Consider the following 57,671-nt stretch of genomic DNA (forward strand, 5'->3'; position numbering starts at 1 on the left):
GACTCGCTTTGATAAATTGACATGCACCTTCAAGGCTTTTTTGACGTTGGCCTCGATTATGATCTGGCTTGCTTAGGTTTGAATACACGCCCTAGGGGACAAATTTAAAGATCGGTAAGTTTTGCGCAATTGGAACCCAGGCCAAACGTATTATGAATGGCGCCAATCATAATACAAATGCCTTTACCACTTTGTAATCTGTAACTCTATTTTTTAGTTTTTATTATATTATTTCAATATATGAAAAATTCATAATAGCAAAACTAAAGACCGCCGCTTCGCCGACTTTTTCACAACGCTTCATATTATATCTCTCACCATCTTCAAACAGGTCACAAGAGAGAGTGTGAAAATCCTCCCTATCATTAGTGTATGGGCGCTGAGTGGTTTATAATGGAAGGTAAGAAATGAGAGAATGGTGTGAAGAGGAGGCCATGAAATGGCGTTTATGATATCCCAGCGGGCTTTTATCAAAATTTATCTGATCACAATGGTGGAGAAGCATCGCGGTTATGGATATCAGATGCTCGAATCGATGAAGGATGAGTTTAGTGGCTTCGGATATGTTCCGCCTCAAAGTGAGGTTTATCGGGCGTTGCACGAGTTGGTGCAGGAGGGCGTTTTTTACCGTACCAAACGGTTAAAAGGAACAGATCCCCGCGTAGATTTTCAAGAAATTATACTTTATCATTTTACAGATGATGGGGAGGAGAAAGCGCGACTATATAAGAAGCAGGTCAAAACCGATTTGGACCGTTGTTTAGGTATGCTGCACAAAGCGGAACAAGACAACTATTCCTGAACACGAAAGGATGAGAATGATAGGTAGAAAGCTGAAACGGGGAATTTTAGGCACTGCGGAGATTGCCCAAATTGTTGTAATTTCGGCCATTCAGCAATCCGAACGCGGGGAAGCATGTTTTGTGCGAAAAACCATCCTCTCTTAGCTCAGCCGAGACAAGCCGCATGATTGAAGCATGTAAAAGGGCAGGGGTCATTTTTTGCAGAAGCTTTTATGTATCGCTATCATCCAAAACATCGGCGTATTAAGGAAATTATCTATAGCGGAGAAATCGGTGGCATTCGCGGCATGCATTGCACATTTACATTTAACAATACCGATCAGGCAGATAATGTGCGTTTCAATAAAAGTATGGGCGCGGATCTTAATACGATGTGGGCGTATATTCCATTTCGGTAGCACGTATGTATTTGGATCGGGAGCCGGAGGCCGTGACGGTGCAAGCCTTATATTCCCCCGAGCATGACAACGTCGATATGATGGCATCCGGCTTGCTGGAGTTTCCGGGCGGGGTGAACGTTACACGGGAGGAACGACTTAAAGGCTTCAATTCCTTTGAGCTGCAAGCGGATGTTTTTGCCAAAGCGGTGCTTGATGGTGTTCCGTTGGCGTATGAACCAGAAGATGCAGTAAGCAATATGAAGGTGATCGACGCTTGTATCGAGTCGGCTCGCAGCCGTAAACGGGTAGAAATCGGATAAACCAGATAAACGAGTCCTCAGAAAGCATAAAAAAGCGGCCTGTCACAGGGACAAGCTGCTTTTTTAGTTGAATGAATACATAGGCATACAGGGAAGCGCGAAGCCTTCAATTATTACATATTTTCATCGTAATCCTTGACATCGCGTTTGGCGGCTGCGGTAGGTGAGTTGGACGTACCGTATTCTTCCCCGCTTTCCACACATATGCCGTACGTCCCATCCTTCATCTGTTAAAGGGCCGCATTGACCTGATCCAGCTCGCTTTCCAGCGAATCGTTAATGGCCAAATCACGGGACCGTTTAAAGGTTTCTGTCCCTACATCTGTCGGATGGTTGGTCATACGAAGAGAGTTCCTCGGTGGAATCTGTCAGCGTTTCTCCCAGGGAGTGTAGCAACTATACCCGTTCATCGGGGAGGCGATCAGCAGAGGCTTTTATTACCGACGTAGAATGTGATATAAAAAGAATAGTGTGTTAAGGAGGGAATAACCGATGGATGAACATATGAAGCGTCGTCTGGATAAGCAAAAGCAGTTGTTTAAGCAATTGGGGATTCAGCTGGACGCGCTCTCCATTCATGAAAAACAGTTTAAAAATAAAATGCGCGGCTATGATCCGGACGAGGTGGATGCCTTTCTGGATGAAGTGATAAAGGATTATGAACGCTTCTATGCGAACATAGCCGACCTGATGGACAAGTGGCAGGAGCAGCAGGCAACCATACGTGACTTGAAAAACGTACCCAAGCCTGCCGTCGATTTTAACGCACTTGACCGACGCCAACTGGAGGACATCGTCAAGCAACTGGAGTATAGCGTCCGCCAGCTAAAGGTGCGAGTACGCCCTGAAAATGATTATTTTCCGGAGTAAGGTGCAGTAAGCGCTGTGTCGGTGCCTCTTATTGTGGTATGATGGGACTATGCATATGTACACAAACATTTAATGAGGCACACATATAAAGGTGGTTAACATGAGTACCCATTTTTCCGTTAGTATCCATTGTCTGCTTCTTCTGGCTGAAGGAGCGCCGGAGCGGATGACTTCGACACTTATCGCTTCCAGTATCAATACGAATCCGGTGGTTGTGAGAAGAATCATGAGCCGACTCAAGCAAGCTGGTCTGGTTGATTCTTCACCAGGAGCACGCGGCTTTCGTCTAAGCACGTCCGGTTCCAATATTAATCTTAAAATGATATATGAAGCGACCAAAGACGACGGCCCGCTGTTCGCTATCCATAGTGACAGCAATCATAATTGCGAAGTAGGCAAGAACATCGACGCTTTGCTGGACGGATTATATACCGTGGCAGAGCAGAAAATACAGGCGTTTTTCGAGACAGTTACGCTGCGGGATCTGGAGCAGGCGCTTCAGCAGCGGGTTGGGCAGCAGAGTTCATCCGTGTAAAGACGCCGGGAAGGAGAATTGTTATGAAAATCATCGTACTTTCAGATACTCATATGCCGTACCGAGGCAAAGCGCTTCCTAGTCGGCTTGTACAGGAGCTAAAAGGCAGTGACCTCATTCTCCATGCCGGAGACTGGACGGACTGGTTCGTATATGAAAGGCTATCCGAATTTGCACCTGTGCAAGGAATTGCCGGAAACAATGATGGAGTAGACATCGTAGAGCGCCTAGGCTATCAAAGAATCGTTGAAGTGGAGGGCAAACGGATCGGTATGATTCACGGTCACGGCTGGCGCGACTCGACAGAGAGTATCGCACTGAATACGTTTAAGGGAGAAACGCTGGATTGCCTGATTTACGGACATTCGCATATTCCGGTTGTCAAAAAGTTGAACGGCCTGCTCGTCCTCAATCCCGGATCTCCGACAGACAAGCGCGGCGAGGACGAATATTCATTTATCGTGCTGACGATTGAAGCCGGGCAAATGGAAGCACAGCTTGTTCTTTATCCAGATAAGCATGAATAAAGTAACAACCGTTGGTTAAAGGGGAAGCTATGTCTATTTTCGAATTGGAACCGATGAAGCATCATGTGTTGATCTGTAATGGAAGCACGTGTATGCGGCATGAAGGTGAAGAAGTTACACAAGCAATTCGGGATGAAATCCGTGATTAAAACGCAGAAGCTTATATTCAAACGACCAGAACTCGCTGTAATGCCCGTTGCCACGATGCTGCGGTTGTTCTCGTATATCCTCAAGGGAACTGGTATGATCAGATGACGCCTGCTGCGGGCACACAACTGGTACAGAAGCTTGTAGCGGGAGAGAAGCTGAAACCACATCTTTTTCACACAACCAACTATAAATAAGAACATGAGTAGAGAAAATCTTTGCGGAGATTTTCTTTTTTTTGCGTTTAATTTCCGACCTGAAAGGTAAAAGTATACTGTGGACACTAATCCGATAGGGAGGGGAGTGGAGGGAGCGAAAATGACCCCATTTGACGATGACCTGCACCATCAGGACAACCCGTAAATCGGAATCACGCTGAGCAGTATTCGGCGGAGCAGGAGAGCTTGTTTGATCGATTTGAAATTTCTCAGGAGGTAACAAAAATGGCTAAAGATTTCTTCACAGCTCTGAAAGAAAGACGCTCGTATTACGGTATTAGCAAAGAACAAGTAATTTCCGACCAACAGATTCAAGAGATTGTAGAGGAAGCTGTTCAATATACACCTACCTCTTTCAACTCCCAAACTTCACGTGCAGTTGTACTGCTCGGAGAGCATCATGACAAACTGTGGAGTATTACAGAAGATATTTTGCGCGAAGTGGTAGGCAATGAAGAGCAATTTAAATCTACTGCTGAGAAAATGAACGGCTTCCGTAGCGGCTACGGTACTGTATTGTTCTTTGAAGACAACAATGTAGTGGCTGGATTGCAACAACAATTTGAAGCTTATGCGGACAACTTCCCAATCTGGTCTAACCAATCCAACGGCATGCTGCAATTGGTTGTATGGACAGCTCTGGAGCAAGAAGGACTGGGCGCATCTCTTCAGCATTACAATCCATTGATCGACGAAAAAGTGAAAAATGAATGGAACATTCCTGAGCATTGGAAACTGATTGCTGAATTGCCATTCGGTAAACCGACATTCCAACCAGGTGAAAAAGAATTCCAACCTGTTGAAGAACGCGTAAAAACATTTAAATAAGCCAGACAATGCAACGATGATTCAGGGGTTAATTCAGGCGTAAGCGGGTGATGCTATGTTTAAATTGGGATGAGAGGGTTACATAGGTGTTATTGCTGCTTTACGTACTTCTCTGGGATGGGCAAGTATTTCCACGTTGTGCCATCAGTATCATAATATTCTGGGCTTTCCTGACGGGATTTCAGGTGAAGAGCTGCGACGGCTTGGACGTAGTGAGGCTACGAAGCTAGGCAATGAATTTGTTGAAGATGAGGCGGTAAAAGCGACCAAAAGAGATGAGTTTTTTGACGTTCAAGTGGAAGAGGGAACGGTGTATTCCTCAAAGACGCTGCTGCTGGCAATAGGGCTGACTGATCGCTTTCCAAAGCTGGACGGGCTTCTGGCCTGTTTGGGCAACAGTGTGTATGTCTGCCCAGACTGTGACGGATACGAGGCTCAGGATCGAAGCACGATCGTGATGGGAGAAGGTGCAATGTCAGCGATTTGGATACACAAAGTATTATCCGGTATGAAAACAAAAGTACCGCAGCTTTAAGAGCTGTGGTCTAAAATGGTAGGCGTGTACCGGTGTGAAGATGAAGGCCGAAGCGTTCCGATTGCTCGCTCATGCCATAGTTGCGCAAAATTTCCGTTTGTCTCTTGCGATCAGGTCAAAGTTTGTTGCGATCAGGTCAAAATGGGTATAGGGCTGACGCTGATTCACTCTCATCCTTTCTGGGTTCGTTCCGAAATCATGAGCTACCGGGTAGGCGTACATTATTTTCGTATTTTAGCCAGTATTACGATCCCTAAAGGGTAACACAATAACAGGAGACCGTGTATGACGATCTCCTGTTAGCGGTTAGAGCCATCTTTCGGCCCAGCTCTCTACGCCATTCAATGCATCACCCAGCTCTTTACCCTTACGTGTCAGCGAATACTCGGTACGCACGGGCCGCTCTGTAATGACATTGCGAAGGATCAGGCCACTAAGTTCCAGTTCCTTAATGCGTTCGTTCAGCATACGTTTGCTAAGATCAGGTATGGAAACATGAATTTCACTGAATCGTTTGGGATGTTCCATTAAAGAATGAATGATGAGAGCGGTCCATTTTTTGCTGATGATCTGAAAGGACTGTTCCACCTTGCCACACAAAAGCTTAGGCTGCCTGTCGTCGCTCATCGGAATCCCCTCAATTTCATTGGTTGTTTTAATCAGTATACTAAAAGTAACTCTGTATACCAATAGTAACTATCTTGGTTTATGTCAACAATGACATTTTTAACAGTTTTTTCTCATTCCTTGCGTCAATCATAGCACAGAAAACGTTATCATTACAGGAAATATCGAATGTCCACGATTTCGTTAAAGTTTGATTGACTTTCCCTTTATTTTGGGTGTATTATGGGTTACGTTAATTCCTCAGGTAACTTTTAATAACTTCATCTTTTTTAATGGGAAGAAGGAATAATTCATGGATTCAATGACATTTGTCTTATTTGGAGCGACAGGGGATTTGGCTAAACGCAAAATCTACCCTGCCTTGTATAATTTGTTTGTAGAAGGTAAAATTCCAGCTTCCTTTTCTGTAATTGGTATGGGGCGTCGTGAAGTGGCTGACGAACAGTTTCAAAGTAACGTAGAGCAATCCATCAAAGATTTTTCTAGACACGTAAATGATGACCGTGCACAGATGGATCAGTTCTTAAGCGCTTTCCGCTACAGTGCATTGAACGTCAATCACCCGGAAGATTATAAAAAGCTGTTACAGCTTGCTGAGCAACGTGAAAATGACTTGGGAATTCCGGGGAACCGCATGTTTTACTTATCGGTGGCACCGGAATTTTTTGATGTGATTGCCCTTAACATTCGGGAAAGCGGTTTGGCTGAAACGAAGGGCTGGAAACGGCTTATTATCGAAAAACCATTCGGACATGATCTGGAATCGGCACGCGAGTTGAATGATCGCTTGAGCAGAACATTTGCCGAGGATGAAATTTATCGTATTGACCATTACCTCGGTAAGCCGATGGTGCAAAACCTGGAAGCCTTGAAGTTTGCTAATCCATTGCTTCAGGGTGTATGGAACAATCAATACATTGCCAATATGCAAATTACCGCTTCCGAAACTGTAGGCGTCGAGGAACGCGCAGGCTATTACGATCACTCCGGAGCTATTCGGGACATGGTACAAAATCACATACTGCAAATGCTGATGATGGCGGCTATGAACAAGCCGGGACATGTAACGGCAGATCAGGTGCGCGACGAAAAACGCAAGGTGATGGATGCGCTGCGTGCGCTCGATCCGTCCGACATTGCTTCCAGCGTGGTGAGAGGGCAATATACGAACGGTGAGATTAACGGAAAAGCAGTTCCTTCCTATAAAGAAGAACCGGACATTGGACCGGATTCGCAAAATGATACTTTCATCTCAGCTCGTCTGTGGATTGACAATGAGCAATGGTCAGGTGTGCCGTTCTATATTCGCACAGGCAAACGCATGAAGGAAAAATCCACACGTATTGTCGTGGAATTTAAAAAGGATAGCACAGACCCGTATGCGGCCCAAGGACAGCCATCCGAGCCGAACTTGCTTACGATTCATGTGAACCCGGATGAAAAGGTAACGCTGCGTCTGAACAGTAAGGACATGATGAACAACGGTCAACTGGAGACGGTGCTGATGAATTATGCATCAGAGGCCAAGGATATACCGGAAGCTTATGAGCGTCTCATCTTTGATGCGCTGCGCGGCGACTCCACCTTTTTCGCTCACTGGAATGAAGTTGAGCTTTCATGGATGTGGGTACAGCCTGTACTGGAAGCTTTTACTCGCGGAGAAGTTCCACTTCATACGTATGCAGCAGGTTCCTACGGTCCAGAAGCATCTGACAAATTGTTGAAGGAGCAGGGCTTTACTTGGTGGCTGGACCAAAAGCCTGAAAGCTCTGAAAAAGCGGTTGTTTGTTCGTAAACATTACACATGACTACATTGAACATATATTTTTGCTTAGGCAGGAGGCCTTTACAATGCAAGTTGGATTAATCGGTTTGGGAAAAATGGGCTTAAATCTCGGAAAAAACTTGATTGATCACAAGCATGAAGTTGTCGCGTACGACGTCAATACAGAAGCGATTCAAGAAATGAAGGATTACGGCGCTACAGGTGCTTCCACGCTGCAAGGGCTTGTGCAAGCAACGCAATCCCCGAGAGTACTGTGGATTATGGTTCCCCATCAAATTGTTGATTCCGTGCTGGATCAGCTTCAACCGATTTTGTCCAAAGGGGACATTATTATTGAAGGTGGTAACTCTCATTACAAAGAGTCCATTGCCCGTCATGCTCGTTTGAAAGAATACGGTATCAGCTTCATGGATGCAGGAACTTCCGGCGGTATGGAAGGTGCACGTAGCGGCGCTTGTTACATGATCGGTGGCGACCCGGAGACATGGGCGTTTGTTGAGCCTATTTTCCGGGATACAGCAGTGGAAAATGGTTATCTATATGCAGGTAAATCCGGTAGCGGACATTTTCTCAAAATGGTTCACAACGGTGTGGAGTACGGCATGATGGCCTCTATTGGTGAAGGCTTTGAAGTGCTGGAGAAAAGCAGCTTTGACTTCGATTATGAGCAAGTGGCGCGTGTTTGGAACAACGGCTCCGTTATTCGATCCTGGTTGATGGGCTTGACCGAACGTGCATTTTCCAAGGATGCAAATCTGGATGAAATCCGCGGGGTTATGCACTCTTCCGGCGAAGGTAAATGGACAGTTGAGGAAGCATTGGACATTCAGGCTGCAACTCCGGTTATCGCGTTATCCCTGCTGATGCGTTACCGTTCTCTGGATGGAGATACGTTCAACGGGAAAGTTGTTGCCGCGCTGCGCAATGAATTTGGCGGTCATGCAGTAGAAAAGAAATAATAACGATAAAAGTTAGCATCGATCCCCGCAGCTTCAAAACTGTGGGGATATTGCTATATGTTCTTGCCGTTCGTTTTTTTTGCTTTATGCACAATTTTCCTTGAATAACCGCACAATAGATGAAAAAGAAGGCGGAAGGATGAGTAGTATATGTGCAAAAGGTTTTCGTTATCGGCTGATTGGACAAGGAAAAGGATATGGATTCATGGCTGGACCCATCCATTAGGAACATAGATGAGTTGCTGCCGTTGCTGCGCACGTATGAACAGGGCGATATGAGCATTATCCGGTAACCCCGTTGGTCGAGAATGATGAACATATAACCGCGAATACAAGATTTTTTACTCATTAAAGATCATAAGCTTCCCGCCACCTGCATAGGTATGTATTGGGGAACAAGCGTCATGATCGGTGAGAGGGGAACCGGCCGAAGGAGTATCTCATATGGGATGGAGGCGATTGAATGAGCAACGATACACTCATCCAACTGCTGGTGCTCATGGTGACGATCATCGGTCTGGTCCAAAACCGGTAAGTGGCAGGTTCCAGAAGGCGGGAGAATTGCCCTAGGCAATCTTCCGCTTTTTTTCGTTTTCCTTTCAAGAGCGGCAACAAGGGATTTTTTTGCGTTAAAATGCTCGCAGATGGAGGGAGCTTGCAGTACAATAGATACTAAGCTATAGGTGACAAGACACCTGAATATACGGCTGTATATGATGCATTTTTAAGGGAGAGCGAATCATGAGTGAATTGACTTCATTACGACCATCCAAAAAGCGAAAGCTGCTATTTAGCGCGGGACTCAGTTGGCTGTTTGATGCCATGGACGTTGGGCTGCTTTCGTTTATAGCCGCAGCGCTGGCTAAGGAGTGGCATTTGGGATCAGAGCAGATTGGTCTGCTGACTGCGATGAATTCAATAGGGATGATATTTGGAGCCGCTTTAGCGGGGATTTTGGCTGATCGCTATGGTAGGCGTGCGATATTAGTGTGGACGCTGTTGATCTTTTCTATTGCAAGCGGCTTGTCAGCTTTGGCAACCGGGCTCGGTGTACTGCTGGTGCTGCGCTTTATTGCAGGCGTAGGCTTGGGAGGGGAATTGCCTGTAGCTTCGACGCTGGTGTCGGAATCGGTGCCAGTTCAGGAACGGGGAAGAGCGGTTGTGCTGCTGGAAAGCTTCTGGGCGGCGGGATGGATTCTTTCGGCGCTTATTGCCTATTTTGTTATCCCAAAGTACGGCTGGCAGATGGCCTTTATTCTCGGCGCAGTACCAGCCCTGTACGCTCTTTATTTACGCAAAGCGGTAGAGGATTCACCGCGATACAAGCAACAGAGTGTCAAGCTTCCATTGCGTGCAAGACTGGCTTCCATTTGGTCAGGGCCAAACCGCAAGTCCACGCTCATGCTGTGGATATTATGGTTTACAGTTGTATTTTCCTATTATGGAATGTTCCTGTGGCTGCCAAGTATTATGTTTATGAAGGGCTTTGAACTGGTTAAAAGCTTTGAGTATGTCCTGATCATGACGCTGGCGCAATTGCCAGGTTATTTTACTGCTGCATATCTGATTGAAAAGCTGGGCCGCAAATTCGTGCTGATCGTCTATCTACTGCTGACGGCGGTGTCCGCGATTTGGTTCGGTACCTCGGAAACGGCAGGAATGCTGCTGGCTGCGGGTATCTGCTTGTCCTTTTTCAATCTCGGTGCGTGGGGAGCCATGTATGCCTATACCCCGGAACTGTACTCGACAGCCGTTCGTTCTACCGGAGTGGGTATGGCGGCTGCGTTTGGCCGCATCGGTGGCGTAATCGGTCCTTTTCTGGTCGGATTCTTGGTCGGACAGGGCATGGCGATACAATCTATCTTTGTGATTTTCTTCGTAGCGATCCTGATTGGAGCGGCGGCGGTATGGTTGCTGGGTACCGAAACGAAAAATCGGGAGATCGACTAACCTTTACATTCACCTGTGTAAAGATTCATAATGCAAGAGAGAGGAGTGACCTTAAATGGAGCATACCTTTCTGCTCAAGGCAGACTGGAACGGGGGGCGCAACAGCGATGGGCATATTGAGGCCGGACAGCTGCGGACAGCGGTTTCGATCCCGGCTGAGATGGGTGGTCCCGGTGTGGGCACTAATCCGGATGAAATGCTGCTAGGCGCTGCCGCGACCTGCTATTTGATTACATTGGCGGCGATGATGGAGCGCGCTGGTCTTCCGGTAGCTTCACTGGCGCTTGAATCCGAAGGGATTGTCGATGTAACGAACAATATTTTTACATATCGTCGAATTATCCATCGTCCGCGAGTTCATTTAACCGCCGATGCGACAGAATCGCAGATCAAACAGGCATTGCGGCTGGCAGAGCAGGCAGAGAGCTCTTGTATGATCTCGCGCGCTATAGCAGGAAATGTGGTCTTATCTACAGAGCCCGTCGTGGAATGCGCCTCTTAGTGCTATTTGAACCAGGAGCAATCATTCCAATTGCCCATTATTTTCTTATTTGAGGAGGATTCAACCATGACAGCACAGCAAAAATTACTCGTTTTCGCAGGCTCTTACGCCGAATTGGAAGGCAGCGGAGTTTATGCATACACTTTTAATGAAGAGACAGGGGTTCTTACATTACAGGATGAGTTCTCCGGATTGAAAAATCCAACATTCCTGAATGTGGACGTAAAGAATCGAAAGCTGTATTCCATTGGAGAAACGACTTCTGCCGCTGGAGCGAAGGTGGGCGAGGCTGCTGCTTTTGAAATTGATCCGGTCAAAGGAACATTTACATTACTTAATCGGGCGGAAAACGTTGGTGCAACAACCTGTCACATTCAGCGTGATCCATCCGATCGCTACCTGATCGTAGTTAGCTACCACGGAGGTATGGTGGGACTGGTGTCTCTAACCGAGGATGGTCGTATCGGCGAGTTGCTGGATGTTAAGCAGCATGAGGGCAAGGGAGCGCATCCTGAGCGTCAGGATCGTCCGCATCCACATTCCAGCTTCTTTAGCCCTGACGGTCGTTTCCTGTTCGTACAGGATCTCGGTCTGGATCTGATCCGTGTCTATACTATTGATGACAGTAAAGGACAACTGGTGCTTCATGGCGAAACCAAAACCCATGCAGGTGCAGGTCCACGTCACTTGACGTTCCACCCGAATGGTAAGTTTGCTTTTGTTATTAATGAGGTAGATTCTTCCATTACTTCTTTTGCGTATGACGCTGAAGCAGGCAAGCTTACCGAGCTTGAGAGCGTGCCTACATTGCCGTCTGATTTTAAGGGCGAAAACACAACCGCTGAGATTGCTATTTCAGAGGATGGTGCTTATGTGTACGGTTCCAACCGTGGGCATGACAGCATTGCAGTGTTCGCTGTAGATGCCGCAACAGGCAAGCTGAGTCTGGTAGAGCATGTATCTGCTGAAGGCGAGCACCCGCGTCATTTTGCTCTGACTCCAAACGGTGAGCATCTGCTCGTGGCAAACCGCGACACGAATAATATCGTTACGTTCAAAGTGGACAAGGCTAGCGGACGACTGACCTATACTGGACAACAAGTAATAGTGTCCAAGCCGGTATGCGTGCAACCTTTTTACTTTTCTGTGTAAAAAGGGCGTTACTTCCTACATGATGCTGGAGGAATAAGTAACGATATACGGGTAATGGTCGCTACGAGGACGGATCATTCTTACGATCGCTGTTGCCCCCGGATTTCTTAATTATTTTCAAGGGTAGAAGTCCGGGAACAAAGGCGAACGCTAACGCTTCTTCAGAACGATTCCGTTCTCTCCGCTGCTTTTGGCGATCATTCACCTTTATACAGGATTAAAGGAAAAAAAGACTATGTATATGCGTGATGGTTTCGATTGATTAACCAAGCATAGAAGATCTTTTAGTAAACGGTCCGTAGATTAATCTGCGACCGTTTTCCTTTTTACGCTTAGTCATTTCTAAAGAAGTTATTACCTATTACATATGAATATATGAAAATATTTTATGTATATATATCTATAAAAATGTATAACTTAACTAAATATATTAGAAATGGATGCATAATATTCATATTGGAAATTTTAGATGTGATAGGATAGAAATCATTAATATTTTAGCATCATGAGGAAAAATACCTATCTTAAACCGTATTCCAAATGGGAATACAAAGGAAATATTTGCTTGAGAAATGATATGTATTAGTATGTAATATTATGCAATAAAGTGTTGACTTTGTAATATTCGCTAGCCAATTAAAAAAAAAGCACACTGAGTATTTATTAAGAGTATAATAAAAGAAGATTAGATGAGAAGAAGGGTGGCTATCGTTTTGAATATAGAAAATATTGAGGCATTCGTCTATGCTATTCATTTAGGGAGTTTTGTTAAAGCAGCTGAGGCACTTTATCTTACTCAACCTTCTGTAACTGCCCGTATTCACTCCTTGGAACGTGAGCTCAATGTGGAATTATTTCATCGTTCTGGGAAGCAAATCTCAATAAATGAAAAGGGAAAGTCATTTTTACCATATGCACAAAACATTTTACAATCTTATCAGGAAGCCAAATTAAGGTTGCACCAACCAATACTTGCTCTTGATAAATTGAAGATTGGATGTGCTACCTCAATTGCGAATTATATTATCCCTGAAATTCTTCCTGCTTTTAAAACTAAATTTCCCAATGTAAACGTCAACATTCTAACCGGACATTCTAATGATATATTAGATAAGGTTCTTAATAACGAGGTGGATTTCGGAATGGTTCGAACAGTTACACATCCTCAAATTGAATCTGTTATATTTCGCCATGATCCGATTGGATTGTTTGTCCCTATTAACCATCCTCTGTTACTCAATAGTCAGGTAACCATTGAGAAAATAAGTGAAGAACCGCTCATATTTTTTGATTATGGATCGGTAGACTGGCTTATGATTTATGGCTTGTTTGAATCCAAAAATCTAAAGCCAAATGTGGTTCTTGAAGTGGATAGTATGGAGGCTGCAAAAAATTTAGTGGTAAATGGGATGGGAATTAGCTTTTTACCGGAGCATTGTGTGAAGAAAGAACTGGAAAGCGGCCAGTTATTCCGTGTGCCATTAGTCTCATCTGGGAGATTCGATGTAAAGATTGATTTTATCTACACAAAGGAAAACAATAAACCTCCATATATAGAGTATTTTATTAACAAATAGCTGGCTACAACTGATCTAGAGGTTTTCAACTGATGAAAATATAACGATTACCCATTATTTTATTTCTATATAGATTTATCTTATATAGAAATAAAATGCTTTAATTTTTCTACATGACAGCTTATAGTTTATAATAGTCGAAGGTCTAAAGGGAATGTAAACACTTACATTTTTCTGATCGCAACCTTAGAATAAGAATAGGGGATGAAGGATAAAGATGAAAAAGTTAGGACTAGCATGGCAAATACTTATCGGACTAGCTCTAGGCATTGCAGTGGGAGCCATTTTCTACGGAAATCCTCTAGTAACGGCGATTTTGCAGCCGGTTGGTGATGTATTTATCCGACTTATTAAAATGATTGTTTTGCCTATTGTCATTTCTTCTCTAGTAGTAGGTATAGCGGGCTCTGGAGATATGAAAAAATTGGGGAAGATAGGCTTTAAAACGATTCTGTATTTTGAAATTATAACTACTGTAGCAATAATTATAGGTTTGTTTGCGGGAAATATTTTCAAACCAGGATTAGGCATTGATATGTCGCATCTGGCCAAAACTGATATACAACAATATGCAAATACCGCAGAACACGCTAGTCACAGTATGGCTGACACGTTCGTTAATATCGTTCCGACAAACATCGTTCAAGCTATGGGTAACGGTGATTTGTTAGCCATCATTTTCTTCTCTGTACTGTTTGGGGTCGGTATTTCTGTAATTGGTGAAAAGGGTAAACCGGTGATTCATTTTTTGGAAGCCGTCTCTGAAACGATGTTCTGGATGACCAATCAGATCATGAAATTGGCTCCTCTCGGTGTGTTTGCTTTGATTGGTGTTACAGTTGCTAAATTTGGCGTTTCTTCTTTAGTACCACTTGGCAAACTGGTAATTATACTATATTTGGCCATGTTTGTGTTTGTAATTGTCGTATTAGGCATAGTAGCAAAAATGTGCGGCACCAGCATTGTGAAAATTTTAAAATTATTGAAGGATGAAATTATTCTGGCTTTCTCGACCGCAAGTTCGGAAGCCGTTCTGCCGAAACTGATGCTTAAGATGGAAGAATTCGGATGCCCCAAATCGATTGTATCCTTTGTCGTTCCTACCGGATATACTTTTAATTTGGCCGGCTCTGCACTGTATCAATCGCTGGCTACTCTATTTATTGTACAAATGTATGGTATCAATTTACCGATCATGCAACAGATCACCATAGTGGTGATATTAATGTTAACCTCCAAAGGGATGGCTGGTGTTTCCGGCGCTTCCTTGGTTGTTCTGCTAGCTACTGTTAATTCCGTAGGGCTTCCTGTTGAGGGTGTTGCGCTGATTGCTGGAATCGACCGTATTCTGGATATGGCGAGAACCGTTGTTAACGTGGTAGGTAACGGCTTAGCTTCAGTCGTTATTGCCAAATGGGAAGGCCAGTTTGATCATAGAAAAGCAGATTCTCAAAAATAAATCACGCTATCCTTTTTTGTTTTCCAATTGTTTCTGTTGTATATATAAAATTTCTATATTTTAATAAATTATCTTAATATACACCTCTTTCCACTCTAGGCTTATACTGTTAATGTGCAAAAGAAAAAGTGGAGGTATATCTTCATGATAAAAACCGTTGGGATTATGGGAGGGATGGGACCACTTGCAACAGTCGATTTGATGAACAAAATTATTCGACTAACCCCTGCCCAAAGTGATCAGGATCATATTCATATGATCGTTGATAATTATCCTAAGATTCCGGATCGTACAGCAGCCATAATGGGTAAAGGCAATGATCCTCTCCCCTTTATGAAACAATCTGCTAAGAGACTGGAGGATGCCGGGGCGGATTTGATTGTAATCGCTTGTAATACTGCACATTATTATTTGCAAGACATTCAGGAAACTGTTCGGGCTCCGATTGTTAATATGCCCAAAGAAACGGCAAAATTCATAGGTGAGGTTGGTATAAGACGTGTCTCATTGTTAGCGACTGACGGTACATTGAAAACGATGCTTTATCAACACTCTCTCCGTGAGAAAGGTATTACTGTATTGGAGCCTGATGAAATTACACAAGCTAAGGTAATGGAAGGTATTTATTCAGTAAAAGCCGGAGATATCGAAAAAGGCAAGAGTTTATTGGTTAACACATTTCAAACGATGATTGCCAAAGGAATGGAGGCCATTGTCGCAGCTTGCACGGAGATTCCGATTGTTATGAGTGAAGTAGACGGGATTAAAGTAATTGATCCGACTTATATTTTAGCGAAGAAGGTTGTAGATGTTGCCTACCGGGAGCATGTATTGTAAATGAGACTTAAAATTAGAATAAGGGAGCTAAAACTCATGAGCGAATATCGTAAGGAAAAAGATTTTCTTGGAGAAAAAGAAGTCCCATCTCAAGCCTACTACGGTATACAAACCCTTCGAGCGGTAGAAAATTTTCCGATCACAGGCTATCGTATCCATGAATCGTTAATTCGGGCTATGGCTATTGTTAAAAAGGCGGCAGCATTGGCTAATATCGAAATTAGACAATTGAATCCACATATTGGTGATGCGATCGTATTGGCAGCACAAGAAATCATGGATGGTAAATGGCATGACCAATTTATAGTTGACCCTATACAAGGCGGAGCAGGCACATCCATCAACATGAATACCAACGAGGTTATCGCCAACCGGGCGATCGAGCTGCTGGATGGAACCAAAGGGGATTATTTTAAAGTGAGCCCCAACACACATGTGAATATGGCCCAATCAACCAACGACGCTTTTCCCACGGCGATTCATATTGCAACACTTTCTTTGATTGATAAGCTGATCGTCACGATGAAGGAGATGCTCGCTGCATTTCAGAAAAAAGCTGTACAATTCGACGGGATTATCAAAATGGGCCGTACTCATCTGCAAGATGGCGTGCCGATCCGTCTTGGGCAGGAGTTCGAGGCCTATAGCAGAGTGCTGGAACGTGATATTAAGAGGATCAGTCAGACTCGTGACCATTTGTACGAAGTTAACATGGGTGCAACAGCCGTAGGTACTGGTTTAAATGCCGATCCCCGATACATTAAACGGGTTGTTGAATATCTTGCGGAGATCAGCGGGTTGCCGCTTACCAATGCCACGCACCTGGTGGACGGGACACAAAATACGGATGCTTACACCGAGGTGTCCGCCGCTTTAAAAATTTGCATGATCAACATGTCGAAAATTGCCAATGATCTCCGTTTGCTTGCCTCCGGGCCGCGCACCGGGCTGGGGGAACTGAGTTTGCCGGCACGCCAACCCGGTTCGTCCATTATGCCGGGCAAGGTCAATCCGGTCATGGCGGAGGTAGTGAATCAGGTGGCGTTCCAGGTCATCGGCAATGACCATACAATTTGTCTTGCCTCCGAAGCGGGACAGCTTGAACTTAACGTTATGGAGCCTGTGCTCGTGTTCAATTTGCTGCAATCGCTCAGCATGATGAACCAGGTGTTCAACGTATTCCGGGTATATTGTTTGGAGGAAATCGAAGCAAACGTAGAGCGCTGTAAAGAGTATGTGGAGAAAAGTGTGGGAGTCATAACGGCGCTCAATCCGCATTTAGGCTATGAGACAGTAGCGAGAATTGCGCGTGAGGCGATTTTAACGGGGCGTCCGGTTCGCGAGCTGTGCCTTCTTTATAACGTTTTAACGGAAGAGGAGCTTGAGATTATTCTTGATCCATATGAAATGACGAATCCAGGTATTGCAGGAGCGGAACTATTGGAAAAGAGTTAAAAAGAGACGCGCAATAAAACGTTTTATGAGAACAAAGGGAGAGTGACAAAAAATGTCAGTATTAAGCTGTGCCAGCACTTATATGATATTTCGGATTCAAATTGATAGAGGACGAACTCTCCTCAGCGAAATCGCTGCAATGATTGAAAAAACAAGCGGAGATATTGTGGGAATTGATGTCATCTCGTCCGATCACACGTGCACCATCCACGATGTCGCTGTGAACGTATTCGATCAAGCGCACAGCCAATTGATCAGCGAGTCGCTTCAGAAGCTAAGCGGTGTCAAAATGATTCACGTGTCAGACCAGACTTTCCTCGCACATTTGGGCGGGAAGATTGAAATTGCCTCTAAAATATCGGTGAAGAACCGTGACGACTTGTCACGGGTGTATACCCCCGGTGTCGCCAGCGTATGTACGGCGATTGCGGAAGATCCGAGCAAAGCCTACTCACTGACGATCAAACGCAATACGGTCGCGGTGGTTACCGATGGATCGGCCGTTCTGGGGCTTGGCGATATCGGACCGTTAGCGGCCATGCCCGTGATGGAAGGAAAGGCTATGTTGTTCAAGGAATTCGCAGATGTGGACGCATTTCCGATTTGCCTGGACATGAAAGACCCTGACGAAATGGTTCGAACCATTAAGGCAATGGCTCCGGCATTCGGAGGCATCAATTTGGAGGATATTTCGGCACCGCGTTGCTTTGAAATCGAGGAGCGTTTGAAACAGGAGCTAGATATCCCGGTATTTCACGATGACCAGCATGGAACAGCCGTTGTCCTGTTAGCGGGTTTGTTGAATGCACTCAAAATTACCGGCAAGCAAATGTCGGAGATTAAGGTCGTTGTCAACGGCATCGGAGCAGCGGGTATCGCTTGTTCGAAAATGTTACTGTCCGCCGGCGTGAGAAATTTGATCGGTGTAGACCGTAATGGCGCTATTCATCGAAATACACATTATGGCAATCCTTATTGGACTGAGTTTGCTCAGATGACGAATCCGAACCTGGAAGTCGGCAACTTGTCCGAAGTTATCAAGAATGCGGATGTTTTTATTGGCGTATCGGCTCCGAACATTCTAACGGTGGATGACGTTCGTTCTATGGCGAAGGACCCAATCGTCTTTGCCATGGCGAACCCGATTCCGGAGATTGATCCGGAGTTGGCCCAACCTTACGTTAAAATCTTGGCAACTGGGAGGTCCGATGGTCACAATCAGATCAACAACGTGCTTTGCTTCCCGGGCATTTTCCGTGGCGCATTGGATTGCAGAGCGAGCGAAATCAACGAAGCCATGAAGCTTGCAGCCGCACAAGCGATCGCCTCCGTTGTAACAGATGAGGAACTGAACGAAACATATATTATTCCGAGCGTATTTAATCAGGAAGTGGTAAAAAAGGTTAGAGATGCTGTGATTGAAGCGGCGTATCGTACCGGGGTCGCACAAAAAGCATGAGAGATGCAAATTATGGATAAGCCCGTACGTCGTAACGAATGTACCTACTGAGCAGTTGTCGCTGAGAGTTCCTCGGCGACAACTGTTTTTTAATGGTTCAGTTCTGAAAGTTGATGGATTTTCACTATAATGAGTCAAAAGCACTAGCTAAACACAATCACACGTAAATCATAATATACAAATTTTAAAGTTACAAGTTACAAATAAGAAACGAATAATCTTGGCAGGAAAAGGGTACATATGTTATAAGCGGGACTAGAATCCTTCGAGCGAATCTAAGACAAGCATTGCAAATTCATCATAGTGTTAGAAGCTTTTTAAACAAAGGTACACCGTTTTTGGAGAAGCAACAGGCAGTCTGCTCATAGTGTGGCAGAGATAAGCTGAGTAACGGAGCGGGCAGATGGATTTCGGAGAAGCGATAGCGCTACAGCCATCAGAGAAACCATGTGTTCGAGCAGTGCGCCACACAGACCAACAGTTATGAAGTACAACCATTTTACACAAGGAGGAGGAAGTGATATGAAAATTATTATTACGCAAAAGGAAGCCGCCGATAAAGGAATCTGGACAGAGATCATGGGTATGTTCGCTGTAACCAAAGAGGACGAGGTATGGCAAAATGAAGAGTTTATTCTCACCGAAGAACAGGCACGTCAGGTCGGATTGATTAAATAGTGAGGCGTAGATAGGAAATGTAAGCAAGTTTTAAGACCAAGTCTTAAAAAATCGTAACTTCTTTTTACGTATCTGATACACTTTCTAACCTTACAACGTTTATAGTAAGTGCATAAGGGTAATGAAGCTTACAGACACCGTGTACATACCCTAACGGTAAGGAGAGATCAGACATGATGAAACTAGCTTCGAAATGGACCGTATTGGCTTTAATGATGATGTTGATTACGACGGCAGGGGCAACAGCGCAAGGCTACACGCCAGTAGCACCTGCTGAAAATCAGGAGACCGTTTATATAAACCAAATGGAGTTCCGTAACGGACAAATCTATTTGTCGGCTGACCCGATTGAATGGTATGAAGGCGTGGCAGCAGATAAGGCATTTTTGGAACATGAAGGAAATACAGGGTTGGACGGAGCACCGGACGGCTACTACATCGTGAATAATTCCGTGCAAAATGACGTGTACCAGGTTGCGCCAGATGCTTCGGTAGAGGTACAAATTTATGATCATACAGGTCATATAGAAAATACAGATGTGAAATGGAACGAATCGATCCCTCTGGCACAGTTTGAAAAAGATTTTGCCAAAAAAGATGTATTGGATCTCAGCCAATTTCCATACCATGTTACGCTGCGTGACGGTAAGGTCGTTAAAATCGTCCAACAGTTCATTCCCTAAAATAGAAGTATCGCAAAGCAGACATGTGCTTACATTTGATCGCAGATCGGTGGGAGCACTTTTTTTTGTGCAAAATTTGAACGATATTCTCAGGATAGCAAGGAGATGAAAAAGCGCATGTCGAATATGGGGAAAACAGGTTAGTGCAACGATATCACATCATTTTCTGGAGTGAAAGGAATGAAGAGATGAAGGCTGTTATAGTTGAACAATTCGGATCGCCGGAATATATGAAATATGTAGATATTGAAATTCCACCCCTTCAATCCACACTGATGTTTGGTAACTCCAGCAAAAGAAGCGCACAGCTCAAAACAAGCGATCTGTCGTTCTGTTCTTGGATTTAGTTTGAGCACGACCCGAAAAGAGCGGCCTGAAATGTTACGGGAAAATGCTGCTATACACGTAAAACAACATCCATAAAAAAAAGAGGATATCCTCCCACCAAGGGGCGGATATCCTCTTCTGTTCATATATATGGGATTAGAACGATTTTGCTGCGTCTACTGCACGTTGTACAGCGGACGCCACGATTTCTTGTGCTTGATCTGGAGCTTGGTTATGTCCTTCCAGTACAACCTTCACGATGTCTTTCACACCGAAGAAGGATAAGATGTTGCTCATGTAGTTCAAAGACATTTCAGCAGCAGCAGCAGGCCCTTCGGAATAAACGCCGCCTCTTGCATTTAACAGCACTACTTTAGTTTCAGTTATCAGACCAACTGGACCCTCAGCAGTGTATTTGAATGTTTTACCAGCTTGGTTCAAGTAGTCAATGTACGTATGCAGTACAGCTGGAATCGTCATGTTCCAAAGCGGGAAAGCGAATACGACTTTGTCTGCTGCCAGGAATTGATCCAGATATCCATTGGCTATATTTGCCAGGCGAGCTTCTTCTGCGTTCAACTCCAAGCCTCTAGCGGATTTGAACGTGCCGTTAATCATGTTGGCGTTCAAATAAGGAAGCTCGACAGAGAACAGGTCCAGTTCAGTGATTTCATCGGATGGATGGGAAGCTTTGTAGCTTTCCACGAAGGCGTTATACAATTTAACAGTTGCGGATTCTTCGGCTGTACGATCATTAGCTTTGACAAATAATACTTTAGACATGATTTATTTCCCCCTAAGTAAGTAAGTTACCTTGCAATATTACAATATAAAGATAATACATGTCAACACTTTTATATTAAATTTACTTTGAAAAGTTACTTTATTTTTTATACTGTAAAATTTATGTGTTTCTTTTGCAAAGTATCAGTTTTACGGTAAAATTTAAATATGAGCCGATTAGAAGAATGGATTCAAAAGGCGAAAAATGGAATTACCATGTAGTCAGCAGGATAGGCACAACAGATGAATGAAAAAGGTGAGTAGCTTGAATATTGGTTTTTTTGATTCAGGATTGGGTGGAATTACGGTATTATCTGAGGCCTTACGACGGCTGCCAAATGAAAATTTTGTATACTTAGCGGATACGCTTCATGTTCCTTACGGAACGAAAACACCACAAGAGGTGTGCGGATACGTCAAGGCTTCGGTACAAACTATTTTAAAAAAGGACGTTAAGGCGCTGGTCATTGCCTGCAATACAGCCACGAGTATCGCGGTTGTGGAGCTGAGGAACGAATACCAGATTCCGATTATTGGCATGGAGCCCGCGGTAAAGCCTGCGGTGGAGATGAATCGAGCGAATGGTAAAAGAGTGCTGGTGTTAGCCACGCCGTTGACGTTAAAACAATCCGGTTATGCAGCGCTGGTGTCCAGAGTTGACGATCATGGAAGTGTGGATTCGTTGCCATTGCCCGAGTTGGTTCATTATTGTGAGCAGTTAAATTTTGACCGGGCAGAAATGGCCGAATATTTTAACCGTAAGCTGGCTGTGTTCGATCTCGACTTATACGGTACGGTCGTTTTGGGATGTACACACTATCCTTTTTATAAGGAGATCTTGAAGGGGCTGCTGCCTTCCCATATTCAGCTAATCGACGGGAGCCAGGGAACGGTTAGACGGTTAAAACAAGTGTTGTCTGAACGCAATTTGCTGGCATCTCCGGCAAAAGCGGGTCAATCGCAGGAGGGGCACATTACGTTCCTGTGTACCAGCCAGGATGAGGACTATGTCCACAAAATGGAGCGTGCGCTTGAAATTTATGCGGAGCATGAAAAGATTTCTTTTTAGAGTAGGTGCGACTGGCGAACGGATTGAATCATAGCGATGAATCGAAACGTCAGTCGCGTAGTGGATTAGAGGCATGGATGGAGTGGAGGCTTTTGATGGACGTTCAACTGATCCTAAAAGAGCTTCATGAAGCAGGTGTACTTGAAGGTCATATGCAAGAACTCAAACCCTTGACTGGAGGAACTTCAGCGAAATGATTAACGTCATGGACGGAATTAGGCCGCGATATATGATCAAGCAGAATGATCCGGTTATTGTAGAAGCGGAAGCAGAATTTGTACATACTGTGTCTGGATTTTTATACTGCTGTACAAACGTATAAGTGCGCCGATCCGCCTCCGTTATTAGGTACAGCTTCAATGGAGCAAGCTGGTGGCCATCCTGAAAATCGGCATCCCGGCGGGACTGGAATGGTTGTCTTATCAACTCAGCCAAATGATGGTGACCCGGTTTGTCAGCTTCATGGGGACCACGGCGATTGCTACTCATTTTTATACGAATACGATTGTGTACTTTTTTATGGTGTTCGGAATGGCAGTGGGCGAGGGGACGGAAATTATTGTTGCTCGCCTGATAGGTGCAGGAGATAAGAAGAAGGCGTATCACCAACTGCCTGCGCAGCCTGAAATGGTCTCTGGTCATTACGATTGCGGTGATCGTAGTGGTATGCTTTTTCCGGTATGAAGTGATGGCGATCTTTACAGATGAGCCGGCGATTATTCAACTGGGAGCAGCAATTTTGGTTAATGATGGCGATCATTTCGATGTGGGGAATCAAAATTCCGTTGGCATATGTGCTGGGTATTCATCTGGGATATGGCGGTGCTTGAGGTGTGGATTGCGCATGCCTGCGATGAGTGGGTACGAGGTATTTTCCACTATCTGCGCTGGAAAGGTCGGAAGTGGCAGCACAAGTCGCTGTTGTCCAAGGCTGAACTTCAAGCGGATTCGTTGTCAGGCTGACACTTGAAGCTGTAGTTGCTCTGTCACCTCTATACACAGGCATTCTCCATGGATATTGGGGGATGTCTATTTTTTTTACAAAAATAAGGAAAAGGGGGATGTTCAAACTTTTCAAAAATTGCTAGAATATAGTAACCTCGAACAAGAGTTTCAGTAGAGGTTTTCAAAGTTTCGGTTTTGAAAGTTTTGGTTTTGAAAGTTTCAAAGACGGATGGTTTCCGATTGAATCCATGAAGGAGGGAATAGGATGGAACGTAAAGTGCATATCATTCCTTACCAAGTGATCAAGCAGGAGCAACAGGTGAATGAAATACCGCGAGGGGTAGAACTGATTCAAGCCCCTGCGGTGTGGAGCCAGACCCGAGGCCAGGGAGTGAAGGTCGCTGTGCTGGATACGGGCTGTGATGCGGACCATCCTGATTTGAAGGAACGCATTATTGGTGGCCGGAACTTCACAGATGATGATGACGGTAATCCGAATATTTTCACGGATTACAACGGTCACGGTACGCATGTAGCAGGCACAATCGCGGCAGCAGAAAATGAGAATGGTGTGGTGGGTGTCGCCCCGGAGGCGGATTTGCTCATTATCAAGGTGCTGAACAAGCAAGGCTCAGGTCAATACGACTGGATCATTCAGGGCATTCATTATGCGATTGAGCAAAAGGCAGACATCATTTCGATGTCGCTTGGCGGCCCAAAGGATATGCCTGAGCTGCATGAAGCGGTGCAGAAGGCGGTGGCAAACCAAATTTTGGTCGTCTGCGCAGCGGGTAACGAAGGAGACGGTGACGACAGAACGGACGAGTTGGGCTATCCCGGCTGCTATAATGAGGTGATCAGCGTAGGCGCTGTGAACTTTGACAGACATGCCTCCGCTTTCAGCAACTCCAATAATGAGGTGGATGTGGTTGCGCCCGGAGAAGATATTCTGTCTACCATTCCGGGAGGAAAATATGCAATCTTCAGCGGTACTTCAATGGCTACCCCGCATGTAGCGGGTGCTTTGGCACTGATTAAGCAGTTGGCGAACGCGAGCTTTGAACGAAATCTCACCGAGCCGGAGCTATACGCCCAACTGATCAAACGCACGGTTCCACTCGGCCATTCTGCTAAGCTGGAAGGCAACGGGCTGTTGTACTTAACGGCAGTAGAGGAGCTTTCCCATATTTTCGACGCTCAGCGTGTGGCGGGGATATTGAGTGCAGGATCATTAAATGTTAAATAAGCCGTAACTATGGTTATATAGCGGTTCTCCTGAGGGGGAGCCGCTTTTTTTTATGTTTCAGGACATGAACGATATTATTACAAAAACCAGTGAGCTAAGGCGTACAGGGCAGGCGGAGGAAGCGCGGAAGCTGTTATTAAAGGCATTGGAACAGGAGCAGAATGATGCCGAGCTGTGATATCAGACGGCTTGGACACATGATGCATTAGGACTGGAAAGGGAAGCTTTATCCTTTTACAAAAAAAGTCTGGGTATGACGTTATCGGCAGAATCGAGGAAGGGGCGATCCTGGGATTAGGCAGCACGTACCGTGTATTAGGAGAGTATGCCAAGGCGAAAGCGTGGCTGAAAACAGGTATGAACGAATTTTAGGATTACATGCCGTTTCGCGTATTTTATGCGATGGTGCTATACAATCTTGGGGAACATGGGAAGGTTATGCAGGGCCTGTTAACAGAGCTGGCTGGAACCACCTCGGACTCACCAACACAAGCGTACTCACGCGCAATTCAATATTATGCAAATAAGCTGGATCAGATTGAGACGTGAGTATGAAATGATGAGAAAAACAACAGATAACCACTATCGCGCACTTATTCGGAATTGCTTATAAAAAGGATCTCAGCCGGAGAGCATCAAGCATCTCTTCCGGGCTGAGATCTTTTGGTTTCATTATGAGGTAGAATCTCATTCATAAATAAAGTCGACTGTATCTTGTTGAATCATACGTTGCGATTATTGCGCACCCTCGGTAATGGCGATTTCCTCCTCCAGGTTTTCTCTGGACAGGTTAGCGGCCAAATAATCCGGTGTATCGGGCAGGACGAGGTGCAGATTGGATTTTTGACAAACACGGATTGTGCACTTGTCGACAACAAAATCAAAGACATGCCCGCCACCGGTGCGTTCATCGTTAATAAAGTGCAAATGGAACCCGGCCACTCCAATTCCTTGAGCATACGCAGGTGTCCAAAACCCGGTAATCACGCCGGAAGCGTCGTTAAAAGAGAACGTGGGCTGTGATTTGGTTGCTTCGATAAAAGGCTTGTAAGGCTTCACCTGGTGAGGCACGGTGCGTGTCTTCACTTCACGAAAATTGCCATCCATACGGAAGGCATAGAACAGATTACGGCTTGGAAACAGCTTTAGCAGCAGGGCTTCCAGCTCTTCACGATGCATGGGGCGGTCAATAGTATATGTGAAATCTTCACGGAAAAAGGTGACTGTGGAAAAGGGAGTTGTCTCTTCCGATTTTACACGATGGGCCGTACCGTTTGGAAGCAAGTGATAAAACTCACCATCGAACGCAATCATCTCTCCATTCAGTTGATCAAAGGTACCGAGCCCGAAATCCCCGTGCTTTTGCAGTTCCTTGAAGGTAACGACTCCGTCATAAAGACCATCCAGTAAAGCGAGCATGGTGGACGTTTGGTAAATATCATGATCAGCTTCTTGCTTTGTTTCCATTTCTGCAACAGTCATGGCAATACACTTCCTTTTGTGATTGGATACATTTATTTTCTTTCTTTTTCATAAAAAAACGTTAAACTACATTCATTGTCACGAAGCCGTACGATTGGGCAACTGTGAAGTCAGTTTAACTGATTGGGCAGTAGTTTACGTCCCAGCTGGATATTGTCCTGATAATCAATCGGAATATCGACGACCACGGGGCCATCGGTATGGAGTGCCTGTTGCAATACGCTTTCCAGTTCTTCAGGGGAATGCACGCGCAATCCGGTTGCCCCGAAGCTTTCGGCATATTTCACGACATCCACATCTCCGAATTCTACGCCGGACGTTCTGCCATATTTAATTTGTTGTTGAAAAGCGACCATGTCGTAGGTGCCGTCTCTCCATACGATGTGCACCAGTGGGGAGTTGAGACGTACGGCAGTTTCAAGCTCCATGGATGAGAAAAGGAATCCTCCGTCGCCGGAAATAGAAACGACTTTTTGACCGGGATTGACGAGAGTGGCAGCAATGCCCCAGGGAAGAGCTACACCTAGCGTCTGCATCCCGTTACTGAACAGAAGGCGACGCGGCTCATAGGAGCGGAAATATCGGGCCATCCAAATGTAGTGTGAACCCACATCGCAGGTGACCGTGACATTATCATCAATCAGGCTGCGCAGAGTACGAATGAATTGTAATGGATGAATCAGATAGTCGTGCTTGCGAACAGGGACGGCAGCTTGCTCGTTCAGATCGTGGCGGAGACGGTTCAGTTGGGCGCATGAGGCTTCAGACAGCTTTAATGCAGGCAATTCTTCTGCGAGACTGCGCACGATCAGGGCTATATTGCCGATCAGTTCGTAATCCGGTTGATAATCATGGTCGATATCCGCCTGATGATCATCGAGATGAATGAGGGTCCGGTTTGCAGGAATGTTCCAGTTTTTCGGATCGTATTCAATGGGGTCATAGCCAATGGTCATAACCAGATCTGCGGCTCCAAGAAGCATGTCACCTGGTTGATTGTGGAACAGACCGACTCGGCCAAAATAATGGTCCTCCAGTTCGCGGGAAATGGCCCCGGCAGCCTGGAAGGTTTCGACGACAGGCAAATCCGTATTTTGAATGAGTGCGCGGATGGCTGCTGTAGCTTCGGGAGTGCTGGCTTTCATACCGAGTAAAAGAACAGGCAGCTTGGCTTGGCTGATTTGGCCTGCTACTTGTTTGATAAGTCCGGCTGGTGCGGTTCCAAGCTGTGGAAGGGAAAGCTTCTCAATGGCGGTCACTTCGGATGACGAAGTCAACACGTCCTGAGGTAGACTGACAAAGGTTGCTCCAGGCTGTGCTGAGGTCGCAATCCGAAATGCGTTGGTGATGGCTTCTGGTATACTATCGGGATGCTCCACTTCCACACTGTATTTGGTGATAGGCTCGAATAACCCGGCGTTATCCATGGATTGGTGGGTGCGTTTCAAACGCTGGGATCTTGGGACTGCACCTGCGAGAGCGACGACGGGATCACTTTCCGCATTAGCGGTAACAAGTCCTGTAGCCAAATTCGACGCACCGGGGCCGGAGGTGACGAGACATACGCCCGGTTTGCCAGTTAGGCGACCGACGGCGGCTGCCATAAAAGCGGCATTTTGCTCGTGACGGCATACAATCAGTTCCGGGCCGCGTTCTTGAAGGACATCAAAAACCGAGTCAATCTTTGCACCTGGAATACCAAAAATGTGCGTTACACCTTGTTTAATCAAGCAATCGACAACGAGGTCAGCTCCTTTCGTATCGGTCTTAGCATGTACAGCTTGAACTTTTGTGCTCAACGCGATCACCTCTTCTTAGGAATATGATTATGAAATACTTTCAGTGTAAAACATTGGTTGTATATGACAATTATAATACAATAACTGGTACTTTCAAGAGCAAAATTTTCTGAAAAAGAGCAAATATATAAAAAAACGTTTTCAAAGCGCGGTTTAAGTAGGAAAAATAAAAAGTGCAGAGATTTGGAAATAAAGGATTTTCAAACAACGCTCATGCTCTAAAATAAGTGAGGGTCATTTTATTAAAAGTGACAAGATGAAGGGGAAGAAGGAGTGAAAGTTGAAACATAAAATTTAAGGAGAAGTAATCAAAGGTGGTTTGACATTCAGGCATGGTATTATAGCGTTATCATCTGATATAACAGGTAACCTGCTATGTTTTATAGAATGCTGTTGCCGAATAGCAGCAAGATTGAATTCTTTTTGTTCACGTTAACAATTCTATAGTGATTATTCCATATGATTCACTTGGCGCATTGTGCCTTCGAATGTATATATTTTCACCATTCTGGCCAAGATTTTGTTCATTGGTATTAGTATTCCTAACGGGTGTCTCTATCTGGCTATTGCCCTGCTCATTGCCATGCTGGTGATCGGTAAAATGTACAAGCTGACAGACAGCAGACAGGCAGAAAGGGTTCAAGAACTACAGCGTCGACATGCTGATAACCGCGTATAATTTGTGAAAGTCTTCTTTTCCGGGCGGCTCCTGTGGTATGGTGGGTATATAATTTTTTGAGCCTCAGTAAAGAAAGGATACGTATATGGCAGCTACCATTAAAGACATTGCCAAATTGGCGAATGTTTCCCATACGACCGTCTCCCGGGCGCTCAACAACAGCCCGCTGATCAAAGAAGATACCAAACGCAAAATTATGGAGCTGGCGGAGCAACTCAATTACATTCCGAATTTTAACGCCAAAAGCCTTGTCCTCCAGCGCTCACATACGATTGGCCTGTTTTTCACCAGTATTTCGGAAGGGACCAGCTCCAGCTTTTTTGCGGATACCATCCGTGGAGTGAATCATGTCATCGGGGTGGATTACAATCTGTTTGTGCGAGGGATTGACGATTACGCCGATTTTTCGGCCATTCACCGCAAGCGTTTTGACGGCATCATCCTGATGAGTCAGAGCGAGGCGGACAACCCGTTTATTTATCATGTGCTCGGTCAGGGCATTCCGCTCGTCGTGCTGAATCGGCAGGTGTCCGGGGCAGGCATTGTGAATGTTATTTGCAACGATAAGGAAGGGTCTTATGCGGCAGTTACCTTTCTCATTGAAAGCGGGCATGAACGCATCGCGATCATTGCAGGGGTAGAAGGCTTTAAGTCAACCCAGCAACGGCCTGAAGGTTTCATGAATGCGCTGATGGACAGCGGCAAGCCGATTCGGCACGAATACATCGTGCATGGTCATTATGACACCGAAAGCGGAAGCCAAGCGATGAAGCAGTTGCTTTCCTTGGAGGAACCACCGACGGCGGTGGTTTGCTCTAACGATGACATGGCCATCGGGGCGATGAACGCGGTATTCGAGCATGGCTTGAAGGTACCGGAGGATGTCTCTGTCATTGGATTTGGCGATATCGGCTTTTCGATGTATACGAACCCGCCGTTAACGACGGTCAAAAGACCGATTGACCAGATTAGCGCGCGTGGAGCCGCCTGCATTATGGAACGAATCCAGTCACCGTCGAATGAGGGCGAGCTTATATTTATGGAAACCGCGCTCATGAAGCGGAAATCGACGGCAGTCAGGCAACGTTAAATCTTGATTTTTCTGGAAAAAGACAGACCCCAAAGGGCAGGTTCAGTGCATGACGCGCTGTTCCTGCCCTTTGGTATTCAAGTCTGTGCGAGTGTGGCGGCTTTTATCGTAAAAGATTAGTTTTCGCCAGTTCAACAATTTCGTCACCGCGCCCGTTCAGCACAGCTTTCATCATCCACAATGTAAAACTTCAGCCTGTTTGAGATTAATTTTGGGCGGCATGGATAGCTCCTGACGATTGACTACTACATCCGCGACTACAGGGCTATCGTGATCCAATGCCTGTTGAACCGCGTTCTCCAGCATCACCGGATCTTCGACTCGAATTCCCTTGAGACCCATGGCTTCCGCCACAGCGCCAAAATCAGGATTCACCAGCTCGGTGCCATTTTCCAGAAAACCGGCTGCTTTCATTTCCAGCTCAACAAAACCGAGGGTGCCGTTATTGAAAACAATGACTTTTACAGGTAACTGATGCTGTTTCAGGGTGAGCAGATCGCCCATCAGCATCGTCAGTCCGCCATCCCCAGAGAGGGCAATCACCTGTCAGTCGGGCTCAGTGGCTTGTGCCCCGATCGCTTGCGGCAATGCACTTGCCATCGTTCCGTGATTGAAGGAGCCGATCAGTCGGCGTTGGCCGTTCATTTGCAAATAACGTGCTGCCCACACGGTAGGCGTACCAACATCACAGGTGAAAATGGCATTTTCATGCGCGGCGTCACTGACGATCTTGGTGAGATATTGCGGATGGATCGGCGTATGACCTGGTTTACCAACCGCCAGTTCATCCAACTCCTGACGCACCTTGGTATAGTGGGAGACGGTTTTTTCCAAATGCTTGGTATCATGCTTTGTCGTTAAAAGAGGAAGTAGCATTTCGAGTGTTGCTTTTACATCCCCGCACAGCCCATACGTTAAAGGAGTGCGTCTGCCGAGGTGGACAGGCTCAATATCCACTTGCAGCACAACTGCATTTTCGGGATAAAACTGTCTGTAAGGAAAATCTGTTCCGAGCATGAGCAGGACGTCACAATCCATCATTGCATGGTACCCGGAAGAATATCCAACCAGAATGTTGTTGAAATTATTAAGGTAATAATGGGAGGTTACTCCGGATGAAACAAGTAGATGAGCTAGAACAACTAAACAGAAAAAACTTTATCGTGACAGACCGCATCCTGAGAGGGTGCTGCAATTTGGGGAAGGGAATTTCCTGCGTGCTTTTGTAGATTGGCCGGGAACAGCGCGCCCAGAGCATAAGCAAGGAGGAAACCGAAATGCTGGAATTCATTCAAATCCATGATCAAGATAACGTGGCGGAATTCATTCCGCTTCCTTTTTCGTTTGAATATTTCTAAATAGGCGTGCTAGACTTAGGGGAAACACACCGAATTGCGTAAGGAATTGGAGGAAATAAAGTGCAAAATGCAATTATTGCTTATCGGGAAGAAAACCATGATCAGCTGGTAGATATTTGGCATCGGGCTGTACGCCGGACACACACTTTTTTAGAGGAAAAGGACATTCAATTTTATTATCAAATCGTACGAAATGGCGCTCTTAGAGAAGTGGAAATCTGGATGGATTGGAATGAAAGTGACGGTCCAACGGGTTTTATCGGGTTGGACGGACCTAAAATAGAGATGCTATTCGTCGATCCGGAGCGGCACGGACAAGGCATAGGCCGCCGGCTTATTCAGCATGCCAGGGAAATAAAGGGGACACAACTCAAGGTAGGCGTGAATGAGCAAAATGAAAAAGCGCATGCTTTTTACAAGCATTTAGGCTTTGTTCAAACAGGGCGATCTGAACTGGATGGATCAGGCCGGGCATTTCCTTTGCTTCATATGCAGTGGAATCAGTGACCGAAGGCCATCCGCCCTCCATTTTCAAAATTGGAATATATTATCATAATATTCTTGCCACACGTTTGATTTTATGATATAACTTAATTAAGTAATAAATACGTAATTAAGTTGTGTTTTAGGTGGAATGCAGCTCATGCTTTGGTTTGATGAGTACTAATAGTCGGACATGGAGGTGGGTAGGGTGGATGATCTTGTTCACTCCGACATCACAGATTTAGACACACTTGTTAACATGATTAAGCTGTCATTTTCATTTGCAGACGGAGCTGACATGATTGCTTTATGTGATCATCTGTATAACCATGCCAGCCAAAAGTATCAGGAGCTGCAGCTTTATAAAGCGCGCAAGAAGCCTGTACAACTCATACATAACAAACGGCCGCTAGTATATTACTACGGCTACAGTCATCTTATGAAAGGTATGACCTTCCAAAAACAGGGCAATTATGAAGCCGCCCGGGATTGTATCGAAAAATACGCGGAATTGGGATGGTTTAATGGTCTTGATCCTCACGGGGAAGCGGAAGTCGAGTATTATCGCCATGCCGCCAAAGCCAATCTGTATGCCCTTGATATTTTGTCAGGCCGTTTTGAAGTGATGCAGGAATACGTTCAATTTCTTCAGGACAATCCGGAAGAACTGTTACCGGGGCTTCTTTCCATCGTAGAGGGGGCATACAGGCACGACTATCCTTTAGAGGCTGTGCTTGAACCCTTTGCGGAACAAATTGACGATTTCAAATATCTCGAAGAGCCTGTGAATGTATCTTATTATTTTCGCTTTTGCTATCAATTGTCTCTCTACTATATCAAGCAGCAGCAATTTACGGTTGCGCTGAACTATATTCTGCAATCCCTCATGTTGTCAGATACCCTGGGTATGGAACATGAGCATGAGTTTAGGAAGTGTACCGCCATTTTTGAGATTTTCAGATCCCAAGCTACGGCAACACAGCAAGATCAATATATAACTATTTTAAAAGGAGTGTTGAAGGATGAACAAATTGATTTCACAGTCTCTGTCGCTCAGTCTGTTTAGCTTGCTGGTGTTTGTTACAAGTCATGATCTCATTACAGTGTTCTATCATGGAGCAAATCATTAATTGGACAGAAGTAAGTAGAAAAGAAGCTCTCTGACAGCTAGTTATTTGATGTGAAAGCATGCTAAATAGCAAGTAAGCTCATTAGGAACCGGGCTTGCTTGCTATTTGGCGTTTTATGAAGACTAAGCTTAAGCAGTTGTAGGCTTATGCAGAACACCCTGCTCTGATGGATGCAATGAAATTTTCAACTGCTGGTAGGCTGGGAAAGTTTCTTCCATATGGTATGGACTGCTCTTTAGGGCCCCATCCAATGCCTGTAGCAAGGAGCTCACGAACTGCTCTGGAGAAAAGAAAATACTTTGCCCGACCATATGAATGTGAAGCTCGTTATGGTCACGGTTGCTCACCGACAAGAGCAATCCCCGACCCTGAAAACCAGTGCCGATGGCTCGTACCTTATTTATGCCCGAAAGCAGCATTTCCGTTTTCAACGCACGACCTTGTTCCTCTATAAACACGGAAATCAGGCGTTTATCCGTCACGATAAGAATTTGGTTCCCCCGAAACGTATGGGTAAGATGCACAAAATCTTTATACACTCCAATTGCCTGCTCATCAGGAGAGATGATCCCCAAACGCACAAACTCAGCTAACTTGGCAGCATCGGGCTCCTGATGATTTTTAATCCGTTTCTTGATACTGAACTGAATAGTGAGGATACACATGATAGTTATGAGAAAAGAAGTCAGCGGGATGTTGAACACGAAGAACATCAGGGCGATAGAGATGCCTACAACCCATTGTGCCCAGGTGAGATAACGCAGCTTTTGTTGAACAGTGCGGCGATAGTAACGGTAGCCCTTTCCAGGTTGGTATTCCGAAGCAAACTGGTTCATACCGCGCATTATCCTTAAAGCATAGATCGATAAAACCGTAATTGCCAACGAAATGAGCATCATAAGCCATTCTTGAGCCGCAATGCTAACTAAAGTACACAGACCAAACAAGATGATCCCCACCCAGCAGGCCACCTTTTTAATCCATATCTGTTTTTGAATCGAACGAACTAACTCTTCCATTTTTTAATCCTCCTGATCTAGATGTAATAGGTAATGATTGGAATTACATATAGGCTTATCGTACCATTGAATAGTCTTTTTCGTAAATCATAGATTGTAAAAAAGATTGATACTATTCATGAACAGCGGGGTTAGAGCATTTTTGGGCCTTTCTGGAGGATGATAATTGTTGGTATGTTGTCAAAAATACGCTGGGCATCAGTCTGCTCAAACTGGCAATCGGGTTCCCGTTGTCCATTCTATTTGATCTGTTCCTGAATAAAATCTATGAAGAAAACCTTAAGAAAATCAAGCAGTTTGCCAAATGATCTGATTCATTGAATCCATAAGGGTGTGATTTCATGCCCAGCAGTTTCGAGTGAGGAAGCACACGGGTAATTAGAAGTAAGAATGCGGAAAACTTCACTGCCTTTTTACCCTTATCCTGATATAATGATGATAAGTATAACCATGGCCTTCAAACAAAGGTTTTTACACGAATCAGATGAATCTCCGGACGGAAGGGGAGAGCATATGGTTATCTATGAAACGGACCAAGCTTATATGATGACGACGCAGCATGACCATGCCCATATTTCAGGTGATTTGGCTTCACGGTGGGAAGAAAGTGCTTTTAAGAATAGACGGCATAAGCAGGATTTTGTATATGCAGCACGGGAGCATGACCGGGGATGGATTGAGTTGGACGCCGCTCCTTTCTGGAATGACCAAGTGTCTGCACCCTATACGTTTATTGATTTTCCACTCAGTCCACGTTTGGTGTTCTATCGTCTCGGGATTGATGAAGTCGAGCAAGTGAATTCCTATGCCGCACTGCTGTGCAGCCTGATGTACAAGGAGCTAGTCGGACGGACCGAGCATAAGGATGCTCAGGACAAGCAAGTGATGCGTGCTTATCAGGAGGCGGAGGAACAGCGTCGGCACAGGCTCAAACGGGAGATGTCATTTGGTGTAACCTTTGACCATCAGGTGCGGACGGATGTACGCAGAATGTTGTTCTGCGACGAATTGAGTCTGTTTCTGTGTAGCCGGGAGCCGGGTACACCTGCCGCAGATTATGAATGGTTCGCTGACGGCTTGAGCTTTCCGGCGGTTCGCCATGATTGCGGGCGAGTCCGGGCCGAGTGGCTGTCGAATCAGGCTGTAGGCCTTTCCTTTTTCCCTTTTACATGCAAGGTGGGAATAACCCATACCTTCAAAAAGATAGATAAAGAGCAAATTCGTACAGCAGGTCTTTTACAGGCCTACCGATCTTCCGAATGGATGCATCGAACCTTTACCGTCGAACATATTATGGAAGTAGAGGAACATCAGGAGAATGCCTGACCGTCTTCCAATATTGCTTCGAACGGGGATTTCGTTCGTGGACGCAGAGGAAGTCAGAAGAGAGCCTCCCTGAATGACCATTCAGAGAGGCTCTCTTAAAGATTTACCATTTTGTAATTCTCGCGTGGTGGATCAAGGTCTGCGCCTTGTTCAATACCTTATCGCCGCCCCTTTATTTTTCAACAGATATTCAACACCCATTCCCAATGCAGCTACCACCAGTTTTCTAGTCTTCATGATTCATGCCTCCTTATGCTCATGTTTTCATACACTAACGAGTTAAAATCATCCAAAATGTGAAATGATGAACGAGATTTCACGATTTAGTGCTTCATTGCGCCCGTTCCGCATAACTATGATTTTACCCTTTCTATCAAATCTTACCCGTTCCTTTGGCCATGAAACGATTACGACTGCCTATTCACGTTTAATGGATATTATCAAGTATCCTGCCGCAATGGCTTCAGATGCACATGACAGGGAGGTCTTTGTTATGAGAAAGAAGGAAGTAGTTGCCATGCTGCTCGCAGGCGGACAAGGCAAAAGACTCAAAGGACTGACCCGTACACTTGCCAAACCGGCTGTTTTTTTTGGAGGGACCTACCGCATCATTGATTTTCCCCTCAGCAATTGCACTCATTCCGGTATTGATACTGTGGGCGTGCTGACCCAATATGAACCGATGGTGCTTCATTCCTATATCGGTGTCGGCAGCGACTGGGATTTGGACCGTCTGGATGGAGGAGTTTTCGTTTTGCCTCCCCACGAGAAGGAGAATGGAAACAACTGGTATCGAGGTACGGCGGATGCTATTTATCGGAACCTGCATTTTTTGGATCAATATGACCCGGAGCATGTACTCATTTTGTCAGGAGATCACATTTATAAAATGGATTACAGTCGCATGCTCGACTATCACAAGGAAAAGGGAGCAGACTGCACCATTTCCGTCATCGACGTCACGATTCAGGAAGCCAAACGATTCGGGATTCTCAACGCCGATGATGATCTGAAAATATACGACTTTGAGGAAAAGCCGGAACAGCCGAAAAGCACGCTGGCCTCCATGGGCATTTATTTATTCAAATGGGAGGTGCTGCGCCGATATCTGCTAGAGGACGCGAGCAATGCTGAATCCTCGCATGATTTTGGCAAGGATATCATTCCGTTGCTGCTCCATCATGGGCGTTCGCTGTATGCGTACCCGTTTGCCGGGTACTGGAAGGATGTAGGCACCCTTCAGAGCCTGTGGGAGTCCAACATGGATCTGCTGGCTCAGGACCCGCCTCTGGGTCTGAACGACCCCTTCTGGCGCATCTATACCCGTAGCCCTAATCAACCAGCTCAGTATATAACCCAACGGGCGATTCTGAAAAACAGCATCGTGAATGAAGGCTGCATGGTGGACGGAGAGGTCAGGCATTCCGTGCTATTTTATGGAGTTGAGGTAGGTGAAGGGAGTGTTATTACCGATTCTGTCATTATGCCGAACGTCAAAATTGGCCGCAATGTACGTATTCACCGGGCCATCGTGAGCGAAAACATAATCATTGAAGACAACGCAGTCATTGGATATGAGGGCAGCTCGGATGAAATTATTTTGTTCGATCAGGAAAGTCATCTTCATGTACGAATATAACCTGGATAAGGACGGTGTCCGCTATGAGCCGACTCATTGGAGTCATCAACCTGGATCACGAACTGGATCAATTGAAGGAGTTGACCTATTTCCGGTGCGGGGCCGCAGTACCCTTTGCCAGTCGATATCGGCTCATTGATTTTGCCTTATCCAATATGATGCATGCAGGGGTGCATGATATCGCACTGTTCATCCGCCGCAAATACCGTTCGTTACTGGATCATCTGGGTGAAGGACGGCCTTGGGATTTGGATCGCAGACGGGGTGGGCTGTTTATTTTGCCACCGGACTGGAATGATCCGACGGATGCATCACTTGGAGATTTGCAGCATGTACACAACAATCTAGACTTTTTTCATCGCTCATCGGGTCAGACTATTGTTCACGCCGGAACCCAGCAGGTGAACAAGGTTGATATCAAGGATGTATATCGTTACCATCGGGAGAAGAATGCGGACGTCACCCTTGTGTACAAACCAATAGATCAGCTCGAATCTGAGCATGCTCCCTGTGTTCGATTGGAGATTGATGAGGACGGACGGGTGACGGGCATCCATCAGGAGCAGGATCATCATAATATTTATCTGGAAATTTTCGTCATGGACAAAAGTCTGTATCTCGATCAGGTAAAGCATTGCATTGCTCATCAGGATAACCATTTTTTCCGGGATGCCATTCAGAAAAACCCAAGCGGCCTGCGCATTTATGCATATCCCTATGAAGGCTATCATGCAGTGATTAATTCCGTTGAGAGCTACTATAAAAATAGCATGAAGCTGCTGGATCAGCAGCAGTATCAAGCACTGTTCCAGAACCAGCCGGTGCATACCAAAATCAAATATGAAGCCCCGACCCGTTATACGGATACCGCTGAGGTGGATCATTCGCTTATCGCCAACGGTTGCACGATTGGGGGCAAGGTGAAGAACAGCATCCTTTTTCGCGGAGTACGGGTGGAGGAGGGCGCACGGGTAAGCAACTCGATCATTATGCAGAAATGTCTCATCCGTAAAGGCGCAGTGGTGGAGAATGTGATTTTGGATAAGGATGTGCAGCTTACACCGGATCGTACCCTGATCGGAGACGCCAGAGTTCCCTATGTCATTGCCAAAAATAGCGTGATTTAAAAATATAATTTAGCATTTAAAACGGAAATAACAGGAGGTCACACCTTTGTTCAGCAATAAAGAAGCATTTAAGCAGGCTTTTCGAGAGCAACTGGTCGGAAGGTTGGGCAAGCCGATGCAGGAAGCTCAGGCGGAAGACATATACAAGATTTTGGGCGGTATGATCCGCGAACAAGTCGGCAAGAATTGGGCGGAAACGAACCAAGTCTATAAAGAAGGACAGGAGAAGCAGGTCTATTACTTTTCACTGGAATTTTTGATAGGCCGTCTGCTGGGCAGCAATTTGCTGAATTTGGGCGTGCTGGATATGGTCCGGCAGGCACTGGGAGAGCTGGGCTGGGATCTGGAAGAGATTGAAGAACAGGAGGCGGACGCGGGGCTGGGCAATGGCGGTCTCGGCCGTCTGGCGGCTTGCTTCATGGATTCGTTGGCATCCCTTGGCTATGCAGGACATGGCTGCGGCATCCGTTACAAGTACGGTCTGTTCGAGCAGCGGATTGTGGACGGAAACCAGGTCGAGCTGCCGGATTACTGGCTGCAAAAAGGAAACGTCTGGGAAGAACGCCGCCCCGACAAGAAGGCCGGGGTTCAGTTCTGGGGACGTGTGGAAACTCGGGAGGCGGACGGTCGTCTTGTATTTGAGACACAGGATGCGGAGACGGTCTGGGCTGTTCCGTACGATATTCCGCTTGTGGGCTATGGACATACGCAGGTGAATACGCTGCGGATCTGGAGCGCCGAATCAGCGCTCGACCCCGTTCGAGGGCCGATTCGGGGCGAGGGCGGCTACTATCGCTTTCTCGACTATAATCGCTCGGTAGAATCCATTTCGGCGTTCCTATACCCGGACGATTCGAATTATGAGGGCAAGCTGCTTCGCTTAAAGCAGCAGTATTTTCTCTGCTCGGCCGGCTTGCAAAGTATTTTGCGGACGTTTGAGAAGCTGCGATTGCCCTATAACCAGTTGCCTGACAAAATAGCGCTGCATATTAACGATACACATCCTACGCTCGTTATACCGGAGTTGATGCGTATTTTAATGGACGTGAAGGGCTTGGGCTGGGATGAAGCGTGGGATATTACGACGCGGACGGTTTCGTATACGAATCATACGATATTGAGCGAGGCGCTGGAGCAATGGCCTGTCAATATGGTGCGGGAGCTGCTTCCGCGTGTTTTCTTGATCATTGAAGAAATTAACAAGCGCTATTGTGCCATGCTGCTGGAGCGTTATCCGGGACAGGACATTAAAATTGGTGAAATGGCGATTATTCACGGTGAGCAAATTCGGATGGCCCATCTGGCAATCGTCGGCAGCTACAGCGTCAACGGGGTGGCTGCGCTGCATACGCAAATTTTGAAGGAGCGGGAAATGAAGCCGTTTCATAAGCTGTACCCGGGACGTTTTAACAATAAAACGAACGGGATTGCTCATCGCCGCTGGCTTATGCACGCAAATCCCGAGCTGGCAAGCTTGTATGATGAAACGATAGGCACACGCTGGAGAACCCGCCCACGCGAGTTGATCGACCTGCTTCGTTACAGCGGGGACGAGTCGTTCAGGGAACGGATACAGGCGATTAAGCAAAGTAATAAAGTCAGGCTCGCCAAGCATGTTTTTGCTAAACAGGGCGTGCGACTGGATACGTCCTCAATTTTTGATGTACAGGTCAAACGACTGCATGGATATAAGCGACAATTGCTTAATATTTTGCATGTGATGCACGTTTACAATCAGCTCAAACATAATCCTTCCCTGGATGTGGAGCCGCGCACGTTTATTTTTGGAGCTAAAGCTGCTCCCAGCTATTATCTTGCCAAGCAGACGATTAAGCTCATTAACAACGTGGCGGACACGATCAATCGGGATGTGGATGTCAGGGACAAGCTGAAAGTCGTTTTTCTGGAAAATTATTCGGTTTCGCTGGCCGAGCTGATTATTCCTGCGGCGGATGTCAGTGAGCAGATTTCCACGGCGGGCAAGGAAGCTTCGGGCACCGGAAACATGAAATTTATGATGAACGGTGCGCTCACCCTGGGTACGTTGGACGGAGCCAATGTAGAAATGCATGAAATGGTGGGCGACGCCAATATGTTTATTTTTGGACTGAAGGTGGATCAGATCGAGGCGTATTACCGGGACGGACAGTATTCAGCGCGTAAAACAGCCAACAGTGACGAACGGCTGCGTGAAGTGCTGGATCAACTGGTAAACGATGCTCCTTTTACGCGGCATGAGCGAGAATTTGACGCTATTTATCAATCCCTGATTGACCATAATGACGAATACTTTGTGCTCAAGGACTTTGCCGCTTATGTAGATACTCAGGTGCATATCGAGCAGGTGTACCGGAATCCGTCCGAGTGGACGCGGCGTGCTATTGTAAATATGGCTCATTCCGGAAAGTTTTCCAGTGATTGTACAATTCAGCAGTACGCGGCGGATATTTGGGACATTGTACCTCTCCAAAACGATGTCAACAAGCGAATCTTGTCCTAAAATGGTGAAACAAGCGGAATGGCATTGCTTTTCGAACGCTGAGGGTTATAATGACAGTATAGACATAAGTAAGGATGAGGGGCTGTATAACCTCATTCCTGAACTTGAATTGTACTGTTGAAGGAGTCCTCCTGTTGATAAAGCTCAATCCGAAAAGGCTCAAACCTCATAAATCGAAGAAGAAATATAATGTATTTCAAAATATAGGGCGGGCGATTCGCCTGAATTTCATCAAGCTGCTGCGTACGCCGGGTGGAGTGAAGAAAATCTCTCTGGGCTTTGCCATCGGCTTCGCTCTGGAGATGATTGTTATCTCCACGGCATCGCTGGTATATCTCGTGTTTTACCCAATTGTCCGGCTGTCTGGCGGCTCGTTGCCTGCGGCAATTGTAGGCAACGTTGTAGGTAAGCTGACCTTTTTGCCGATTGTGCTGATGCCGTTCGCCAAGCAACTGGGAGCTTGGGTTTATCCATCCCATTACCCGGTACATGTCCGGGGAGGTAGGCTTCACGAGCATTCTTTTTTGGAGCTGTTTCATGGCAACTGGTCTGAATTCAGAGACTTGCTGCATGGAGGGCTGCACATTCTGATCGGAATGTCGATTTTCGGCGTGGTGCTAGGAATTATCTCGTATTTTGTCATTCAAGTTTTGTATAACCGTTCGCTGCACAAACGGCTGGAAAAGCGGAAACTGCGTCACGGCGCAGCCTTTTCAGGCGCCAGACTGCTAAAGAATGGATAACGTAGTGAATAAGAAGCTCTTAGCCTATGAATTAGGCCTTAGGGATGCATCCTTCCTATCGAAGCACCATCTGTGGAAGCGAAGTGAGCATTGACGATGAGTGCTGGGTGACAAGAAGCGAATCGCAAAGAAGCAGCAGATCAGGAATAATTTCCTGGACCTGCTGCTTTTTTTTACTACTTGCTCTGTCAAAACCTGAACGATAAGCGATCATGATCAGAATAATCCTTCGTTAAACGTGATCTGTCTTTTTGGGCATCATCCGAGGGACGATTTTCTTATCATCTGTACTATAACTGTGCAGAATCATGCCGAGGAAGACGATGAACATCGATCCATGATAAAAGAGTAGGAATCTGTATAGATAAAAAGATCAGTGCTCCCATTAACACGAAAAGTGCTTCCAGAGATTGGATTGCTACCGTTGCTAGCTTTTGCATATTTCCCGCGAACCTGTGCCTATCGCTCAAACTTTTACGTACGCCGATGAAGGGACAGGCATTGATTTGGCTTCCCTGGCAAAACTCGATTATATGGTGACTGTGGTCGATGCGAACCGTTTCTGGCATGATTTTGAATCGGGTGAAACGCTGCTGGATCGCAGGCAGGCTACGGGGGAAGACGACACGCGTGATATTTCGGACTTGCTGATTGACCAGATTGAAACCTGTGATGTACTGATTCTGAATAAATGCGATTTGGTTCAGCCTGCGGAGCTGGACAAACTTGAGGGCGTACTACGCAGATTGCAACCCGAAGCCAGAATCATTCGTACTTTCAAGGGACAGGTTGCTCCTTCGGACATTTTGAACACGGGATTGTTTAACTTTGACAAGGCCAGTCAATCGGCCGGATGGATTCGTGAGCTGGAGCTGGAGAACCATACACCGGAAACGGACGAATATGGCATTCATTCCTTTGTATATCGCCGCAGAAGACCGTTCCATCCTGCGAGATTAGCCGAATTTATGAGCTACTGGCCGGAAGAAGTCGTTCGCGCCAAAGGTTTGGCCTGGATTGCGACCCCTCAGGATTGGGCGGCCAGTATCAGCCAGGCAGGTCCCTCCATCCAGTTTGGTCCTGCTGGAAGCTGGCTGGCGGCGTTGTCCGAGGAAGAACGTCAGGAGATCGTCGCGGCTGATCCTGAAGCTTTAGATCACTGGGATGAGCAATGGGGCGATCGCATGAACGAAATCGTCATGATCGGTATCGGAATGAATCAACTGGAACTGGAAGAAGAGTTGGATGAATGTCTGCTGAACGATAGCGAAATGGACATGGACTGGTCCGGCTTTGAAAATCCATTGCCATGGCCGACAACGGATGAATCCTCGTTTATCAATTAAAAGGTGTATCCAATTTACAGGAATAGGATGTAGTGTATTGTCATATGGACCTAGTGATCCATTCAGCAATGAAGTCCATACATGTTTTGGCGGCTGGAGAAACATTCTTTAAAGAAGCGGTAGCGATACCAATGGTGCGGGAATGTTTTCCCTCCAAAGGTCGAATAGAGATGTCATAAGGAATGTGTGATAAGATCATTTCAGGAAGAATGCTCACACCTAAGCCGTTCTGTACCATGGCCATAATGGCATGGTCATCCTCTAATTCATATTTGATTTTCGGTGAAATGTTATGCTGTGAAAAAATATTTCGCACATCGGTGTCACAGCCTGCAACAGGCATAATGAAAGGCTCATCTATGAGCTGATCCACACGAATAGCGGCTTGCTCCCCGAGAATATGATTAGAAGGAAGCAGGCAAAGCATTCTTTCTTCTTTTAGTGGCAGCGCCTCTAACGTGTCTAACGTGGGTAGGTTTACGAAGCCAAAATCAGCCTCTCCGTTGACTAACCAGCTTTCAATTTCATGGTAGTTCCCATCGAGCAGTTTCAGCTCAATAAGAGGAAACTGCTCGTTGAATTTTTTTATAATACGCGGCAACCAATGAATAGATACACTTGAGAACGTACCTATTTTTACAGTTCCGATTTCCAATCCTTTAATTGAAGCTACCTCTTGATAGAGCTTTTCGTCCATTTGTATAATCTCTCTGAAGTGCTTCATCAATCTTTCTCCGTTGTTGGTCAATCTGATGCCTGAACGACCTCTGATCAGGAGTGTCAACCCTATTTCATGTTCCAAAGCAGAAATGGCATGGCTAATTGCTGATTGTGTAAGATTTAGAACTTCCCCCGCCTTTGTGAAACTTCCCATTTCAACTACACTAAGAAAAACCTTATATTTAAACAACTTGCGTTCACTCCTACTTTATATGAAATATATTCATGTATCGTATCATATAAATTCATTTTTTTTATTTAATCATTATAATTATAATCAAATTATAGAAAGGTTACTTATTTTGTTCTTGGGAGGTACGGTACACATGGACTCAATTGCTAAAACTCCACAGCCGCCTTATTATGCGGTCATTTTTACTTCTGAACGTAACGAAGGAGATCGTGGATACGAAAAAATGGGTGACAAAATGTTAGAATTAGTTGCTAAACAACCTGGTTTTTTAGGAGCGGAAAGTGTTCGGGATTCACAAGGAGTAGGCATCACCGTCTCGTATTGGGAGTCTTTAGACGCTATCAGAAGTTGGAAGCAACATGAAACGCACCAAGTCGCACAGGAAAAAGGAAAAGCAGAATGGTATAAAAGCTACGGCCTTAGAGTGTGTAAGGTGGAACGGGATTATTTTTTTGAAATGTAAAGTAAAGATATCTATAAGTTTAAGGGAGCATCTTCATGGCCATTTGTGGCTTTGAAAGTGCTCCCTTATGGATGTTTCAGATCTTAAAATATGAGATGCTCAGGAATTGGCAGAGTTGATTGGCTTCATATCCTGTATGGCTTCCTTCAGACTTTGGGAGCATTGCTCATACAGTTGTTTTCTTTGCTGTTCACTGGAGTCCGCCGCCAGCTTTTGCAGTTCCGTCGTACATTGTTCCAATAGCGTCAGCACGGCTTGATTAGAGTCTTGTACCTTGGACATCTGCACATTATCGCTGTATTGGTCAATGTATACATCTCCTTGCGGGTCCACCTGCGCGAAAAATACGTCTTTAACCGTCAGGCTCTTTTCTTTCAGCTTTGCATCCAGCCATTGTTGCGTAATTCCCATGTATGCCATTTGCTGCTCCATGACTTGTCCATCCATAATAATGGCTGTTGGTTCCTTCTCCGGTAACTGCAGCATATTGAGATCCTTAAGCGTCACAGGCTGCTTGTCTTTGGTCAGCAGTACGTTGACCTCACCGCTGGTCTCCATAATGGCAAATTCCACATCAGATACCTTAAATACATTTTTACTCCGCAATTGCTCCATGAGCTCATCCAGCGTAAGTCGTTCCTTTCTCAAATTATCCTCTAAAATTTTGCCGTCTTTGATCAAGGTTCTAGTTTTTCCATCCGCAAAATCCCTAACCTTCTTGCTTTTAATCTGCAATATTTCAATCACAAATGTTGTCAGGACCCATACTGCCAAGGCTACAAAGCCCAAGTACCAAGTGGGTCCTCGCTCCATAGGAATGCTAGCGGCCAGGTTACCCATCGTGATTCCTGTTATGTATTCGAACAGGGAAAGCTGAGATACCTGACGTTTCCCGAGAATTTTGGTAATTAAAAATAATACAGCGACAGCCATTAATGTGCGTATAGCAACCTCGGCCCAATCCTGCATATACTCAACCTCATTTCATTTCACTTCATTTCGCTGCAAGTGTGCTGGTATTCCAAGCATGTCCGCACTAAGGTCTGTTTAAACTCCAAGTATTCTTTTTTCGTTCAGCTTAAATAATATTAAAATTTTCTATCGTTGCATTATCAATGCCTATTACGCAGGCGATTGACGGAAAAGGGCGAGCAGAGGGTAGCCGTTAAAATACTTCTCTCTGGCGCTGTCCCAGCCCGAATCGCAATCGGCAAGTCCTTAGGCACGACAATCGCAAGTGGACTTGCTTCGAAGCCTACAAAATTCTAATATAATAGCCGTTTGCAGCGTAGCGTCTTCACACAAATGAACCCCGATGTCCTTTCTTTTATAGAATTTCATAGCGAAATAAAAAAATGTAAGCTGTTCGCACAGTTTCCATGTTCTTTTTAGGTTGTTTTGCGTTATAATGAAAGGATGCACATTATGAACGAATTGGAGGCACAGCCCGATTGACTACTTATCCTTTTGCCTTTGATCCGTCCAAGCCGTTTATTGAGCAGGCAAGTGACTGGATTGCAGATGTATTTTATGAAGTTTTGCCTGAAGCCGGCTTTGAGGTTCGGGATGAACAAATTTATATGGCATTCCAGTTGGAGCGTGCCTATAAGGAAAAGAAAACGATTTTTGCGGAAGCAGGTGTGGGCACAGGTAAAACGCTGGTGTACCTCCTGTACGCTATTGCATATGCCCGGTACATGAGAAAGCCTGCGATTATCGCCTGTGCGGACGAGTCTCTGATTGAACAACTGGTGAAGCCAGAGGGAGATATCGCCAAGCTGGCGAAGCATTTGAGCCTGACGATTGATGCCCGACTAGGGAAGTCGCCGGATCAGTATATTTGCCTGAACAAGCTGGATGAGTTGCGAAGCGGACTGGATGAGGACGCGGATGTGTTCCGTGATATCTATCAGGACTTGCCGGATTTTGTCCATTTTCCGGATACGTTACAGATCTTTACTCCTTACGGGAACCGCAAAGAGTATCCCGAGCTAACGGACGGACAGTGGAGCAGATTGGGCTGGGATGTTTTTCAGGATTGTCTCGTTTGCCATCAGCGGCATCGTTGTGGACAGACGTTGTCCCGCGATCATTATCGCAAAGCGGCAGATCTGGTGATCTGCTCTCATGACTTTTATATGGAGCATGTATGGACCTATGAAGCGAGAAAGCGTGAGGGCCAGCTGCCGTTACTGCCGGAGCACAGCTCTGTCGTCTTTGACGAAGGACATCTGCTGGAGACAGCGGCGCAGAATGCACTCACTTATAAGCTGAAGCACGCTCAATTCGAGGCCATTATTACCCGTCTGCTGGAGGGGGAGGTGCGAGAATCTCTGGCAATGACGATTGAAGATGCGATATCTCAAAGTGAGGCTTTGTTCGCTGAGCTCGATAAGAACAGTCAGCCTATACAGGGTTCTAATCGCAAGGAGTTTACCTTGAATGAGTCGCTGATTCGAGAGGTAAACCGCTTTGGCGAACTGATCGGCACGATTGAGGAAGAGCTTGTATTCGAGAGTGGGTTATTTTCTCTGGATGAGTACCAGGTCAAAATCGTGGAAGAGCATCTGGAAATGATTCAGACGGCGTTGGCCTTGTTTAAGCGTCCGGAACTCCTGATTTCTTGGGTGATGGAGGATCAGGATGGATTAACGCTTGTGGTTATGCCCAAGATGGTAAAAGAGATTCTCAAAGAACGGGTATTTGCACAGCATATACCGATTGTATTCTCCTCAGCTACGCTTTCCGTGGAGAACTCCTTTGATTATATGGCGCAAAGTCTCGGTATTGAGAATCCGCTCACGTTTTCCGTTGCTTCACCGTATGATTACAACGATCAGATGAAAGCGACATTGTACCCGTTGCAGCCCGGGCATGATCCCATTGAGAGAGCACTGGCTCTGCTGGAGAAATCGCAAGGAAGAGCGCTTATCCTGTTTCCTTCACAGGAGGAACTGATTACATTCAGAACGGATCTCGCGGCTTATCCTCAGGCATCCAGCTATCGCTTTTTATACGAAGGATCGGCTGAAATCAGCCATCTGATCTCATCTTTTCAGAATGATGAGGAAAGCGTCTTGTGTGCTGTTACGTTATGGGAAGGACTGGATATTCCCGGCCCGTCTCTATCTCACGTCATCATCTGGTCGCTGCCTTTTCCTCCGAATGATCCGGTTTTTACGGCGCTGCGCAAGGATGCGACAGATCCGTTTATGGAGATAGATATGCCTCACATGGCGCTCAGACTCAGACAAGGCATCGGGCGATTAATTCGCTCGCGTAATGATCGAGGCTGGATCTCCATCATGGGTCAGGATCTGAACCGCCAAGAAGTACGCACACAGGTTTTACAACTACTGCCTGCGGGCGTAGAATGCACTGTAATCGAAGGAAATCCGGAGGGAATGAAGACATGTTAAATTTTACATCGTACACGGTAGATCAGATTAAAGACGCTTTTGGTATTTTGAGTGGGCAGCGTTATGAATTTATGATTGATGTAGAGGTTGAAGAGGACGACGAGCTCTATACTGAAAACGGGCTGTATATCCGTACGCTTTATTTAGTAGACGAAGAGAAAACAGGAATATTGAAGTATGAGCTGATTGAAAAAGTAACGAACCGTTACATCGAGCTTGAATTGGAAGAGGATGAGTTGCAGGCTGTCGAGAGCTTCTGCAAAGAGCATGTGCAGGATGGAGCCGTAACGTAACAGAACGCTTGGCTGTGGAAGCCATCGTATAACGAACAACCTAAAAGAATACAAACGTATGTAAAGGAGTCCTGGTATTATCAGGCTCCCTTTTTTCATGACCACATAGATTAAACCTATGATGCCGAGAGCCGTCCAACCGAGCAAATGAATATGAGACTGAACGCTGGACAGGTTGTAATCGCCCGATACGCCAATCATCATACTAAACAGCGCAGCGAGAGCAAAATACACAGCAGTTATTTTAATGAATTGACACCATCTATCATATCGGGGAAGAAGGTCAGGGGTGTTAGTGCTGTGAAGGATGTCATTTGACAAAAGCTCCAAATACACATAAAATCTTATTGCGTCAATACTTACCGTATTACTGTGTTTACTCGGAGATGATAGCGAACTTCTCCGGCAATAGGTCGCTATTTTTTGAACATTTGTTTATTAGGACTCGCCATTAAAGGAGCTTGAAATCATGAATGTATATCATAATACCCTGGAATTAATCGGGCGCACGCCGCTGGTAGAACTGAACAGCTATTCTCTACCGAGAGGAATTCGTCTGTTTGCCAAGCTGGAGTTTATGAATCCCGGCGGCAGCGTGAAGGACCGGGTGGGCAAGGCTCTGATTGAAAAAGCCTTGAAAACAGGACAGTTGAAGCCTGGTGGAACTTTAATTGAGGCCACAGCAGGCAATGCAGGTATTGGTCTTGCAATGGCAGCTCTTCATTATAATGTCTCGGTTATTTTTGCTGTGCCTGAGAAGTTCAGCCAAGAGAAACAGGACCTGATGAAGGCATTGGGAGCACGCATCGTTCATACCCCGACAAGTGAGGGGATGAAGGGAGCCATCGAAAAAACGAAGGAGTTGGCAGCTGAATTTCAAGATGCCTATTTGCCGCGTCAATTCAGCAATCCGGATAATCCAGAGGCTTATTACACGACGATGGGACCGGAAATTTGGAACGATCTGGACGGAAAAGTAGATGTATTTGTAGCAGGAGCAGGTTCAGGGGGAACCTTTATGGGGACCTCGCGTTACCTCAAGGAACAAAATGCATCCATAAAAACCGTAATCGTGGAGCCGGAAGGTTCCATTTTGAACGGCGGAGAATCGGGTTCGCACAAAACGGAAGGAATAGGCATGGAATTGATTCCTGAGTTTGTGGATAAAGGTTATTTTAATGCTATTCATACGATTAGCGACGTTGATGCGTTTGACCGTGTCAAGGAGCTGGCATCGCGTGAAGGACTTCTTGTTGGCAGTTCTTCCGGGTCGGCATTACATGCGGCTTTACTGGAAGCAGAAAACGCACCGGATGGTGCACATATCGTCACCATTTTCCCAGATAGCAGCGAACGCTATCTGAGCAAAAAAATATATGAAGGCGGGATATAAAATGAAACGTAAAACCAAGCTGATTCACGGCGGCCTCCCTACCGATCCGCATACAGGTGCAGTTAACGTCCCTATTTATCAGGTAAGCACTTATGAGCAAGAGGAAATCGGCGTTCATAAGGGTTATGAGTATTCGCGCACAGGCAATCCGACCCGGTTTGCACTGGAGGAACTGATCAAGGAGCTGGAGGAAGGAAAACGCGGTTTTGCTTTCGGTTCAGGTATGGCGGCGATCCATGCGGTATTTTCACTGTTTAAAGCAGGGGATCATATTTTGCTGACTGATGATGTATACGGAGGTACCTATCGCATTGTAAGCAAAGTGCTTAGTCGGATCGGAATTGAGTCCACATTCGTGGATACGACTGACTTGGAAGCCATCTCCAAAGCGATTCGTCCGAATACGAAGGCACTGTATGTAGAAACGCCTACAAACCCGCTGCTGAAAGTTACGGATATCCGCGCAGTTTCGGAGCTGGTAAAAAAACATGACCTTTTGCTGATCGTCGATAATACGTTTGCTACCCCTTATTGGCAGACGCCAATTACACTTGGGGCCGATATCGTCATTCACTCTGCTACCAAATATTTGGGTGGCCACAGCGATGTTGTAGCCGGTCTGGCTGTTGTGAACAGCGACGAACTGGGAGAGCAACTTCATTTTCTGCAAAACGCCATTGGCGCTATTCTCGGCCCGCAGGATTCTTGGTTATTAATCCGCGGTATTAAAACATTGGGTCTGCGTATGGAAGCGATTGAGCAAAATGCGAAGGAAATTGCTGCCTTTTTGGAAAAACACCCGAAGGTTAGCAAAGTGTACTATCCTGGACTGGAAAGCCATGCGCAGCACGAACTGTCCAAAATTCAGGCCGAAGGCTATGGCGGCATTATTTCCTTTGATGTAGGTAGCGATGCCAACGCGGTTGCCCTCCTGAAAAAACTGAAATATTTTACACTGGCTGAGAGTCTGGGAGCGGTTGAAAGTCTGATTAGTGTTCCGGCACGTATGACGCATGCCTCCATTCCGGTAGAACGTCGTGCAGAGCTAGGCATTACCGAAGGTTTGGTGCGGATTTCGGTTGGGATTGAAGACCTGGAAGATTTGATCGAAGATTTGCAGGCAGCATTGTAAGAAAATAAGCGTAATGATCATGAGAGGTGGCCTCGGCTGAGGCGGCCTCTTTTTTTGGAAGCAGAAAGGAGTACGCAAAGGCGACGTGTCGGTTTTTGACCGAGTTGGACCCCCGGAACGCCGAATTGAATTTAGACGTCTTTTCGTCCCTGACTGAGCAAGAAAGACTTCTGCTGGTTTCGAATCTCCGATGTGCCGCAGCACAGGAAGTGATTTTCAGGCCGTTCGAGGGAACGGGGCAAATTTGGGTGGACGGCATATTGGTATATGCGGAAGCTGGCCCTTTTCGCCTGGTTCTGGATGAAGGCGATCACACGGTGGTGGTGGTTGCAGCCTTTATTCCCGGTGAAGCTCGCTCTATTCGGATTAGTGGAACTCATATTTATGATAGTGCAGATGTGGCGGAACTGCATCAGGAATTCGTAGAGCGTAATATACGTTTTCATATGGCTTGGACGGTTCCTGAAACCGAGCTTTCATCCGACCCTTATAAAGGAGTGGTGGAACGGTGGGCCAACCATTGGGACACGCATGAACTGAGGCTTTTGGACGGTGTACTGAGCTGGCTTATGCAATGGAAGAGAGTGAGGGTACCTCAGTGTATTGCCTACCGAACGGAGCGGGGGAGACATAAACGTGCTTATTGGCTGGAGCTGACGCAAGTGGATGAAAATGAGGAATACGCCGAGCTGTACGGTGAATTGAGCAAAACGGGTGATCTGGATATCAGAGCTGTCCACGCTGATGAATTTATCATTCACCTCACGGGGTAGCGAAACGTATGGAATTTCTGGAAAGGATATTATCGTGTATGACAGCAAGGGTGTGCGTGCTTTTAATTTCACTTCCATAAATCATGCGCAGCAAAAGCTGCAGGGCTGATCCAAAAGCCGTAATTAAAAAACCGTAATTAAAAACCGTCCGGAGGCACGCTGGCGATCCTGACGGTTTTTTGCTGCTTCATTGCAGTGGTCTGTCATTGTAATGGCGTCATATATAGAAGGGCGTTAGGACAGATCAGTTTTTGTACTGCTCCATCAGATATACGATCTTGACCTCATCGGCCAAATCGCCAAAGGGTTCATAAGGATTCTCCTGAATGATATGATATAAACGCTGAACTCGTTCCTTCGGCAGCTTGCGCACATATCTGGAAATAAAACCGGCGTGCGTGACCACGTAGCGCTTTTTACGGACAGCCGCGCTGGCAACACGGACGAGAATATCCTCGCCTCCTGCCATTTCCAGAATGCGACGCTCATAAAAGGTCACGTAACGCAACGTCCGATCCTTAATTAGCTCGCGATTTAATCTGGCGATCTCTCCGATATATCTGACCATAAGCGGTTCAAAGCTTTTGATCAGGAGAGGGTCGAGCGTTAGCTCCATATCCTTGCGTAGAACAAAAGATTGCAGCAAGGCGACCTGTTGAAGCCTTATCCGGTCGTTGTGAATGAGTATGGCAATCTCACGCAGCATTTCATAGGAGACACGCTCACTGAGCTGTCGCAGGGCAACCGCGTTTTTATGATTGATGTTCAGGCCCTCTTGAATCTGCTCTATGTGGCCTCTGAACAGGCGTATAAGCTGCCTGCGCTGCTCATAGAGGCAAATACGCTGCTGTAGAAGCGTCAAGGTAAGCAGGAGAAGCGCACCGACGATACCACACAGAAGCATTTGTTGGAGTGAATGGCCGAAAAAAACGGCTGCGGCCAGCAGCACGATGCTGAAGGCGAGGTCCTTATGAAAATAAAGTTTGGCTTTGCGGTTGGCATATTGCTCTACAGGAACCAGCGCATCCCGACCGCATGACGTACATTCCTCTTCCCATAGGGCAGTGAACTGTCCGCAACGCTTGCAGATCCGCAGCTTTTGATACGCATGCTCAGTGTGGATAAACGGACGAAATTGTACAGGTTGTTTGGCACTACTCATTGCGATCACTTCTCCGGTTCAGCAGGGCTAGAAGCTCAGTGTTCATTTGCGTAATCAAGGGAGCGCGTTTTTTATGTATAGAGTAAATGATTAATTTGATGGCGACAAAAAGAAACAAAATCGCCAAACATCCGTATGAGATCATAGTGTACTTCCTCTTTCTGCTCAGATTTTTACAGCGATATTTTACTAGGGCGGGTTTCGCTTCTGTTATTTTTGTCGTATAAAGGAGAAGGCTGGTGCCCGATTGCTCTTGTTGAGGTATAATTATATCATTACTTCAGGATATTGGTAAAATATCGCGGTATAATAGGCTTCTTGGCTGTATTCAGGCTATTCGGGCATCATTTTCAGCTGGCTCTCATGTAAAACTCATTATAATTTAATAGTAGGGGAGTACAACTGTATTTTAGAATGAGAACTAACCGGCAAAGGGGTACAAGCGATGTTTAGTAGAGACAGAAAATGGTTTTTGGTCATCGGAATCATATGTGCAATGATCATGACCTCAATTTCGGCATGGCAGCCGCAGACGGCGAATGCCGCTTCAACCTCCGCCTCCAAGGTGGATGCGGTGCTGGTTGTCGATGTGAGTAATTCCATGAACACCAGTGATCCAGGCAAAATTGGCAATGAAGCCATGAAAATGTTCATTGATATGCTGTCGACGCAAAATGACAAGGTCGGCATTGTAGCGTATACGGATGTCGTACAGCGTGAGAAGGCATTGCTTAAAATTACGTCCGAAGCGGATAAGCAGGAACTAAAGTCGTTCATTGACGGGCTGAACCGGGGGGCGTATACTGACACCTCCGTGGGTGTCAAGGAAGCGATCCGCATTTTGCAGGATGGCAAGACAGCAGGACATGCGCCTATGATCGTCATGCTGGCCGATGGTAACAACGATTTAAATAAAACGACGGGTAGAACAGAAAGCCAATCCGATCGGGATATGGCGAAGGCTGTGGCCGAAGCTAAAAATAGCGGCGTTCCGATCTACACCATCGGTTTGAATGCAGACGGAAAACTGAATAAAAACAAGCTCGCAGACATTGCGCAGCAAACGGGCGGTAAATCTTTTATTACAAGCTCGGCGGATGATCTGCCGAACATCTTGAGTGAAATTTTCGCCAGCAATTTGAAGCTGAAGGTTGTTCCTTTGAAGTCCATTACAGCGAACGGCACCTATCAGGACGTTACGGTAACTGTACCGAACGATAGCGTGATGGAGGCTAACATTTCGATTATGTCCTCCAAGCCGGTGGATGCGAGACTGATAGACCCGTCGGGTAACACCAAGCCGATTCCTTCAAGTGATGTACTGCTATCCAAATCGAAAAGCTACTCGCTGATTAAGCTCCTCAAGCCTGTGGCTGGCGACTGGAAGCTCCAGGTCAAGGGAGTCCAGCAGGATCAGATTGATATTAATCTGGTATTCAACTATGATTTGGAACTGAAACTGGACGTACCGCCTGCCAAAGCTTACAACAAAGGTGACGCAGTCCAAATTCGTTCCTACCTGACGAGTAACAACCAGCAGCTTCAGGATCAGGAACTGTATGCAAATATGAATGCAGTTCTGAAGGTCAAGGACCTTGATTCCGGTACAACGAATGAGGTTCCATTGAAGAATGAGGGGAACGCCTTTACCGGCTCCTATACGATACCGGATGAGCATGACTACGAACTGACCGTCAGAGCAGAGGAAAAGAGCTTTTACCGTGAAACCCAGCCTGTGACCATCAGTGCCAGAGCTGCGGCGGGTAGTGGCTCTAATGCGGGCACTACATCTCCAGCAGCACCTGCCGAGAAGTCCAAGTTGCTACCCCTCATTCTGTTGGGACTGGGACTGGTCGTTCTGCTGATCGCAGCCTACTTCATCTGGAAGGCTGTCAAAAAAGCCAATCGTGGCTTCGTCGGACAAATCGTTCTGGAAATTCGGGATGAAAATACCGGCGAAAAAACGTATCCGCAATACAAAAAGCTGAACACCTTCCGTGGCAAATTCAATCTGCACCAGTTGCTGCAACTGGCACCGGAATTTGCCGGAACCGATAAGGTGGTGTTCACGCCAGCCAATCAGGACCGCATCATGGTGCGTAGCACTCCGGAGATTACGATTGAAAAATCCGGGCGCGCTGTAGACACAGGCAATGGCCTTGAACTGAAAAACGGCGATCGTCTGACGATCCCGCTGGCGAGTGTGGACAAAACCATTTTACTGGAATTCATTTCAGTAAACAGCTAAACGAACCCTTAGGAGGTCAAAGCTATGAAACCAGTAGTTAGAGAGCATATCCAACAATTAGACGTATCACTCGGTGGAGGGATCGTAAGCGATAAAATCAGGGTTGATACCATTGATAATCCCATTTTGATTATCGGACTCGGAGGGACGGGGATTGATGCCCTACTCCGTTTGAAATATCAAATTAACCGCAGATTCAAGCTTCCAGCAGATCCGGTTTCCAAGAAAAAGAGCGAGAAGCCGGACAACGTGGAATTTCTCGCTTTTGAAACGAATGAACAGGACCGAAACAAAAAATATAAAGGGATTGGCTTGGACCCGATCAACGAGTTTGTACTGCTGTCCAATGCGGAAATCGGCGGGTTGCTGCAAAATCGCAGCATTTTGGAGCCGTACATTACGGATTGGCTATCACCCGAGCTGAGTATTACGGATGGCATGAACGGGGCGGCAGGGGTTCGTCAGGCTGGACGTTTGCTGCTGTTCACCAAAATCAATCAAGTCGTGCAAAGCATTGACAAGAAAATTAAAACCCTGTCTGAAGGCACCAATAAGAAGCTGATGGTGTTCCTGCTGTCCGGTTTGTCCGGCGGTACGGGTAGCGGTACCTTCCTCGATATCTCGTATATCGTCCGTGGGATTATTGAGCGCGATTACGGCTCCGCAGGTGTAGACCGTGTAAATACATTGGGGTATCTGTTTACGCCGGACATTAATCTGGCGAACAAAAGCCTGAGCGAGCATACACGTGAATATATTAAAAAGAACGGCTATGCCGCGCTGAAAGAGCTGGACTACTGGATGAATGTGGACAGCCGCGGTGAACGGTTCAAGCAGCAGTACGGTAACATTTTGACCGTAAACTCACCGTTGCCGCCGTTTAATCTATGTCATCTCATTTCGGCCACCAATACAGAAGGCAAGCTGCTGGAAAATGCTTATGATTACTGCATGAATGTCACCGCTGAGAATATTACCAACTTTATGGCGAGTGAGGAAAAGCAGTCGGGCGAAGAGTTTGCCATTCATGACTATATCAGCAACATTCGTACCAATATTGCACAAATGAACAAGACATATCCTGCCAACTACGATTACAATATTATCGGAGCTTCCTCAGCGGTACTGCCGATGGAGGAAATGACAACATATCTGGCCTACCGGATGTTTGGCAAAATGTCCAAAATGTTCGAGCAATCGCCGAATCAAGAGGATGTCGAGAAGTTCGCCCGCAAGCTGGGTGTCGATCTCGACAGCATGATCAAAAACTTCGAATCCCGTGTACCCGAGCCGCTGCCGGGCTTTGAAAACAGTGAACGATTAAGCTACACCAATGTAGTCAAAATGCAAGTTGTCAATATGGATACCGAGCTGGAGCAGACGTTCCTGACCCGTGCTCGCGAGGAATATATCAAGGCGAAGAAGCAGCTTCCGGGTGAAATTACGGGGCAATTTACCGACCAAATTCGCCGGATGTTCCTGCATCCCGAGCAAGGGCCGTTCTATGTGTCCCGTATGGTTTATACCGAGAAGGGCTTTAGCTTGCTGAAAATGCTGCTTTCGTACATTGAGACGCTACGTGAATCACTGCATCGTATCCCTACGGATATCGAATGGGCGCGTGAGCAGGCGAGTGAAAAGTTGGGCGATGCCAAGAGCGCATTCGTGTCCAAGGATAAAAAGAAAAATGCATACATTGAAGCGAAAATCAATGAATACTGGCTTCGGGCAGATGTAGAACGTACAGAGCAGCTTATTGAATTTTATGAAGACCTGTATGATCTGCTGAATAAGGAAAACAGCCGCATTTATAATGTATTTACTGAAATTTTGAATGCACTGAGCGCGATTTTTGATAAGAATGGCGATCTGCTGATTAACGGTGAAGAACAGTCCGATCACAGAGGCAACAAGACGTACTATTGGAATCTGGTCAGTGTGCCGGATATTTCCGAAGTCGTGACCAAGTTGCTGGATAAGCGTGACGGTGACGATCTGATTCGTGATTTTGCCCAAGAGTTGCTGGAAAATTCGGATCATTGGGTGAAGGATCAGGATATTGACATCATTAGTTCCATCTCCAACTTCCTGACCGATAAATTCGGTGATCTTATTACTCGTTCGATGGAGGATTTCCTCGTTATGAAATACGGGCAGGATGAGGCCATTGAAAAATTCGTGGAGCGCTATATTGCAACTAAGTTGGATGAAGAGGCCGTGCCTGTGTTCCATCTGAGCAATAGCTCCGGTAACCTGTACTTCCCGTCATGGGGCTTTGTCTCGGTTCCGGTGCAGTCGCCTAACATTCTGAAAGGTGTTCGCAACTATCAAAATAATGCCATTGGTAAATCACACTTTACAATTAAGGAAAGCGAAGTCCGTAACCGGATTTTCTGGCTCAATACGCGCAATGGTGTGCCATTGTTTGTGTATACACCACTCAAGGTGTATGAAGAAAGCTATGAAAAAACGATTCTCGACCGCGAAGGTATTGGCCGCCATCTGGTGCAAACGAGCCAGAACAACTGGACCAATCTGCCATCGCCGATTCCTGAAAAATCATGGGGCGAAACGTACGTCAATTCGCGTGTGCAAGCTTACAATGCCCGCATCCGTAATGACTTCGATCGTGCCAAGTCCCTTGGCGTGATCCGTGAGAAGGATGTCGATCAGAATACGAGCAGCCGCTTTACTGTGCTGCGTTCACGTGCGCTGGATCTGAATGGTCTGCTGTCAGGCTACGATATGCGTTTGCAAGAATCCAAGCCGAATCTGGGTGAGGTGAAGAGAGCTTGGTCTGAGCTGAAACGTCTGCTGGATGAAGGACTGGAACAGGCGGGAAGTAAGGACATCTTTGGCAGCATCAATGAAGAGATGGCGAAGGAAAACCTGATCCGTTCACCGGAGTTAACGCAGGTGGTTCGTGAAGAGCTGACGAAGTATACCCAAATGGAAGCGAGGGCCGCTGAGCTGGAAGCTTTGCTGGACAAATATCAGGATGAGGAAAAATGGCTGGATCAGTTCATTCAGGCGCTCTATACCGACACGATTACGAAAAAAGGCGCATTGTACGTCTATGACCGTGACGAAGAGGAAGAGGCATGGGAGCCATTTGCCAATGTCATGAAGAGCCGTAATTACGTGGAGTTTGAAGTGTTTACGAACTTCCGTGGTCTGGAGGAGAAAAAATATGCAGCTCTGATGCGCAAGGCGGATCGTCGTGATGCTGTCCTGACTTCGTCCGAGGATATTACGCCTTTGCTGGCGAAGCTGGATGAACTGGCTGCAACCTACATGGAAGCCCGGAACCAATTGGAATATGAAAAGGTGGAGCTGGCTAATGGAGCGGAACTCTATGCGTTCTACGCTCAAATGTCCGGGAAACTAAACGATATCCGCAGAAAGTTGAAGTAAAGTATGAGAGAGCAACTGTTACGTTATGCGGCTGACTATGCAGTCGCAGAGGATCAATTCATCGGTAGCGGGGATGGACGCAG

General features: G+C 46.1%; 53 protein-coding genes and 6 pseudogenes (1 of these 59 running past the window's edge). 49 read left to right on the forward strand and 10 right to left on the reverse strand.

Features of this window, described 5'->3' with window-relative positions:
* Nucleotides 1–439 precede the first annotated feature (439 nt).
* The 9 genes and pseudogenes from ACWGOO_RS16930 to ACWGOO_RS16970 all read left to right on the forward strand — a co-directional run bounded on the left by ACWGOO_RS16930 (nucleotide 440) and on the right by ACWGOO_RS16970 (nucleotide 5,163).
* Nucleotides 440–802, forward strand: a complete 363-nt coding sequence (locus tag ACWGOO_RS16930) for a helix-turn-helix transcriptional regulator (protein ID WP_452485290.1) — start codon at nucleotides 440–442, stop codon at nucleotides 800–802.
* A 168-nt stretch (nucleotides 803–970) separates the two neighbouring features.
* A complete protein-coding gene (locus ACWGOO_RS16935; protein ID WP_452485471.1) occupies nucleotides 971–1,201 on the forward strand; it encodes a hypothetical protein in 231 nt (76 codons plus the stop codon).
* A gap of 5 nt (nucleotides 1,202–1,206) precedes the next feature.
* The gene (locus ACWGOO_RS16940) at nucleotides 1,207–1,503 is read left to right on the forward strand and encodes a Gfo/Idh/MocA family oxidoreductase (protein WP_452485292.1); all 297 of its coding nucleotides are present in this window, start codon (nucleotides 1,207–1,209) and stop codon (nucleotides 1,501–1,503) included.
* Between the two features lie 492 nt (nucleotides 1,504–1,995).
* Nucleotides 1,996–2,373, forward strand: a complete 378-nt coding sequence (locus ACWGOO_RS16945) for a DivIVA domain-containing protein (protein WP_452485294.1) — start codon at nucleotides 1,996–1,998, stop codon at nucleotides 2,371–2,373.
* Between the two features lie 100 nt (nucleotides 2,374–2,473).
* Nucleotides 2,474–2,908, forward strand: a complete 435-nt coding sequence (locus ACWGOO_RS16950) for an Rrf2 family transcriptional regulator (RefSeq protein ID WP_452485296.1) — start codon at nucleotides 2,474–2,476, stop codon at nucleotides 2,906–2,908.
* Nucleotides 2,909–2,931: 23 nt separating this feature from the next.
* Nucleotides 2,932–3,435, forward strand: a complete 504-nt coding sequence (locus ACWGOO_RS16955; protein WP_452485298.1) for a metallophosphoesterase family protein — start codon at nucleotides 2,932–2,934, stop codon at nucleotides 3,433–3,435.
* A 29-nt stretch (nucleotides 3,436–3,464) separates the two neighbouring features.
* Nucleotides 3,465–3,779: pseudogene (locus ACWGOO_RS16960) on the forward strand ((2Fe-2S) ferredoxin domain-containing protein).
* A 246-nt stretch (nucleotides 3,780–4,025) separates the two neighbouring features.
* On the forward strand, nucleotides 4,026–4,628 hold the full coding sequence (locus ACWGOO_RS16965) for a nitroreductase family protein (protein ID WP_452485300.1): 603 nt from the start codon (nucleotides 4,026–4,028) through the stop codon (nucleotides 4,626–4,628).
* Between the two features lie 136 nt (nucleotides 4,629–4,764).
* Nucleotides 4,765–5,163, forward strand: coding sequence for an NAD(P)/FAD-dependent oxidoreductase (locus tag ACWGOO_RS16970; RefSeq protein ID WP_452485302.1), 399 nt, complete (start codon nucleotides 4,765–4,767; stop codon nucleotides 5,161–5,163).
* A 306-nt stretch (nucleotides 5,164–5,469) separates the two neighbouring features.
* Here ACWGOO_RS16970 and ACWGOO_RS16975 read toward each other — a convergent pair whose 3' ends face one another.
* On the reverse strand, nucleotides 5,470–5,790 hold the full coding sequence (locus ACWGOO_RS16975; protein ID WP_452485304.1) for a winged helix-turn-helix transcriptional regulator: 321 nt from the start codon (nucleotides 5,788–5,790) through the stop codon (nucleotides 5,470–5,472).
* A gap of 292 nt (nucleotides 5,791–6,082) precedes the next feature.
* Between ACWGOO_RS16975 and zwf the strand changes: the two genes are divergently transcribed.
* The 12 genes from zwf (at nucleotide 6,083) to ACWGOO_RS17035 (ending at nucleotide 20,287) form a co-directional block, all read left to right on the forward strand.
* A complete protein-coding gene (zwf, locus tag ACWGOO_RS16980) occupies nucleotides 6,083–7,585 on the forward strand; it encodes a glucose-6-phosphate dehydrogenase (RefSeq protein WP_452485306.1) in 1,503 nt (500 codons plus the stop codon).
* 56 nt (nucleotides 7,586–7,641) lie between these two features.
* Nucleotides 7,642–8,535 (forward strand): phosphogluconate dehydrogenase (NAD(+)-dependent, decarboxylating), encoded by an 894-nt coding sequence (gene gnd / locus ACWGOO_RS16985; protein WP_452485308.1) that lies wholly within the window; start codon nucleotides 7,642–7,644, stop codon nucleotides 8,533–8,535.
* A 741-nt stretch (nucleotides 8,536–9,276) separates the two neighbouring features.
* Nucleotides 9,277–10,485: an MFS transporter gene (locus ACWGOO_RS16990; protein ID WP_452485310.1), complete on the forward strand. Its 1,209-nt coding sequence runs from the start codon at nucleotides 9,277–9,279 to the stop codon at nucleotides 10,483–10,485.
* Nucleotides 10,486–10,540: 55 nt separating this feature from the next.
* On the forward strand, nucleotides 10,541–10,987 hold the full coding sequence (locus tag ACWGOO_RS16995; RefSeq protein WP_452485311.1) for an OsmC family protein: 447 nt from the start codon (nucleotides 10,541–10,543) through the stop codon (nucleotides 10,985–10,987).
* Nucleotides 10,988–11,053: 66 nt separating this feature from the next.
* Complete coding sequence (locus tag ACWGOO_RS17000) at nucleotides 11,054–12,139, forward strand: lactonase family protein (protein ID WP_452485313.1); 1,086 nt, start codon at nucleotides 11,054–11,056, stop codon at nucleotides 12,137–12,139.
* Between the two features lie 713 nt (nucleotides 12,140–12,852).
* Nucleotides 12,853–13,716: a LysR substrate-binding domain-containing protein gene (locus ACWGOO_RS17005; RefSeq protein ID WP_452485314.1), complete on the forward strand. Its 864-nt coding sequence runs from the start codon at nucleotides 12,853–12,855 to the stop codon at nucleotides 13,714–13,716.
* A gap of 217 nt (nucleotides 13,717–13,933) precedes the next feature.
* Complete coding sequence (locus ACWGOO_RS17010) at nucleotides 13,934–15,175, forward strand: cation:dicarboxylate symporter family transporter (RefSeq protein ID WP_452485315.1); 1,242 nt, start codon at nucleotides 13,934–13,936, stop codon at nucleotides 15,173–15,175.
* A 144-nt stretch (nucleotides 15,176–15,319) separates the two neighbouring features.
* Nucleotides 15,320–16,012, forward strand: coding sequence for an aspartate/glutamate racemase family protein (locus tag ACWGOO_RS17015; RefSeq protein WP_452485317.1), 693 nt, complete (start codon nucleotides 15,320–15,322; stop codon nucleotides 16,010–16,012).
* A 36-nt stretch (nucleotides 16,013–16,048) separates the two neighbouring features.
* Nucleotides 16,049–17,467, forward strand: coding sequence for an aspartate ammonia-lyase (gene aspA / locus ACWGOO_RS17020; RefSeq protein WP_452485318.1), 1,419 nt, complete (start codon nucleotides 16,049–16,051; stop codon nucleotides 17,465–17,467).
* Between the two features lie 82 nt (nucleotides 17,468–17,549).
* Nucleotides 17,550–18,926, forward strand: a complete 1,377-nt coding sequence (locus ACWGOO_RS17025) for a malic enzyme-like NAD(P)-binding protein (protein ID WP_452485464.1) — start codon at nucleotides 17,550–17,552, stop codon at nucleotides 18,924–18,926.
* Between the two features lie 522 nt (nucleotides 18,927–19,448).
* Nucleotides 19,449–19,604, forward strand: coding sequence for a hypothetical protein (locus ACWGOO_RS17030; protein ID WP_170970838.1), 156 nt, complete (start codon nucleotides 19,449–19,451; stop codon nucleotides 19,602–19,604).
* A 173-nt stretch (nucleotides 19,605–19,777) separates the two neighbouring features.
* Entirely contained in the window at nucleotides 19,778–20,287 is a 510-nt protein-coding gene (locus tag ACWGOO_RS17035) for a hypothetical protein (RefSeq protein WP_452485320.1), read from the forward strand.
* Between the two features lie 483 nt (nucleotides 20,288–20,770).
* Here ACWGOO_RS17035 and ACWGOO_RS17040 read toward each other — a convergent pair whose 3' ends face one another.
* Nucleotides 20,771–21,397 carry an FMN-dependent NADH-azoreductase gene (locus ACWGOO_RS17040; RefSeq protein ID WP_452485322.1) on the reverse strand — a complete coding sequence of 209 codons (627 nt, stop codon included), beginning with the start codon at nucleotides 21,395–21,397 and terminating at the stop codon, nucleotides 20,771–20,773.
* A 247-nt stretch (nucleotides 21,398–21,644) separates the two neighbouring features.
* Here ACWGOO_RS17040 and murI point away from each other — a divergent pair, with 247 nt between their 5' ends.
* From murI to ACWGOO_RS17075, 7 genes and pseudogenes are all read left to right on the forward strand, one after another.
* Complete coding sequence (gene murI, locus ACWGOO_RS17045) at nucleotides 21,645–22,466, forward strand: glutamate racemase (protein WP_452485324.1); 822 nt, start codon at nucleotides 21,645–21,647, stop codon at nucleotides 22,464–22,466.
* Between the two features lie 193 nt (nucleotides 22,467–22,659).
* Nucleotides 22,660–22,788: a hypothetical protein gene (locus ACWGOO_RS17050; protein ID WP_452485326.1), complete on the forward strand. Its 129-nt coding sequence runs from the start codon at nucleotides 22,660–22,662 to the stop codon at nucleotides 22,786–22,788.
* A 50-nt stretch (nucleotides 22,789–22,838) separates the two neighbouring features.
* On the forward strand, nucleotides 22,839–23,150 hold the full coding sequence (locus tag ACWGOO_RS17055) for an MATE family efflux transporter (protein ID WP_452485328.1): 312 nt from the start codon (nucleotides 22,839–22,841) through the stop codon (nucleotides 23,148–23,150).
* 20 nt (nucleotides 23,151–23,170) lie between these two features.
* Nucleotides 23,171–23,296: a hypothetical protein gene (locus ACWGOO_RS17060; protein WP_452485330.1), complete on the forward strand. Its 126-nt coding sequence runs from the start codon at nucleotides 23,171–23,173 to the stop codon at nucleotides 23,294–23,296.
* Complete coding sequence (locus tag ACWGOO_RS17065; protein ID WP_452485332.1) at nucleotides 23,283–23,429, forward strand: hypothetical protein; 147 nt, start codon at nucleotides 23,283–23,285, stop codon at nucleotides 23,427–23,429. The genes ACWGOO_RS17060 and ACWGOO_RS17065 overlap by 14 nt, the downstream gene beginning before the upstream one ends.
* A gap of 247 nt (nucleotides 23,430–23,676) precedes the next feature.
* Nucleotides 23,677–24,657, forward strand: a complete 981-nt coding sequence (locus tag ACWGOO_RS17070; protein ID WP_452485334.1) for a S8 family peptidase — start codon at nucleotides 23,677–23,679, stop codon at nucleotides 24,655–24,657.
* A 64-nt stretch (nucleotides 24,658–24,721) separates the two neighbouring features.
* Nucleotides 24,722–25,206 (forward strand): annotated as a pseudogene (locus ACWGOO_RS17075) (tetratricopeptide repeat protein).
* Nucleotides 25,207–25,392: 186 nt separating this feature from the next.
* Here the strand turns inward: ACWGOO_RS17075 and budA are convergent.
* Entirely contained in the window at nucleotides 25,393–26,139 is a 747-nt protein-coding gene (gene budA / locus ACWGOO_RS17080) for an acetolactate decarboxylase (protein ID WP_452485335.1), read from the reverse strand.
* Nucleotides 26,140–26,249: 110 nt separating this feature from the next.
* The gene (gene alsS, locus ACWGOO_RS17085; protein ID WP_452485337.1) at nucleotides 26,250–27,947 is read right to left on the reverse strand and encodes an acetolactate synthase AlsS; all 1,698 of its coding nucleotides are present in this window, start codon (nucleotides 27,945–27,947) and stop codon (nucleotides 26,250–26,252) included.
* A gap of 466 nt (nucleotides 27,948–28,413) precedes the next feature.
* On the opposite strand from alsS, the pseudogene ACWGOO_RS17090 reads away from it, so the two are divergent.
* A pseudogene (locus ACWGOO_RS17090) lies at nucleotides 28,414–28,617 on the forward strand (MFS transporter); the annotation flags it as partial.
* An 85-nt stretch (nucleotides 28,618–28,702) separates the two neighbouring features.
* Nucleotides 28,703–29,707: a LacI family DNA-binding transcriptional regulator gene (locus ACWGOO_RS17095; RefSeq protein WP_452485339.1), complete on the forward strand. Its 1,005-nt coding sequence runs from the start codon at nucleotides 28,703–28,705 to the stop codon at nucleotides 29,705–29,707.
* Between the two features lie 103 nt (nucleotides 29,708–29,810).
* Here ACWGOO_RS17095 and ACWGOO_RS17100 read toward each other — a convergent pair.
* Nucleotides 29,811–30,778: pseudogene (locus tag ACWGOO_RS17100) on the reverse strand (thiamine pyrophosphate-dependent enzyme); the annotation flags it as partial.
* A gap of 71 nt (nucleotides 30,779–30,849) precedes the next feature.
* Complete coding sequence (locus ACWGOO_RS17105) at nucleotides 30,850–31,008, reverse strand: hypothetical protein (protein ID WP_452485473.1); 159 nt, start codon at nucleotides 31,006–31,008, stop codon at nucleotides 30,850–30,852.
* Nucleotides 31,009–31,125: 117 nt separating this feature from the next.
* On the opposite strand from ACWGOO_RS17105, the gene ACWGOO_RS17110 reads away from it, so the two are divergent.
* Both ACWGOO_RS17110 and ACWGOO_RS17115 read left to right on the forward strand, forming a co-directional pair.
* Nucleotides 31,126–31,572: an acetyltransferase gene (locus ACWGOO_RS17110; protein ID WP_452485341.1), complete on the forward strand. Its 447-nt coding sequence runs from the start codon at nucleotides 31,126–31,128 to the stop codon at nucleotides 31,570–31,572.
* 184 nt (nucleotides 31,573–31,756) lie between these two features.
* Nucleotides 31,757–32,614 carry a DNA-binding protein gene (locus ACWGOO_RS17115; protein WP_452485343.1) on the forward strand — a complete coding sequence of 286 codons (858 nt, stop codon included), beginning with the start codon at nucleotides 31,757–31,759 and terminating at the stop codon, nucleotides 32,612–32,614.
* Between the two features lie 192 nt (nucleotides 32,615–32,806).
* Here the strand turns inward: ACWGOO_RS17115 and ACWGOO_RS17120 are convergent, their stop codons facing one another.
* Nucleotides 32,807–33,697, reverse strand: coding sequence for a hypothetical protein (locus ACWGOO_RS17120; protein WP_452485345.1), 891 nt, complete (start codon nucleotides 33,695–33,697; stop codon nucleotides 32,807–32,809).
* 125 nt (nucleotides 33,698–33,822) lie between these two features.
* Between ACWGOO_RS17120 and ACWGOO_RS17125 the strand changes: the two are divergent.
* The 7 genes and pseudogenes from ACWGOO_RS17125 to ACWGOO_RS17155 all read left to right on the forward strand — a co-directional run.
* Nucleotides 33,823–33,984: pseudogene (locus ACWGOO_RS17125) on the forward strand (sugar ABC transporter permease); the annotation flags it as partial.
* Between the two features lie 226 nt (nucleotides 33,985–34,210).
* Nucleotides 34,211–35,023 carry a DUF3891 family protein gene (locus tag ACWGOO_RS17130; protein WP_452485347.1) on the forward strand — a complete coding sequence of 271 codons (813 nt, stop codon included), beginning with the start codon at nucleotides 34,211–34,213 and terminating at the stop codon, nucleotides 35,021–35,023.
* Nucleotides 35,024–35,516: 493 nt separating this feature from the next.
* Nucleotides 35,517–36,662: a glucose-1-phosphate adenylyltransferase gene (locus ACWGOO_RS17135; RefSeq protein ID WP_452485349.1), complete on the forward strand. Its 1,146-nt coding sequence runs from the start codon at nucleotides 35,517–35,519 to the stop codon at nucleotides 36,660–36,662.
* A 23-nt stretch (nucleotides 36,663–36,685) separates the two neighbouring features.
* Nucleotides 36,686–37,789 carry a glucose-1-phosphate adenylyltransferase subunit GlgD gene (gene glgD / locus ACWGOO_RS17140; RefSeq protein ID WP_452485350.1) on the forward strand — a complete coding sequence of 368 codons (1,104 nt, stop codon included), beginning with the start codon at nucleotides 36,686–36,688 and terminating at the stop codon, nucleotides 37,787–37,789.
* Nucleotides 37,790–37,835: 46 nt separating this feature from the next.
* Nucleotides 37,836–40,289, forward strand: a complete 2,454-nt coding sequence (locus tag ACWGOO_RS17145) for a glycogen/starch/alpha-glucan phosphorylase (protein ID WP_452485352.1) — start codon at nucleotides 37,836–37,838, stop codon at nucleotides 40,287–40,289.
* A 134-nt stretch (nucleotides 40,290–40,423) separates the two neighbouring features.
* Nucleotides 40,424–41,032 carry a DUF2062 domain-containing protein gene (locus ACWGOO_RS17150; protein WP_452485354.1) on the forward strand — a complete coding sequence of 203 codons (609 nt, stop codon included), beginning with the start codon at nucleotides 40,424–40,426 and terminating at the stop codon, nucleotides 41,030–41,032.
* Nucleotides 41,033–41,481: 449 nt separating this feature from the next.
* Nucleotides 41,482–42,378 (forward strand): annotated as a pseudogene (locus ACWGOO_RS17155) (CobW family GTP-binding protein); the annotation flags it as partial.
* 40 nt (nucleotides 42,379–42,418) lie between these two features.
* On the opposite strand, the gene ACWGOO_RS17160 reads toward ACWGOO_RS17155, so the two are convergent.
* Nucleotides 42,419–43,288, reverse strand: coding sequence for a LysR family transcriptional regulator (locus tag ACWGOO_RS17160; RefSeq protein WP_452485356.1), 870 nt, complete (start codon nucleotides 43,286–43,288; stop codon nucleotides 42,419–42,421).
* 136 nt (nucleotides 43,289–43,424) lie between these two features.
* On the opposite strand from ACWGOO_RS17160, the gene ACWGOO_RS17165 reads away from it, so the two are divergent.
* Nucleotides 43,425–43,754: an antibiotic biosynthesis monooxygenase family protein gene (locus ACWGOO_RS17165; RefSeq protein ID WP_452485358.1), complete on the forward strand. Its 330-nt coding sequence runs from the start codon at nucleotides 43,425–43,427 to the stop codon at nucleotides 43,752–43,754.
* A 99-nt stretch (nucleotides 43,755–43,853) separates the two neighbouring features.
* Here ACWGOO_RS17165 and ACWGOO_RS17170 read toward each other — a convergent pair whose 3' ends face one another.
* On the reverse strand, nucleotides 43,854–44,723 hold the full coding sequence (locus tag ACWGOO_RS17170; protein ID WP_452485360.1) for a DUF421 domain-containing protein: 870 nt from the start codon (nucleotides 44,721–44,723) through the stop codon (nucleotides 43,854–43,856).
* Nucleotides 44,724–45,205: 482 nt separating this feature from the next.
* Between ACWGOO_RS17170 and ACWGOO_RS17175 the strand changes: the two genes are divergently transcribed.
* The 6 genes from ACWGOO_RS17175 to ACWGOO_RS17200 all read left to right on the forward strand — a co-directional run bounded on the left by ACWGOO_RS17175 (nucleotide 45,206) and on the right by ACWGOO_RS17200 (nucleotide 50,764).
* Entirely contained in the window at nucleotides 45,206–47,173 is a 1,968-nt protein-coding gene (locus ACWGOO_RS17175) for an ATP-dependent DNA helicase (protein ID WP_452485362.1), read from the forward strand.
* Nucleotides 47,167–47,466 carry a DUF6509 family protein gene (locus ACWGOO_RS17180; RefSeq protein WP_452485363.1) on the forward strand — a complete coding sequence of 100 codons (300 nt, stop codon included), beginning with the start codon at nucleotides 47,167–47,169 and terminating at the stop codon, nucleotides 47,464–47,466. The genes ACWGOO_RS17175 and ACWGOO_RS17180 overlap by 7 nt, the downstream gene beginning before the upstream one ends.
* Nucleotides 47,467–47,613: 147 nt before the next feature.
* Complete coding sequence (locus tag ACWGOO_RS17185) at nucleotides 47,614–47,784, forward strand: hypothetical protein (RefSeq protein WP_452485365.1); 171 nt, start codon at nucleotides 47,614–47,616, stop codon at nucleotides 47,782–47,784.
* Between the two features lie 151 nt (nucleotides 47,785–47,935).
* A complete protein-coding gene (locus ACWGOO_RS17190; RefSeq protein WP_452485367.1) occupies nucleotides 47,936–48,859 on the forward strand; it encodes a PLP-dependent cysteine synthase family protein in 924 nt (307 codons plus the stop codon).
* A gap of 1 nt (nucleotide 48,860) precedes the next feature.
* The gene (locus ACWGOO_RS17195) at nucleotides 48,861–49,991 is read left to right on the forward strand and encodes a bifunctional cystathionine gamma-lyase/homocysteine desulfhydrase (protein ID WP_452485369.1); all 1,131 of its coding nucleotides are present in this window, start codon (nucleotides 48,861–48,863) and stop codon (nucleotides 49,989–49,991) included.
* A 95-nt stretch (nucleotides 49,992–50,086) separates the two neighbouring features.
* Nucleotides 50,087–50,764 (forward strand): hypothetical protein, encoded by a 678-nt coding sequence (locus ACWGOO_RS17200; protein ID WP_452485371.1) that lies wholly within the window; start codon nucleotides 50,087–50,089, stop codon nucleotides 50,762–50,764.
* A gap of 244 nt (nucleotides 50,765–51,008) precedes the next feature.
* Here the strand turns inward: ACWGOO_RS17200 and ACWGOO_RS17205 are convergent, their stop codons facing one another.
* Nucleotides 51,009–51,926, reverse strand: a complete 918-nt coding sequence (locus ACWGOO_RS17205) for a hypothetical protein (protein WP_452485373.1) — start codon at nucleotides 51,924–51,926, stop codon at nucleotides 51,009–51,011.
* A 445-nt stretch (nucleotides 51,927–52,371) separates the two neighbouring features.
* On the opposite strand from ACWGOO_RS17205, the gene ACWGOO_RS17210 reads away from it, so the two are divergent.
* The 3 genes in view from ACWGOO_RS17210 to ACWGOO_RS17220 are tightly spaced (at most 24 nt apart) and all read left to right on the forward strand, a layout consistent with a single transcriptional unit that may run on beyond the window.
* Nucleotides 52,372–54,174, forward strand: coding sequence for a vWA domain-containing protein (locus tag ACWGOO_RS17210; protein WP_452485375.1), 1,803 nt, complete (start codon nucleotides 52,372–52,374; stop codon nucleotides 54,172–54,174).
* Nucleotides 54,175–54,198: 24 nt separating this feature from the next.
* A complete protein-coding gene (locus ACWGOO_RS17215) occupies nucleotides 54,199–57,588 on the forward strand; it encodes a tubulin-like doman-containing protein (RefSeq protein WP_452485377.1) in 3,390 nt (1,129 codons plus the stop codon).
* A gap of 3 nt (nucleotides 57,589–57,591) precedes the next feature.
* Nucleotides 57,592–57,671 carry the start of a transcription initiation factor TFIID gene (locus ACWGOO_RS17220; RefSeq protein ID WP_452485379.1) on the forward strand. The gene runs 2,287 nt beyond the window's last position, so 80 of the gene's 2,367 nt are visible here — the first part of the coding sequence; the start codon lies at nucleotides 57,592–57,594; its stop codon lies beyond the right edge, outside the window.

It is taken from the genome of Paenibacillus sp. NPDC055715 (assembly GCF_053617595.1).

What these genes read in the sequence shown, in the direction of transcription:
- ACWGOO_RS16930 (WP_452485290.1), top strand. Translation starts at nt 440, where the DNA reads ATGGCGTTTATGATATCCCAGCGGGCTTTTATCAAAATTTATCTGATC.
- ACWGOO_RS16940 (WP_452485292.1), top strand. Translation starts at nt 1,207, where the DNA reads ATGTATTTGGATCGGGAGCCGGAGGCCGTGACGGTGCAAGCCTTATAT.
- ACWGOO_RS16945 (WP_452485294.1), top strand. Translation starts at nt 1,996, where the DNA reads ATGGATGAACATATGAAGCGTCGTCTGGATAAGCAAAAGCAGTTGTTT.
- ACWGOO_RS16950 (WP_452485296.1), top strand. Translation starts at nt 2,474, where the DNA reads ATGAGTACCCATTTTTCCGTTAGTATCCATTGTCTGCTTCTTCTGGCT.
- ACWGOO_RS16955 (WP_452485298.1), top strand. Translation starts at nt 2,932, where the DNA reads ATGAAAATCATCGTACTTTCAGATACTCATATGCCGTACCGAGGCAAA.
- ACWGOO_RS16965 (WP_452485300.1), top strand. Translation starts at nt 4,026, where the DNA reads ATGGCTAAAGATTTCTTCACAGCTCTGAAAGAAAGACGCTCGTATTAC.
- ACWGOO_RS16975 (WP_452485304.1), bottom strand. Translation starts at nt 5,790, where the DNA reads ATGAGCGACGACAGGCAGCCTAAGCTTTTGTGTGGCAAGGTGGAACAG.
- zwf (WP_452485306.1), top strand. Translation starts at nt 6,083, where the DNA reads ATGGATTCAATGACATTTGTCTTATTTGGAGCGACAGGGGATTTGGCT.
- gnd (WP_452485308.1), top strand. Translation starts at nt 7,642, where the DNA reads ATGCAAGTTGGATTAATCGGTTTGGGAAAAATGGGCTTAAATCTCGGA.
- ACWGOO_RS16990 (WP_452485310.1), top strand. Translation starts at nt 9,277, where the DNA reads ATGAGTGAATTGACTTCATTACGACCATCCAAAAAGCGAAAGCTGCTA.
- ACWGOO_RS16995 (WP_452485311.1), top strand. Translation starts at nt 10,541, where the DNA reads ATGGAGCATACCTTTCTGCTCAAGGCAGACTGGAACGGGGGGCGCAAC.
- ACWGOO_RS17000 (WP_452485313.1), top strand. Translation starts at nt 11,054, where the DNA reads ATGACAGCACAGCAAAAATTACTCGTTTTCGCAGGCTCTTACGCCGAA.
- ACWGOO_RS17010 (WP_452485315.1), top strand. Translation starts at nt 13,934, where the DNA reads ATGAAAAAGTTAGGACTAGCATGGCAAATACTTATCGGACTAGCTCTA.
- ACWGOO_RS17015 (WP_452485317.1), top strand. Translation starts at nt 15,320, where the DNA reads ATGATAAAAACCGTTGGGATTATGGGAGGGATGGGACCACTTGCAACA.
- aspA (WP_452485318.1), top strand. Translation starts at nt 16,049, where the DNA reads ATGAGCGAATATCGTAAGGAAAAAGATTTTCTTGGAGAAAAAGAAGTC.
- ACWGOO_RS17025 (WP_452485464.1), top strand. Translation starts at nt 17,550, where the DNA reads ATGATATTTCGGATTCAAATTGATAGAGGACGAACTCTCCTCAGCGAA.
- ACWGOO_RS17030 (WP_170970838.1), top strand. Translation starts at nt 19,449, where the DNA reads ATGAAAATTATTATTACGCAAAAGGAAGCCGCCGATAAAGGAATCTGG.
- ACWGOO_RS17035 (WP_452485320.1), top strand. Translation starts at nt 19,778, where the DNA reads ATGATGAAACTAGCTTCGAAATGGACCGTATTGGCTTTAATGATGATG.
- ACWGOO_RS17040 (WP_452485322.1), bottom strand. Translation starts at nt 21,397, where the DNA reads ATGTCTAAAGTATTATTTGTCAAAGCTAATGATCGTACAGCCGAAGAA.
- murI (WP_452485324.1), top strand. Translation starts at nt 21,645, where the DNA reads ATGAAAAAGGTGAGTAGCTTGAATATTGGTTTTTTTGATTCAGGATTG.
- ACWGOO_RS17050 (WP_452485326.1), top strand. Translation starts at nt 22,660, where the DNA reads ATGATTAACGTCATGGACGGAATTAGGCCGCGATATATGATCAAGCAG.
- ACWGOO_RS17060 (WP_452485330.1), top strand. Translation starts at nt 23,171, where the DNA reads ATGAGCCGGCGATTATTCAACTGGGAGCAGCAATTTTGGTTAATGATG.
- ACWGOO_RS17065 (WP_452485332.1), top strand. Translation starts at nt 23,283, where the DNA reads ATGGCGGTGCTTGAGGTGTGGATTGCGCATGCCTGCGATGAGTGGGTA.
- ACWGOO_RS17070 (WP_452485334.1), top strand. Translation starts at nt 23,677, where the DNA reads ATGGAACGTAAAGTGCATATCATTCCTTACCAAGTGATCAAGCAGGAG.
- budA (WP_452485335.1), bottom strand. Translation starts at nt 26,139, where the DNA reads ATGACTGTTGCAGAAATGGAAACAAAGCAAGAAGCTGATCATGATATT.
- ACWGOO_RS17095 (WP_452485339.1), top strand. Translation starts at nt 28,703, where the DNA reads ATGGCAGCTACCATTAAAGACATTGCCAAATTGGCGAATGTTTCCCAT.
- ACWGOO_RS17105 (WP_452485473.1), bottom strand. Translation starts at nt 31,008, where the DNA reads ATGGATTTGAATGAATTCCAGCATTTCGGTTTCCTCCTTGCTTATGCT.
- ACWGOO_RS17120 (WP_452485345.1), bottom strand. Translation starts at nt 33,697, where the DNA reads ATGGAAGAGTTAGTTCGTTCGATTCAAAAACAGATATGGATTAAAAAG.
- ACWGOO_RS17130 (WP_452485347.1), top strand. Translation starts at nt 34,211, where the DNA reads ATGGTTATCTATGAAACGGACCAAGCTTATATGATGACGACGCAGCAT.
- ACWGOO_RS17135 (WP_452485349.1), top strand. Translation starts at nt 35,517, where the DNA reads ATGAGAAAGAAGGAAGTAGTTGCCATGCTGCTCGCAGGCGGACAAGGC.
- glgD (WP_452485350.1), top strand. Translation starts at nt 36,686, where the DNA reads ATGAGCCGACTCATTGGAGTCATCAACCTGGATCACGAACTGGATCAA.
- ACWGOO_RS17165 (WP_452485358.1), top strand. Translation starts at nt 43,425, where the DNA reads ATGGACTCAATTGCTAAAACTCCACAGCCGCCTTATTATGCGGTCATT.
- ACWGOO_RS17170 (WP_452485360.1), bottom strand. Translation starts at nt 44,723, where the DNA reads ATGCAGGATTGGGCCGAGGTTGCTATACGCACATTAATGGCTGTCGCT.
- ACWGOO_RS17180 (WP_452485363.1), top strand. Translation starts at nt 47,167, where the DNA reads ATGTTAAATTTTACATCGTACACGGTAGATCAGATTAAAGACGCTTTT.
- ACWGOO_RS17185 (WP_452485365.1), top strand. Translation starts at nt 47,614, where the DNA reads ATGAATATGAGACTGAACGCTGGACAGGTTGTAATCGCCCGATACGCC.
- ACWGOO_RS17190 (WP_452485367.1), top strand. Translation starts at nt 47,936, where the DNA reads ATGAATGTATATCATAATACCCTGGAATTAATCGGGCGCACGCCGCTG.
- ACWGOO_RS17195 (WP_452485369.1), top strand. Translation starts at nt 48,861, where the DNA reads ATGAAACGTAAAACCAAGCTGATTCACGGCGGCCTCCCTACCGATCCG.
- ACWGOO_RS17205 (WP_452485373.1), bottom strand. Translation starts at nt 51,926, where the DNA reads ATGAGTAGTGCCAAACAACCTGTACAATTTCGTCCGTTTATCCACACT.
- ACWGOO_RS17210 (WP_452485375.1), top strand. Translation starts at nt 52,372, where the DNA reads ATGTTTAGTAGAGACAGAAAATGGTTTTTGGTCATCGGAATCATATGT.
- ACWGOO_RS17215 (WP_452485377.1), top strand. Translation starts at nt 54,199, where the DNA reads ATGAAACCAGTAGTTAGAGAGCATATCCAACAATTAGACGTATCACTC.